Consider the following 52,313-nt stretch of genomic DNA (forward strand, 5'->3'; position numbering starts at 1 on the left):
CACACCGCTATCGCAGGCAAGCCAGCTCCCACATTATTAGTTTTGCATCAGCCTTAAGCCCGTCTTCAACTCGCCCTCTCCCCTATCCCCCGTTATACTTGCCGGCTTTCCTGAATTAATGCCAACTAGGGTCCCGCCGCGCATGGATAAGACCTACCAGCCGCACGCTATCGAAACTTCCTGGTACAACACCTGGGAATCCGAGAATTATTTCGCCCCGCAAGGCGCGGGCGATTCCTACACCATCATGATTCCGCCACCGAACGTCACTGGCAGCCTGCACATGGGCCATGGCTTCAACAATGCGATCATGGATGCGTTGATCCGTTTCCGCCGCATGCAGGGCCGCAACACCCTGTGGCAACCGGGTACCGACCACGCCGGTATCGCCACCCAAATGCTGGTGGAACGCCAACTCGAAGCCACCGGCCAGAGCCGTCACGACCTGGGCCGCGAGAAATTCCTGGAAAAGATCTGGGAATGGAAAGACCAGTCCGGCGGCAACATCAGCCGTCAGATCCGTCGCCTGGGTTCGTCCGTCGACTGGAGCCGCGAGCGCTTCACCATGGACGACGGCCTGTCGGAAGCCGTGAAAGAAGCCTTCGTGCGCCTGCATGAAGACGGCCTGATCTACCGCGGCAAGCGCCTGGTCAACTGGGACACCAAGCTGCACACGGCGATTTCCGACCTTGAAGTGGAAAACCACGACGAGAAAGGCTTCCTGTGGAACCTCAAGTACCCGCTGGCTGACGGTGCCAAGACCGCTGAAGGCAACGACTACCTGATCGTCGCCACCACCCGTCCGGAAACCATGCTCGGCGACGCCGCCGTGGCGGTTAACCCGAACGACGAACGCTACCAGGCGCTGATCGGCAAGTTCGTCGAGCTGCCGTTGGTTGGCCGTCGCATCCCGATTATCGCGGACGACTACTGCGACCCTGAATTCGGCACCGGCTGCGTGAAAATCACCCCGGCCCACGATTTCAACGACTACGAAGTCGGCAAGCGCCACAATCTGCCGCTGCTGAACATCTTCGACAAGAATGCTGCCGTGCTGCCGGCCTGCCAGGTGTTCAACCTGGACGGCACGCTGAACGACAGCATCGACGGCAAGATCCCGGCCGAATACGCCGGCCTCGACCGTTTCGAAGCGCGCAAGCAGATCGTTGCTGCCTTCGACGCCGCCGGCTTGCTGGTGAGCGTTGACGACCACGGCCTGAAAGTGCCGAAGGGCGACCGCTCCGGCACCATCATCGAGCCTTGGCTGACCGACCAGTGGTACGTGTCCACCAAGCCGCTGGCCGAGCCTGCGATTGCTGCCGTGGAAGATGGCCGCATCCAGTTCGTGCCAAAACAGTACGAAAACATGTACTTCTCGTGGATGCGCGACATCCAGGATTGGTGCATCAGCCGTCAGCTGTGGTGGGGCCACCGTATTCCGGCCTGGTACGACGAGTCGGGCAAGGTCTACGTCGGCCGCGACGAAGCCGAAGTGCGTGCCAAGCACAACCTCGGTGCCGACATTGCGCTGCAACAGGACAACGACGTACTGGACACCTGGTTCAGCTCGGGCCTGTGGACGTTCTCCACCCTGGGCTGGCCGCAACAGACCGAATTCCTCAAGAAATTCCACTCCACCGACGTGCTGGTCACCGGTTTCGACATCATTTTCTTCTGGGTTGCCCGGATGATCATGCTGACCATGCACCTGGTGAAGAACGAGGACGGCACCCCGCAAGTACCGTTCAAGACCGTGTACGTACACGGCCTGGTGCGTGATGGCCAGGGCCAGAAGATGTCCAAGTCCAAGGGCAACGTCCTGGACCCGCTGGACATCATCGACGGCATCGACCTGGAAACCCTGGTGCAAAAACGCACCTCGGGCCTGATGCAGCCGAAACTGGCGAAGAAGATCGAGAAGCAGACCCGCGACGAGTTCGCCGACGGTATCGCCAGCTATGGCACCGACGCCCTGCGCTTCACCTTCTGCTCGCTGGCGTCCACCGGTCGCGACATCAAGTTCGACATGGGCCGCGTCGAAGGCTATCGCAACTTCTGCAACAAGATCTGGAACGCGGCGCGCTACGTGCTGGACAAAGGCGAAGACTGCGGTCAGAACGGCGAAGCCTACGAGCTGTCCCTGGCGGATCGCTGGATCATCTCGCAGCTGCAACGCACCGAAGCCGAAGTGACCCGCCAGCTCGACCAGTTCCGTTTCGACCTGGCGGCGCAAGCCTTGTACGAGTTCATCTGGAACCAGTACTGCGACTGGTACCTGGAGCTGTCCAAGCCGGTACTGTGGGACGAAAACGCGCCGGTCGAACGCCAGCGCGGCACCCGTCGCACTCTGGTGCGCGTGCTGGAAGTGGCGCTGCGCCTGGCGCACCCGTTCATGCCGTTCATCACCGAAGAAATCTGGCAGCGCCTGGCGCCGCTGGCCGGTATCGAAGGCAAGACCATCATGCTGCAACCTTGGCCGGTGGCCAACGAAGCGCGCATCGATGAAGCCGCCGAAAGCGATATCGAATGGCTCAAGACCCTGATGCTCGGCACGCGCAACATCCGCGCCGAGATGAACATCGGACCGGGCAAGCCACTGGCTGTGTTCGTCAAGAACGCCAGCGCCGAAGACCAGCGTCGTCTTACCGAGAACGATGCGCTGCTCAAGAAGCTGGCGAAGCTGGAGTCGATCACCGTATTGGCGGCCGATGCCGAAGCACCGCTGTCCGCCACTGCACTGGTCGGCGAGATGGAAGTGCTGGTGCCGATGGCCGGCCTGATCGACAAGGGCGCGGAACTGGCTCGTCTCGATAAGGAAATCGCGCGCCTGCAAGGCGAAGTGCAGCGGGTGGGCGGCAAGCTGTCCAACGCAGCGTTCGTCGACAAAGCGCCAGCCGAAGTGATCGACAAGGAGCGCGCCAAGCTGGCCGAGGCTGAGCAGGCTTTGGGCAAGCTGGCGGAGCAACATGCGCGGATTTCCAGCCTGTAAGGTGGATTCCCTGTAGAAAAGAGGCCTTCGGGCCTCTTTTTTTTACCTTGAAAACCCAATCAATGTGGGAGCTGGCTTGCCTGCGATGCAGACAACCCGGTCCTTCAGCAGGCCAAGGTGATGCCATCGCAGGCAAGCCAGCTCCCACAGTTGACCGAGTAAGGCTCAAGATGTGTGACAATGCCCACCACTTTGAGCCAACACCAGAATCATCATGACCGCCCCCAGCACACCCAAACCTCCGCGCAAGAAGCCTAAAACCGCCGCCACGGCCAAACCCGTCGCGCCGCGCAAAGAGGCCACGCTGCACCCGCGCAACCGCCACACAGGCCGTTACGACTTCCCGGCGCTGATCAAGACCACGCCGGAATTGGCGAAATTCGTGATCCTCAACCCGTACGGCAAAGAGAGCATCGACTTCGCCAGCCCGGATGCAGTGCGGGTGTTCAACCGGGCGCTGCTCAAGTCCTTCTATGGCATCCAGCACTGGGACATCCCGCAGGACTACCTGTGCCCACCGGTGCCGGGGCGTGCGGACTACGTGCACTTCCTCGCCGACCTGCTGGCCAGCGTCAATGACGGCAAGATCCCCCGTGGCTCCATCGTCAAGGTGCTCGACATCGGCATGGGCGCCAACTGCGTCTACCCGCTGATTGGCTACATGGAGTACCGCTGGAACTTCCTCGGCTCGGAGGTCGACCCGATTGCCGTAGCCGCTGCCAAGGCCATCGTGCAGTCCAATGACCTGAGCAAGGTCATCCAGCTGCGCCAGCAGACCAACCCCAAGCAGATCCTGCTGGGCCTGCTGGAGCCTGGCGAACGCTTTGACCTGACCATGTGCAACCCGCCGTTCCATGCCTCCATGGACGAAGCCACCAAGGGCAGCGAGCGCAAATGGCGCGCCCTGGGCAAGGCTGATCCCAAGCGCAAATTGCCGGTACTGAACTTCGGTGGCCAATCGGCGGAGCTGTGGTGTGAAGGCGGCGAAGCGCGGTTTGTGACGCAGCTTATCGCTGAAAGTGCGCATTTTGCCCACAAGGTGCTGTGGTTCAGCTGCCTGGTGTCAAAAGCGTCAAACCTGCCCGCGATCGAGACAGCCCTGAAAAAGGCCGGCGTGCTGGAGAGCCAGGTGGTGGAAATGTCCCAGGGGCAGAAACAAAGCCGTTTCGTCGCCTGGACCTTCCAGACCAAGAACGAGCAGCAGATCTGGCGCCAGCGCTGGGTTCGCGACTAAGACGTTGTGATGAGGGCGCGTGCTGTGGCGAGGGAGCTTGCTCCCGCTGGGCTGCGTAGCGGCCCCAAGTCTTGGGAGCGCTTCGCACTCCAGCGGGAGCAAGCTCCCTCGCCACAGTAAGCTAGCGCCTACAAATCGCAAGCAACAAAAAACCGTGCCCGGATCGCTCCGAAGCACGGTTTTTTTTGCTGCGTCTTACTTGTTAACAGCGTCGGTCAGGCCTTTGGCCACAACCAGCTTGATAACTTTCTTGGCAGCGATTTCGATGGCAGCGCCAGTCGAAGGGTTACGGCCAGTACGGGCAGGACGCTCGCTCACTTTCAGTTTGCCAACACCTGGCAGAGTGATTTCCTGAGCGTTTTCCAGCTGATCAGCAACGATCTGGGACAGTTGTTCCAGAACTGCACGCACCTGAACCTTGGTGGTGTCGGTGGATTCAGCGATATCAGCGATCAGTTGGTCTTTAGTCAAAGCCATTGTGGTGTTCCTTCCCTATCAAATTCATATGGATTGCAGAGTGCAGTGTCAGCCATCGAGCCCGACCGTCAAGGCCTGGCACCCCTGACCATAACCACGAAGTTCGGGGTTATAGATGCTTGAAACGGGGATTGGTTCGACCTGACAGATGCTGAATGCACGCTTAACGCCGAGACTTGGCGTAAGACGGGGCAAAACTAGCACAGAGACGGGGAAATATCCGCTTCTACCTACCCATTTGGTCAGCTTTATCGCTCTAAACCGTGAAAAAAAGGAATATGCCCCGTCGGAGAGTGCCAAAACAGCCTTCAGAGCACGTCTTGCCCAATGGGTGCGGTACACTGGGCGACTTTTCGGGGAGGCCGACCGCTCCCCTTCAACCAGCCGAGAAGCCTATGCCGATCCGTCATTGCATCGTCCACCTGATCGACAAAAAACCCGACGGCACGCCCGCAGTTCTTCACGCCCGTGATTCGGAGCTGTCCGAGTCGGCTGCCATCGAGAACATGCTTGCCGACCTCAACGAGAGCTATAACGCCAAACAAGGCAAGGCCTGGGGTTTCTTCCATGCCGAGTCCGGCGCGCACCCGTTCAGTGGCTGGTTGAAGGAATATTTCGACGGTGGCCAGGATTTCACCACCTTCAGCCGCACCGCCGTCGAGCATCTGCAAAAGCTGATGGAAGAGTCCAACCTCTCCACCGGCGGCCACGTACTGTTTGCCCACTACCAACAAGGCATGACCGACTACCTGGCCATCGCCCTGCTGCACCACAGCGAAGGCGTGGCGGTGACCGACGAGCTGGACGTGACCCCGTCGCGCCACCTGGACCTCGGCCAACTGCACCTCGCGGCGCGGATCAACGTGTCCGAGTGGCAGAACAACAAGCAGTCCAAGCAGTACATCTCGTTTATCAAGGGCAAGAACGGCAAGAAGGTCTCGGAGTACTTCCGCGACTTTATCGGCTGCCAGGAAGGCGTCGACGGCCCGGGCGAGACCCGCACCCTGCTCAAGGCGTTCAGCGACTTCGTTGAAAGCGAAGACCTGCCGGACGAATCCGCCCGCGAAAAAACCAAGACCCTGGTGGACTACGCCAGCAGCCAGGCCAAGCTCGGCGAGCCGATGGGCCTGGAAGAATTGTCAGGGTTGATCGATGAAGATCGGCCTAAGGCGTTCTACGACCACATCCGCAACAAGGACTACGGCCTGTCGCCGGAAATTCCTGCAGATAAGCGCACCCTCAACCAGTTCCGCCGCTTCACTGGCCGCGCCGAAGGCTTGTCCATCAGTTTCGAAGCGCACCTGCTGGGCGACAAGATCGAGTACGACGAAGCCGCTGGCACCTTGATCATCAAGGGCTTGCCGACCCAACTGACTGATCAGCTCAAGCGTCGCAACTGATGCTCGGCGGGGTCCTCAAAAAAGTCCTGCTGGTGTTGCTGGTGGTGGTGGTGATCCAGAACTGGGGCAAGATCGAGCGGGTGTTCAACCCGTCGCAGGTGGTATCGGAGCAAACCCGGGCTTCGGCGCGGGTGGTGCTCTATTCCACCGAGTGGTGCGGGTACTGCAAGCAGATCCGCCGCTTCCTCGATCAGAAGGGCATTCCGTACCAGGCGTTCGATATCGACAAGGATGCCCACGCGCGCAAGGCCTATGAGGCCTTGGGCGGTGGTGGGATTCCCTTTGTGGATGTGAACGGCACGCTGATTCGCGATTACAACCCTGACGCGATCATGGCTGCACTGAAGTAACCCATACCTTTTGGGAGCTGGCTTGTGTGGGCTGGCTTGTGTGGAATTGGCTTTTTGTGGGAGCTGGCTTGCCTGCGATAGCATCACCGCGGTGTAGCTGACAGACCGAGGTGTCTGCATCGCAGGCAAGCCAGCTCCCACATGGGCCTAACGCACCACGATCATCCGCCCCAGCACGTGATGCTGCTCGAAGCCCAGCACCGCCTGCAACGCATTCAACACCGCCTGCGGGTCTTTGCTCGGGAAGCTGCCACTGACACGCTTGGCGCCCATGTCGTCGTTGAGCAACAGGATGCGACCCGGGTAGTAACGTTCCAGGTCCTTGACCACATCGGCCAATGGCGCCTTGTAATAATTGAGCCAACCGTCGCGCCAAGCCAGCCGGGACTCGCTGTCCACCGCGTGCATGGCATCGGCCACACCCTCGGCGTAGGCCACTTGCTGCCCGGCCGTCAGAATCTGCTGCAGGCCCTGTTTCGACGGCGTCACGCCGACCCGCCCGGACAATACCGTCACTTGCGCCCCCGCAGGTTGCAGGCGCACTTCGAATTGCGTGCCCAGCACCCGCGCCTCACCGCTGCCCGCCTCCACGACAAAGGGTTGCCCTGTGTGGGTCACGCTGAAAAAACCCGCGCCACGGCGCAACTGGATATGCCGCTCGCCATGGCTGAAATCCACGGCAATCGCACTGTCAGCGTCCAGAGTGACTTGGGATTGGTCGGCCAGGGTGACAGTCTTCACCTCTCCCGGCGCGCTCACATAATCGGCGCCAAAGTCATCGACCCAGCGCGATGGCTGCCAACCGGCACCCATGCATACCATCAGCAACAGGCACGCCGCCATCGCCAGTGCGCCGGACCAGCGCACCGCCCGTGCACGCTTCGAGGTGTTCATGGCATTGAGGTAGCCCTGCAACGCCAGCGCCTCTTCATCCGCAAGTTTTCGCGCAGGCACTTCACTCAATTCCCACAGCACCTGGGCCTGCGAATAGGCCTCGACGTGAGCCGGGTCGGCGCGCAGCCAATGGCTGAACGTGGCCTGGTCGCCGCTGCTGGGTTGGTCGTGCAACAGGCTCAGCCAGGCCAGCGCGGCGTGCTCCTGGTCGGGCGTGGGGGTGCGGTTCACGGTGCTTTCCCTGGCGTGCGTGGGGGCGATGGCTCACGAAGGCTGGCTTTACAGGCTTCGAGGGCACGCATCATATGTTTTTCCACGGCGCTTTGGGACAGGCCCATGGCCTTGGCAATTTCCGCGTACTTGCGGCCGTGGATGCGGTTGAGCAGGAAAATCTGCCGGGTGCGCTCCGGCAAGCTGCGCAACGCAGCTTCGACATGGCGCAAATCATTGCCCGCCTCCAACGCCGCCTGGGGTTCGGAGCCCTGGTTGTCCTGCTGTTCCGGCAGCCAGCCTTCGCTGCTGCGCACCCGCGCGCCTTCGCTGCGCAGGTGGTCGATGGCGATATTGCCGGCGCAGCGCAGCAGGTAGGTGCTGAGCTCTTCGACCTGCACCAGCGGGCGGCGCCAGAAGCGCAGGAACAGGTCCTGCACCAGGTCGGCAGCCGTGGCGCGGCAGCCTACGCGCCGATTGACCAGGGCTTCCATCTGCGAACGCTGCGAGAGAAACACCTGTAGGAAATGCGCACGCCCACCCGCTGATTCAGCGCGCTGGCTGTCCTGGGACTCCGGTGGGGTGCTGATCATCATGGGCGCTGCTCAGAGGGTGGCGAAAGCGGCGACGGGGCTGGCCAGCAGGCCAACACCCGCGAGGATCAAGGCCAACCGTGGCCGATAGGGCAGCAACAGCACCAACAACAACGCGCTGAGCATCAGCACGGCGCACCAGTCCACCAGGCCCCGGCTCCAACCGCCGAGCGCCACGGCCGGCCAGATCGACAGCGTCAGCAGCAACCACCCCACTGCGCGCAGACCCAGGCGCCGACGGGGCGACGGTTTGCTGTGCAGCAGCTCACCGTGGTGACGGTCGGTGGACAGGCACAGTGCGGTAAACCCGGCGTAGCACATCAGGAGCGCGAGCAGCATTCAGTTCGCCTCCTGCTTGAGGGTCAACGGCCGGGCGCGCTCGGCCTTGGCTTGCGGCGCCACGCGGTGCTGCATCTTCCAGGCCGCCCAGGCGAGGAACACGCCGCTGGCCAGGCAGGTCAGGTCGAAGCCGGCCATGGCCCAGTCGCCCTGCACCAATGAAACGCCCAGATGGTGCTGGGTGGTCAGCGCATTGAGCAGTGGAATCGCGGCAAACAGCAGCGCGCCCGCACTCAATTGCTCGACCCAGCCCTGGCGGCCACGGCGCAGGATCGCGTGCAGCAGGCTCAAGCCCCAGGCGATAAAGAAGGTTTGCACTTCCCAACCCGAGCGTTCGGCGAAGCTCACCGGCAACAGGCGATTGGCCCAGAAGAACGCAGCGATGGCGATCAGCAACCCGGACATGCTGGCGATGTTCAGCACCTCCACCAGCCGCAGTTCGAACGGCATCACGCCGCTCTTGGCGTGCTTGAGCTGGCGCTTGCCGAGCCAGATCACCAGCCCGGTGCCGATCATCGCCGTGCCCGCCAGGCCGCAGATAAAGTACAGCCAGCGCAGCACCGGGCCGGCGAAATGGCCCATGTGCAGGCCATAGAAACTGCCACCGATAATCGCCGGCAGCGATTGCCCGTCACTGCTGCGCAGCAGCTCGCCGGTGGTGCCGTTGAACGACACGATGCTGTCGAATTCATGCACCACATTGTCGGAACTGGCGCGGAACACATTGACCGAGGCATTCACATCGCTGGGGTTGTTCACCCCCAGTCGGCCTACGTGGCCACCATCCCACTGCGCCCGTGCCTGTTCGTACATTGGCAACAGCGGCAGCAATTGGCCCGGTTGCCCCAGCGCCGGCGCGTTATTGGTGGCGGGGAACACTTCGTTGAAAAAGGCGCGGGTATCGCCGCTGTAAGAGGCGAGGATCGGCGCCGGCATCACCATGCTCATGAAAATCACCAGGCTGCTGTAGGTGATCATCAGATGGAACGGCAACACCAGCACACCCACCGCGTTATGCCCGTCGAGCCAGGAGCGCTGGCCTTTGCGGGGGCGAAAGGTGAAGAAGTCCTTGAAGATTTTCTTGTGGGTGATGATCCCGGTGATCAACGCGACAAACATCACCATCGCGGCGATGGTGGACAACCAGCGGCCCCAGGGGTGGGGCATTTGCAGTTGGAAGTGGAAGCGATAGAAGAAGTCGCCGCCCATGCTTTCGCGGGCCTGCACGTCCTGGCCGGTGACCGGGTCGAGGGTTTTCTGCATGAAGTTGCCGCGTCGGCCGGGGTCGAGCTTGTCTTGCCACATCACCGACAAAGCCGGGTCGCGCTCGTCCGGCAGGTTGATAAACCAGCGCGCGGCCTTTGGTGCGGTTTGTTGCAGATAGGTTTGCGCGACGCTCAGGCTGCGCGCGTTATCCAGTGGATAGGCCTGCACTTCGGGCTGCATCCAGTGGCTGATTTCTTCCTTGAAGTACGCCAAGGTGCCCGTCAGGAAAATCGCAAACAGCAGCCAGCCAAAGATCAGCCCGCTCCAGGTGTGCAACCAGGCCATGGCCTGGCGAAAGCCCTCTTTCATGTGCGCACCATCCACAAGCCCACACCCGCCAGCGTGGCAAACGCTGCGCTCGGCAGCATCACGCCAAACCAGGCACGCCAGGCCGTGCGGCAGGCAAAGCACCAGAGCACCGCCAGCAGATAGAACACAAACGAACTCATCATCCCGGTGATCACCGCGTCGGCGCGGGAGGTGGGCATCCACAATGCCAGGCAGATGGCGGCCAGGGAGGCCATCAGGTAGCCGCCGACCACAGCCGCGAGCACCCGTGATGTCACGGCGAGACGGTAAGCGACGGGAAGTGAGGTTTTGCTTTTCATGCAGGAGGCGCCAGGTTCATCAGCGCGCAATATTAATGATAAATATTCTCATAAGCAAAACAGAACGGATGAAACACCGGCGCTGGCGGATTGCCGAACCGTATCGGGCCGCCTACAATGCGAACAATTCTTGTTCTCTAAAGCATGCGAAATGCTTATGGAGTGATCGCGTTGCAGCCGTCCAACACCGTCGAAGTTCTGTACAACGACCATCACCACTGGCTCACCGGCTGGTTGCGACGCAAGCTCGGCTGCCCGGAAAGCGCTGCCGACCTGGCGCAAGACACCTTCATCCGCGTGCTCACCGCCCGAGAAACCCCAACGCTGATCGAACCCCGCGCCTTCCTCACCACTGTGGCCAAGCGCGTGCTGTTCAACTTCTACCGCCGCCAGGACCTGGAGCGCGCCTACCTCGACGCCCTCGCGCAGATGCCCGAACACGTGGCGCCCTCGGAAGAAGAACGCGCCATCATCCTGCAAACCCTGGTGGAGCTGGACCAATTGCTCGACGGCTTGCCCACCCAGGTCAAACGCGCCTTCCTGCTGGCCCAGCTCGACGGCCTGACCTACGCGCAAATCGGCGCGGAACTGGGCATCTCCATCGCCACCGTCAAACGCCACCTGAATAAAGCGGCCATGCGCTGCTACTTTGCCCTATGAATTTCTCTGCCCAAGTCGCCGAACAAGCCGTGCATTGGCTGATGGAAATGCAGCAAGGCGCCCTCAACCCGCGCCAGCACGCGGCGTGGCAGCACTGGCTGAATGCCCACAGTGAACACCAGCGCGCCTGGGACCATATGCAACGCGTCAACCAGCGCCTGCGCGGCATGCCTTCGCCCCTGGCCCACGCGGCGTTGAACGCGCCAACCTCCACCAGCCGGCGCCAGGCCCTCAAGCTCCTGCTGATTCTCGGCGCCGGTTCCGCCGCCGCGTGGAGCCTGCGCCAGCAACATATCCTGCCGCCGCTGACCGCCGATTACCGCAGCCCGGTGGGCCAACGGCGCAAGGTACAACTGGCCGACGGCAGCCAGTTGCACCTCAACACCGGCAGCGCGGTGGATGTGCATTTCGATGGCCAGCAACGTTTGATCCGTCTGCTCGAAGGCGAAATCCTGCTGACCGGCGTCAAAGGCCCTGCACCGCTCAAGGTCTTGACCGGCCAGGGCCTGCTCAGCAGCCAGGCCGCACGCCTGAATGTGCGCCAGTTCAACGACCACACCCAGCTGGCAGTCCTCGACGGCCACGTTGATGTGATGCCCAACACCTACAGCGGCCTGCCACTGAACGTCGACGCCGCGCAGCAGGTCAACTTCACCCGCAAAGGCTGGGACACCCCACGCACCACCGACGCCAACAGCGGCGCCTGGGCCGATGGCATGTTGGTCGCGGCCCACATGCGCCTGGAAGATTTCCTCAACGAGCTGGGCCGTTATCGCCGTGGCCAGCTCAACTGCGACCCGCAAGTCGCCAACCTGTTGATCTCCGGCAGCTACCCGCTGGACGACAGCGAGCGCATCCTCGACCTGCTCACCGTGAGCCTGCCGGTCAAGGTGCGGCGTTTTACCCGCTATTGGGTGACCGTCGAGGCCCGCGCCTGACATTATTTTCAAACCTTGTGAGCCGTTTTCCACACCTCGCGTGACAGAGAAGGAAAGCCACCTTGATCCTTCCTTCTCAGGACGCTCTTCATGCCCCAGCAACCGACGCTTCTTGCCCGCTCCCTGCGCCAACTCCTACTCGGCGCCAGCTTGAGTCTTACCGTGCTGCCTGCGGTGATGGCGGCTGACGCCAAGCCCTATCACATCGCACCGACCTCGCTGGAAACCGCCCTGAACCAGTTCGGCCGCGAAGCCGGTGTGTTGATTTCCTTTGGTTCAGAAGTTACCGCTGGCATGCAGAGCCGTGGCCTGTCCGGCAACTACAGCGCCGCCGAAGGCCTGCAGAAACTCCTGGAAGGCACCGGCCTGCAAGCCCGCGCCGAAGGCGACAATGCCTACAGCCTGCAGTCGGCCAATGCGCCGACAACCATCGAGCTGGGCACCTCCAGCGTGGTCGGCGACTGGCTTGGCGATGCCGCACAAACCAACGTCTTCGAACACCCCGGCGCCCGTGACGTGATCCGCCGCGAAGAATTCGAACGCCAGGGCGCCACCCAGGCCCGCGACGTGCTCAACCGCATCCCCGGCGTCAACGCCCCGGAAAACAACGGCACCGGCAGCCACGACATGGCGCTGAACTTCGGCATTCGCGGCCTCAACCCACGCCTGGCGTCACGTTCCACGGTGCTGATGGACGGCATCCCGGTGCCCTTCGCGCCGTATGGCCAGCCGCAGCTGTCGTTCGCACCGATCAGCATGGGCAACATGGACGCGGTGGACGTGGTCCGCGGCGGCGGCGCCGTGCGCTACGGCCCGCAGAACGTCGGCGGCGTGGTCAACTTCGTGACCCGCGCGATCCCGGACGCGCCCACGGTCAAAGGCGGTTTCCAGACCGAAACCAGCCCGTCCTCCAGCCATGACGGCTTCAAGACCACTGCCAACCTGCTGGCCGGCGGCACCGCCGACAACGGCCTGGGCGGCGCGATCCTGTACTCCGGCACCCGAGGTGGCGACTGGCGCGAAAACAGCAACACGCGCATCGACGACCTGATCCTCAAGGGCAACTACCAGCTGGACGAGGCCAACAGCTTCAACGCCATGGCGCAGTACTACGAAGGCCAGGCGGATATGCCCGGTGGTTTGAACGTCAAGGACTACAAGGCTGATCCGTATCAGTCCACCCGGCCCTACGACAAATTCTGGGGCCGCCGTACGATGTTCAACGCCGGCTACCGCTACCAGGAAGACCGCCGCGAATTCACCGTGAACACCTTCTTCACCACCACCCTGCGCAACGGCTACCTGGACCAGACCCGCTTCCTGTCCCTGTCGCCCCGCGAATACTGGGTGCGCGGCCTGGAAAGCCGTTTTGCCCAGGGCTTCGACCTCGGCAACACCAGCCACGAAGTCGGCGTGGGCTATCGCTATATCAACGAAGCCGGCCACGAATTGCGCTACACCACGCCGATCTCGGCCAACCAGCAAATGCCCACCACCAACAGCAAGAACGACCGCGACACCCGTGGCAGCACCGAAGCCAATGCGTTCTTCATCGACGACCGCATTGATATCGGCCAATGGACCATCACCCCGGGCGTGCGCTACGAGATGATCAAGTCCGAGCAGACCGACCATATCAACAACCTCAACTACAAAGGCAACTACAACACCGCGTTGCCGGCGTTGAACGTGCTCTACCACCTCACCGACAGCTGGAACCTCTACGCCAACACCGAAGGTTCGTTCGGCAGCGTGCAGTACAGCCAGATGGCCAAGCGCGTGCCCAAAGGCCAAGTCAAACCGGAAAAAGCGCGCACCTGGGAAGTCGGCACTCGCTACGACGACGGCGCCTTGCGTGCCGAAATCGGCGCGTTCCTGATCAACTTCGACAACCAGTACGAAAGCAACCAGACCGACGACTCGGTGATCGCCCGGGGTGAAACCCGCCACCAGGGCATCGAGAGCAGCATCAACTATGCCCTCGACGGTTTGAGCCCGGCCCTCGCCGGTTTTGATGTGTACGCCAGCTATGCCTACGTCGACGCGACCATCCGCGAAGACGGCCCGAACAAAGGCAACCGCGTGCCCTTCTCGTCCAAGCACAAAGGCACCCTCGGCGTGGGTTACACCGAAGGGCCGTGGAAACTCAACGTGGACAGCAGCTACCAGAGCAGCCAGTTCGCCGATAACGCCAATACCGAGCAGGAAAATGCTGACGGCAACACCGGACGCATCCCTGGCTACATGCTGTTCAGCAGCCGTGCGGCGTACGACTTTGGCCCGCAGCTGTCGGATTTGAACGTCGCGGTGGGTGTGAAAAACATCTTCAACAAGCAGTACTTCACCCGCTCGTTCGACGACAACAACAAGGGCAAGTACGTCGGCGAGCCGCGCACGGTGTACGTGCAAACCTCCATCGCGTTCTAACCACATAAACCCCTGTGGCAGGGGCGCTTGTCGTGGCGAGGGAGCTTGCTCCCGCTGGACTGCGCAGCAGTCCCATTCGATCAAACAACGAGTGGGGCCGCTTCGCGACCCAGCAGGAGCAAGCTCCGTCGCCACATTAGCTGCCCGCCAGGCAACTGGGGGTCGCGGCGACCAGTGCGTCAATGGCGCAACGGGTCTTGGCCGGCATGTGCGGTGCGGTTGGCCAAATCACGTGGATCGGCGAAGGCTGTTCACGGTAGCCCGGCAGCACCGCTTCCAGTTGCCCGCGCAGGACGTAATGGGCAATCAACCAACTCGGCAACCAGGCCAGGCCAACGCCCGCGATGGCGGCATCAGCCACGGCCTGGAGGTCGTCCAGTACCAGCGGTGCTATCAGCCGTGAGCGATGCGGGGTGTTGGTTCTGTAGGCAATCTCCCGACGGCCTGCCAGATCATCGATGGATTCGATTTTCCCCACACGTTGCAGGTACGCCGGCGATGCGGCGAGGCCCACGGCTTGCTCCCCCAGGCGGCGGGCGCTGAGTCGATCAGTGTCGGGCAACGGGCCGATACGCACGGCAACGTCGAAGCCTTCCTGCGTCAAGTCGATCATACGGTCAGAGAAGCACACCTCGATCTCCAGTTCCGCATAACGATCCAGCAAGCTCCATAACGCAGGCGCCGCATAGTGATGCCCGAATGCCAGCGGCACGCTTGCCCTCAACCGCCCACGTGGTTGCTGCCGCCCGCTTTCCAGCACCGATTCGGCCGCCTCCAATTCCGCCAAGGCGCGTAGGCAATGCTCGTAATACGCCTGCCCGTCTTCTGTCAGATGCTGACGACGGGTCGAACGCTGCAACAAGCGGGTACCCAACCGCGCCTCCAGGCGTGCCAAGCCTTTGCCCACCGCCGAACGGGTGAGGTTCAGGCGCTCGGCGGCTTCCGTCAGGTTGCCGCTTTCCACCACTTGCAGAAACAGTTCAACGCCATCAAAACGTGGGGTGGCCATGATGTAATTGTCGCCCTTGATTCCCTTATCAACGGAAAACTTATCACGAATAAAGAAATACATTCCCCTGAAAATAGCCCGACTTCACTATGACCAGGAGAATCCCATGCCACCCGCAACCACGTTATCCGCCGCCAGCCCGCCACGCGCCGCCAGAGACCGCCTTGCCCTCACTGCCGTATGCCTGGTGGCCCTGATGTTCGGCCTGGAAATCTCCAGCGTGCCGGTCATCCTGCCCACCCTGGAACAGCAACTGGGCAGCGGTTTCCAGGACGCTCAATGGATCATGAACGCCTACACCCTGGCCTGCACCAGCGTACTGATGGCGGCGGGCACCTTGGCGGATCGCTTTGGCCGGCGGCGCATGCTGGTGCTATGCCTGTGGTTGTTTGCCCTGGCCTCGCTGGCTTGTGGCTTGGCCAACGATGCTTCCACGCTGATCGCGGCACGTTTCGTACAAGGCATCGGCGCTGGGGCGATGATGATCTGTCAGTTCGCGATTCTGTCGCACCAGTTCCGCGAACCGGCGGCACGCGCACGCGCCTTTGCGGTGTGGGGGGTGATCGCGGGCGTGGGGCTGGGCTTCGGGCCGATGGTCGGCGCGTTGATCCTGGCGGTGGCGGACTGGCGTTGGGTGTTTCTCGTGCATGTACCACTGACACTTCTGACATTGGGGCTGCTGCACATCAGCGTGCAGGAATCCCGCGACCCAGCAGGACATCGCCTCGACATCGCTGGCATGCTGACCTTGACGCTGTCGGTGTTTTCGCTGGTGTACTTCATCACCCAAGGCAGTGAACACGGCTTTGGTACACCAGCGATGCTGGGTTGGGCGGCCTTGTCGTTGATCGGCCTGGTGCTGTTCGTGTTTATCGAGAAGCGCAGCACGCACCCGATGTTTGATTTCTCGGTGTTTCGCATCCGGCGTTTCAACGGCGCCCTGATGGGTTCCATCGGCATGAACTTCAGCTTCTGGCCGTTCATGATCTACCTGCCGCTCTACTTCCAGGCCGGCCTGGGCTACGACACCCTGACCACCGGCGTCGCCCTGCTGGCCTACACCTTGCCGACTTTGCTGGTGCCGCCACTGGCCGAACGCCTGGCCCTGCGCTATGGCGCCGAACGCATCATTCCCCTGGGGCTGGGCTTGATGGGTGTGGGGTTCCTGAGCATGGCCGCCGTCAACACTGCGGCGCAGCCGAGCATCGCAATGGTGCTGGTCAGCTGCGCCGCAGCCGGCGTGGGCCTGGCGCTGACCAACTCGCCGACCACCAACACCACCACCGGCTCGGTCTCGGCCGACCGCGCAGGCATGGCGTCGGGCATCGACCTCAGCGCGCGGCTGATCACCCTGGCGCTCAATATCGCGTTGATGGGGTTGGTGCTGTTACTGGGGATCAGCTATCAACTGGCCACTATCTTGCCCGCAAGCACGGCATTGGATTGGCCAGCCATCAGCCAGGACATCGCGGCGGGCAAGCTGACGGCGTCCATGGGGCTGTCGTTCGCCGACGCCCAGGCCGCACTGCGTCACGGCGCAGGTTGGGCGATGCTGTTCGCGGGGGGTGGCGCAGTCGGGTTGGCGCTGTTGAGCAGGTACTTCTTCCGACGGAACCCCTAAACGCAAACGGGCCTGCAAATGCAGGCCCGTCTTCAGTGGGGTTGAAAAAACTGTCAGCTATTGAGTGCAGCGTTTTCGTTTTCCAGGAATTCCTCTTCAAGCGCGTCATCATTCACGCTTTTGGCTGGCTGGGGTTTCGCGGCAGCGCGAGGCTTGCCTTGCAGTTTGCCAAACAGATGCTCCAGCGCATGGTCCAGCTTGGTCGCCGCACCGTCGATCGCCTGTTCCAGGGTATCGGCCTTGTGCAGTACCGAGAGCGGCTGATGGCCTTTTGGCCGTGCTTCCAGGCGGCAGCTCAAATCGTGGGGGCCGGGCTTGTCGCCGTTCTCATCCCGCAGGTAGACCTCAACGCGGGTCAGGTCCTCTTCGTAACGTTCGAGCGTGCTTTCAATGGTAGTACGTACCCACTCCTCCAGTCGGATGCTGCTTTCAATATGGTTATCGCTATTGACTTGGATTTGCATAGTTTTTCCCTTATTTCAGCTAGCTCGCGAGAGGTCACAACTGCAACACCGATGCGGTGAAACCATGACCTCTTGACTACACAATTGAGCAGTCAGCCGAACAATTCAACCCCTTTTCAAAGATAAATCCCACATTACAAATTAACCCTGACTACGATCAAAAACGCTGTTAGGGTGGGGAGTTAGTTACAACTTCCTACGCCCAGCAATCCTCACAATTGCCCGTCGCCCAACGGGTGCAAGCCGCGAAAAATCGCCGCCTCCTCCACCAGCCAATCATGCACCGCACGCACGCCCGGGTGGCTCAGCGCGCCTGGCGCATACAGCAGCACATAGCGTTTATGGTTGGGCACGGCCAGGCCGAACGGCACGATCAAGGTGCCACGTTCCAGTTCGTCGTTGAGCAAGGTGCGTCGCGCAATGGCCACGCCCATGCCGGCGATGGCGGCTTCGATGGTCAGGTGGTTGCGGTTGAAGGTGTGCCCACGGCGCACGTCGGCTTCGTGATAACCGATGGCATTCAGGTAGAACTCCCACTCCGCATATTCATAACTCCCACGCCAGGCGGTGATGTCGTGTAGCAGGGGAAAGTGCGCCAGATCCGCCGGCCCATGCAGCGGCGGCCGTCCACGCAACAGGCTCGGCGCACACACCGGGAAAATCTGCTCGTCCAACAGGGCTGTGGATAACAGGCCGGGGTAGCTGCCGTCGTTCAAGTCGATGGCCAGGTCGAAGTCGCCCTCGTGCAGGGCGATGCTGCTGTCTTCGGCGACCATGCGCAGTTGAATGTCCGGGAAACGTTGCTGCAAACGCGGTAAACGCGGGGTCAACCATTTGCCCAGGAACGATGGGATCGAGCGCAGGCGCAAGGTGCCGCTGATCATCCCCGCGTCCAGCCGCTGCAACTCGGCATCGATGCTGCCGTAGGCCTCCCCCACCGTCGCCGCCAGCCGCTGCCCTTCGGCGCTGAGCTCCACCCCCCGTGCGCGGCGATGGAACAAGCGAAACCCCAGGCGCTCCTCCAACTGGCGAATCTGCTGGCTTACCGCCCCCGGCGTGATGTGCAGTTCTTCGGCGCAGCGGGTGAACGACAAATGCCGCGCAGCACAGGAGAAAACGTGCAACCAGACGTAGGTCTGGCCATGGAGGGGACGGGTCATAAGGGTTTAGTCCTGCTAAAGGGTGTCTTAGGATAATTCGTTGGTCAGTGCCGATCCAGAGGCTCAGTATCGCGCCAATTGCGCTCGTCCTACAAAACATGGCAGCGATTCCTACTCCATTGCTTGTAAGGCTTTAGCATGGCTATCAGTGTTTTCGATCTATTCAAAGTGGGCATCGGCCCCTCCAGCTCCCACACCGTCGGCCCGATGCGGGCGGCGGCGACCTTCGCCCAAGCCCTGATCGATCAACAACTGCTGAGCGACACGCGCCGCGTTGAAGTGCGCCTGTATGGCTCGCTGTCCGCCACCGGGGTCGGCCATGCCACTGACCGTGCCTGCGTGATGGGGCTGATGGGCGAGTGGCCGGACACAGTCGACCCCACCTCGATCAATGCCCGTATCCAGCACCTGCGCGAATCCGGCCGGCTGTTGCTCGCAGGCCTTCAGGACATTGCCTTCAACTGGCAAAGCGATCTCCTGCTGCTGGACGAAAGCCTGCCCTACCACCCCAACGCCATGTCCCTGCACGCCTACGGCGACAGCGGCCTGTTGAGCGAACAAACCTATTACTCGGTGGGCGGCGGTTTCATCATCGAAGCGGCTGAGGCTGAATCGGGCATCGCGCCGACCAGCGACGTGGAATTGCCCTACGACTTTTCCAGCGCCGTGGAACTGCTGGCCCTGTGCAACAAGCATGGCTTGCGGGTTTCCGAACTGATGATGGCCAACGAACGCGCCTGGCGCAGCGACGAACAAATCCGCAGCGGCCTGCTGCATATCTGGTCGGTGATGCGCGAGTGCGTGGAACAAGGCCTGCGCGATGAAGGCATCTTGCCAGGTGGCCTGGATGTGCCGCGCCGCGCGGCGAAATTGCACCGCAGCCTGCTGGAAATCGGCAAACCGAACGTGATCACGTCGACCTTGTCGGCGATGGAATGGGTCAACCTGTTCGCCCTCGCCGTCAACGAAGAAAACGCCGCTGGCGGGCGCATGGTTACGGCACCGACCAACGGCGCAGCGGGGATCATCCCGGCGGTGCTGCATTACTACATGAAATTCAACCCTGAAGCGTCCGACGATGACGTGGTCAATTTCTTCCTGGCCGCTGCCGCCGTCGGCATCCTGTGCAAGAAAAACGCCTCGATCTCCGGCGCCGAAGTCGGTTGCCAGGGCGAAGTCGGCTCGGCCTGCGCCATGGCCGCCGCTGGCTTGGCCGATGTGCTCGGCGCCACCCCGGAGCAACTGGAAAACGCCGCCGAAATCGGCCTGGAACACAACCTCGGCCTGACCTGCGATCCGGTCGGCGGCCTGGTCCAGGTGCCGTGCATCGAGCGCAACGCCATCGCCGCCGTCAAGGCGATCAACGCCACGCAAATGGCCCTGCGCGGTGATGGCAAACACTTCATCTCCCTCGACCGGGTGATCCGCACCATGCGCGATACCGGCGCCGACATGCATGACAAATACAAAGAAACTTCACGGGGCGGCCTGGCCGTGAGCTGGGTGGAATGCTGAGGAGCATTCCCTGACCGTCCCAACGTGAGCCCGCGCAAAAATAATAACGAGGCAATAACGATGACCGATGTACGTACACCTGCTGCCGAAAATCCTGCTGAAACTGCAACAACGACCGTGAGCAAAGGCTGGACCAAACACGACACCACCTGGATGCTGGGCCTTTACGGCACCGCCATCGGCGCCGGCACCCTGTTCCTGCCGATCAACGCCGGTGTCGGCGGTTTCTGGCCGCTGATCGTGCTGGCGCTGCTGGCCTTCCCGATGACCTTCTTCGCCCACCGTGGGCTGACGCGCTTTGTGCTGTCGGGCAAATCCGGCGATATCACCGAAGTGGTCGAAGAACACTTCGGCGTGGGCGCAGGCAAGCTGATCACCCTTCTGTATTTCTTTGCCATCTTCCCGATCCTGCTGGTGTACAGCGTGGCGCTGACCAACACGCTGGGCAGCTTCATGGAACACCAACTGCACATCGCCCCGCCGCCGCGGGCGATCCTGTCGCTGGTGCTGATCCTCGGCCTGATGGCGATTGTGCGTTGCGGCCAGGGCGTGATCGTCAAGGCCATGAGCGTGCTGGTGTACCCGTTCGTCGCCGCCCTGCTGTTGCTGGCCGTCAGCCTGATCCCCAACTGGAACGGCGCGTTCTTCGCCTCGGCCGGTGATGGCATGCCCATGCCGCTGTTCTTCAAGACCCTGTGGCTGGCGATCCCGGTGATGGTGTTTTCCTTCAACCACTCGCCGATCATCTCCGCGTTCGCCGTCGATCAAAAACGCGTTTACGGCCAGCAGGCCGAGCGCAAGAGCAGCGGCATCCTCGCCACTGCCCACGGCATGATGGTGTTGACGGTAATGTTCTTCTGCTTCAGCTGCGTGCTGGCCCTGTCGCCGGCTGACCTGGCGGCCGCCAAGGCGCAGAACATTTCGATCCTGTCGTACCTGGCCAACCACTTCCAGACCCCGGTGATCGCCTACGCGGCACCGTTGATCGCGCTGGTGGCCATTACCAAATCCTTCCTTGGCCACTACATCGGCGCCAGCGAAGGCTTCCAAGGCTTGATCGTCAAATCCCTGCGCGGGCGCAATCGCTCGATGTCGGCCAAATGGCTGGAGCGCTCGACCGCGATCTTCATGGTGCTGACCTGCTGGGCCGTGGCCACCTTCAACCCAAGCATCCTGGGCATGATCGAAACCATGGGCGGGCCGATCATCGCGTGCCTGCTGTTCCTGATGCCGATGTACGCGATTCGTCGCGTGCCATCGCTGCGCCAGTATTCGGGCCAGCTGTCGAATGTGTTTGTGGTGGTGATTGGGTTGATTGCGCTGTCTGCGATCGTTTTTTCGGTCTTGCCCTGAAACAACGCACAAACACAATCCAGTGTGGGAGCGGGCTTGCCCCCGATAGCGGTCTGTCAGCCAAGTTTTAGCAAGCTGACACAGCGTAATCGCGGGCAAGCCCGCTCCCACAGGGGGGACTTCAGCGATTGAGGGTTCGCTGTACGGCACGGCCCTTGCTGTACAGGGAATGAGGGCAATGGCCAGTGGTCAGGAGATGCGAACTAATCCCGCCACCGGCCGTCAATGACTGCATGTTCTTATCAGGCGGTACGCACCATGGACAATCCTTTTCAGATCATCACTGACACCTTCACCCCCGACTACCGCGTCAACCTCAGCATCCAGCGGCTGGATGGCAGCATCATGCTCACCCTCTCCAACGAGGCGGGTGTGGTGGCCAAGCGCATGATCAGCGCCGAGCAGCGCAACGACCCGCAGCGGCTCAAACGCCTGGTGCAAAGCATCCAATTCGGCATCGCCATCGAGCAGGGCCACAGCGCCATGGAGATCCTGGCGGTGATGACCGATGGCGATCACAAACTGTTGCAGCGCCCGCCGGCGCGGACGCTGCCGTTCAGCGTCGGGCTTTAAAGCTCGCCTTTCTCGGTTTCCAGGCTCGCTTCGCCTTTGCGACGCGGGCCATCGACCTTCACCGAGGGGAACGCCGACGAGGCGTAACGCACCACCAGGATCGAGAACGCCAACAGCAGAATCCCACCGCACAGGTAGATGATGCCTACGTCTGGCGGGTTGTGGTGGGACACGTTGGAGATCAGCAGGCGCGTCAACGCCGTGATCGCCACGTAGATCAGGAAACGCACCGGCATGTGGTTGGTCTTGAAATAAATCCCGACCATTGCGCCCAATTCCAGGTAGATGAACAGCAGCAAGATGTCATCGATCTTGATGTGCCCGTTCTCCAGCATCCCCAGAAACTCCATCACCGCCGCCCAGGCCGTCACCGCACCAATGGCGAACAGCGCCAGGTAGTGGAACGACTCGACAAACAGGTTACCCAGGGACTCGGCCAGTTCATGCACGTTCTGGCGCAGCCTTTCGGCCCAGTTGATTTTCACGATGATGCTTCCTTAGGTCGGCTCGACCGGATAATGCGGGTTGGACGTGACGGTTGTTCTGCATGCAGAAAAAAGGCCAGACACTGCAGAGTGAGATGATGGCGGGGTGACATGAGACACTTCAAACCTGTATTTACGGGCTACAGTAAAAAACTGCTACCCAAACCCCACGGTTTGGCTTACCCTTTTCGCTGTATATAAATACAGTAGTCGCAATAGACAACTATCGTGAAGGCATGTGAGGTGGTGAATGGCCGTCGAAGTGGTATACCGCAGCAGCCGAGATCTGGAGCGTTTGTACATTGTTTTGCGGACTAGCGGACTGCCTAGATAGGCCATTGGTCGGGGTAGCTGCATCTAAAACTGCCGTAGTATCAGCAGCCTACGTATCCAGATGGAGAAATATTGTCCTTCGAAACCAATTATCCTGCCTAGTTTTCGCTTTTGCCACCCTGCCTAGTTAGCTCGTAGGGCTTTAGCGCAACAGTTCGCAAGATTCATCGGCCAGCATTTGATTTGAACAAATGCTTCCTCATACACGCTGGACAGACAGACGACGAGGCCAAAATGGCAGTTGAGACTCTTTATCGCAGTACCCGAGACCTGGAGACTACTTTTGTGGACCGCAAACTCGCTGATGCGCATGATCAAATGCTTGAGCTGGCGGAGCTGCTGACGGACACACTGATGAAGCATGTACCGGGGCTATCTGAGAAACACGCAGAGGATGTGAGCATCTACATGGCTAAAAATCGCTCAGTGTTTGCAGCAGCTTTCAAAAACAATGTGGGCGCTTTGAGCGAGCTTTCTGAAGCCACTGGTACTGAAGGATGAAATAGGTCAGAGCCTTCGAACGTGATTGACCGTTTAGTAAGCGTTTGGAGCTTATGCAAACTAAGCTCCAGCATAATGGGAATGTTTGGAATATTTTTAAAATTACAACCCCCTCGGGAGTGTTTGGTCGCTCATCGCTTCAGCCAATAACGGTCGACTGTGGCGCGACTGACACCCAGTCTACGAACGATCTCCATTTTTGCTAATCCTTCGGTTTGCAAAGTCTGGATGGCCAAACGATTATCTTCTGCCCGCTTTCCACGTACCCCGCGGCTCGCACCATGATTGATAACACTACTCAGCAGGCCAGCTCCGACAAGTCGGTTTAAATCACGTTCTTGCTGATGCCGATAGGCTTCAAGGTCGATACCAACCATGCGCGCCTCCACAGCCATAAGCACAAGGCTGAGGGAGATGCCTAGGCATTCGCATAAAGAATAGAGTTTGAGAACAGAAATGGCCAGGCGTCCTTGTTCGACCTTGGCAAGATGATCTCGATTTAGGACTTGTGCACAGCCCTCTCGACTGAGCCCAGCAGCAACCCGGACTTCCCTTATGACCTGCCCCAAAGCCTCCAAATAATCCATCTCTCTTCCGTGTACTCACAAAAGAGAGAATAAAGCCACGCTTTGACGCATCACATCGTGGGGGTATAAAATGCATATATAGCGCGTAAGCTTGGAATCCTCATCCTTCCAGGAACGTTCTACAAATCCTCAAACACTCACAACGCAGTCGAGATGAGTCCTGCGATACCGAATATTTTTCCACTGTGAGTGTACGAGCGGCACGGACTGAATCGGGAATGGGTTGGCAATTGATATACATACTTGACCCTGCAGAACGTAAAGTTTTCACTAGGACACACTGTGAACTAGAGGGGGTGGGATTTCTTATCACCATTACCTCAGCCCAGACAGGGATGAGTGATCGCGCTGCGATGGTCAGCTGTGCGTATGAACTTCAGTACTATATGAATGCTGCTCCTGACGTTGTCATCAGTCACGTGCAGATGCTGTGCCCACCAGCCCTGACCCGTTCCGGCAGATGGAGTTTGGAGGACCTGGACCAAATTATTTGCTTCCAAGGCATAGCAACTCAAGAAAGTGCTGTTGTATATCGCACCTCTCGCGGTGTTTACAAAATGGGAGAGCTGGACCTTCGCAAAAAAAAGACATCACAGGTGTGGTTCTCGAAAAAGCGCTTGGAAAATCACCGCCCTAGGATATCAGTGCCGGCTCCCAAATCAGCCAGTCACCAGATGTACGCTCCCCTCTACCTGAGGCGCAAGTCGACGATCAGTCCCAAGTTCGCTTAAGTCTCCTGGCTCCTTACCGAGGAGCTTTCTGATGTCAGATTTCAAACGTGCCGCCGAAGCTCTGTCGGATGCCCGCGAAATTGTCGTATGTTGGCGCCGATTGAAAACTGACCCAATGGGTCAGTTTTCGGTCAGCGGCAACAGATTAGGTTGGATTTTACTTTCCTGGACGCGCCTATTGTCTAGTCGCGGACTCGACAGTGGTTGTTATGGTGGCCTCCTCCCGTCAGTCAAAGTTTGTTGTTAGAAGAGGATTTTCTCCTACTTTGGTTAACGCTTTATGTGGTATCCACGATAGCAAAAGGGTCAAAATAAGGCCCAAGGATGGGCTGATGTTAGACACTTTTTTGTTTGAAAAAGGATTGGTTATCTGGTTCGCACCGCACGCCACTGGTCTTCCTCTAGATGATTCGCAGTTGCAGTGACATCGAGTATGCGGAAGAAGGCCCCGATAGGTAGAGCACCTAATTATAAAACTCAGCAGCTTAGCGTATGTTTAGGATGTCAATTTTTTATTATTAACAGAAGCCATTTATCATTCTGGAAATATCGATATTCAGAATATTCGAATTTCTTGACTTCGGATATGCCTAAGAGTGAATCTTCATTCGCTGTTATCCGTAAACAGGCTGAACAGGCGAAAAACTATAAGGATTTTGTCTTTGGGTAATTAGTCGGAATAGGCGGCAATTTAATATCAATGACTAATTTTCGAAAACGCTCTATTGACGAGCTTGATATTATAAGCGATGCTTTTGAGAGGCTGGTAAACAACGTGCCCCGTAATCATAAAAATTTAGAAATGCAGCGCAAAGCCAAGGTAGAATTCACGTTGTCCGCCGTAGACGACGAGACTGGTAGGTCTCGATCCCTCATAGCTTGATCAAATACTAAATATTATTAAGTGAGGGATATAGTTTTAAAAAATGGAAAAAGAAAATTGCCTCAACGTGGTGAGGCTGCCAAAAAAAATTGAAGAGATAAAACAAGAAAACATTGATCTTAAGAAGCGCTTTGAGTTAGCACTTGAGTCTCAGACCCAGATGCTGTTCGAGAGAACAAGAGCTGAGCGGGAGGCCGGGAAGTGGCTGAAGGCTTACAGGTCTTTACAAGACCAACAACAAGGCGGCAGTAAGATTTTCTCTGCAGTATTCGACAAGTAATTGCCCTATGGCGGCGCCATTTCGATGATGTCAATCTCAAAGTAGTGAATCTGCGGAGCGCCACTTGGGAGCATGAATTTGGCGACATATTAAAATTTAAGGCTTTCCTGACTGCTCTGCTAAAAACACCCTCCTGAACGAACACTTTTAATAGTCTGAATTTGAGCGCTTTATATTGCTACCAAGGATTTTGAACGGGGCATTATTTGAAAGCATCAAATATTATTCGCACGTTCATTATTTTTAATAATGTAAATCTAGCGTTTTTCTAGAACATATCCCACGCCTCTAAGTGTGTGAATTAACTTACTCTCAAAAGGGTCGTCCATCTTGGCTCTAAGTCTTCTTATGGAAACCTCAACGACATTAGTGTCGCAGTCAAAATTCATATCCCACACTTGAGATATGATTTGTGTGCGGCTCAGAACAATGCCCGTATTCCGCATTAGATAGTGCAGCAGAGCAAACTCCTTTGTTGTTAAGTCTATACGCTGACCATCTCTGAACGCTCTGTGGCGGCTTTGATCCAACTCAAGGTCAGCTACGCGAATAATTTCTACAGATGCAGCACTATCCGACCTACGCATCAATGCGCGAACTCGAGCAAGCAATTCGGGGAATTCGAAGGGTTTAATTAGGTAGTCATCAGCTCCATTCTCCAAACCTCTGACTTTATCGATTAGTCGGCTGCGGGCAGTGAGCATCATAATACGCGAAGAGCAATCTTTCCGTCGTAATAGTTCTAGAACTTGCCAACCATCCATCTCTGGAAGATTGATATCTAGAATAATGAGTTCGTACATGTGCTGCTTGGCCAGAAATAGCCCGTCAGAGCCGGTATGTACGCAATCCACTACATATCCGCACTCAGTGAGGCCCTGGCGTACATATTCAGCAGTTTTTACTTCATCCTCAATTACCAGAATTCGCATTGGATTTTGTCTCGATATTACTCAGCAGTTTTAACCACGCAAGTGCGCAGTCATCATTGGGGGGAATGGTAAATCAAAACTAACTGTCCGTGGCTTAAATAACGGACTTGTAATTGTTAAGCAATACGCTTGATAACCTCGCAGGTTAATGTGTCGCCATCTGGGTTTGTCAATTGCGGACCCTCCCCCATTAGGTGAATTTACCTTATGAAATATTGGGTTGTTCTATTTGTCGTGGGCGCTCTGTTCCGTTCAGATGATGGGGTCGACTCTCACGTTGAGGACGTGGGCCACTGGTGCAGCCATGAACTCCATCGGGATGCCATGCACATCCTTGAACAGGTATTGGAATTTTAGTAAAAAAAAACGCCCCGAAGGGCGTAAAATATTCACCTTTTACCAAAGGAGCATTTAAGCAACTCAAGGTGAATTCGTTGAACTAGCGATTTGCTTTTCAGAAGTTCCGGCTGGAGGAGTAGCAGAGCAACGCAATGGCTTATAGTACCGAAAGTGGGTATTCAACGATCAGGCGCACTTCATCCAAATCCGATTCGAAAGCAGTTGCTCGTGTATTTGCTTGGCGCAATCTCAAAGAAAGGTCTTTGGCAGCTCCTGTTTGCACTACGTATTTAACCTCAATGTCACGCTCCCAACGTTTCTGATTGGTGAGCGGATTGCCATTGTCATCGGTACGCATGTAAAACTGATTGGCATTAGAGTAGTCCGCGCCAGAGCCTTTGGCATAGCGAGTCATGAACGAAAGGCCTGGAATACCGTAGTCGGTCATGTTTAGGTCGTAGCGCAGCATCCAAGAGCGTTCTTTTGGCGAGTTGAAATCGCTGTACTGAATTGAGTTGTCGACGAATATCGAGTCTGATTGACGTAAATAGTCGAAATCGTCATCGCCATTGTTACGCTGATGCGACAGTGCGAGGGTGTGTGCACCATACCTGACGCCGAGCTTGGCGCTCCAGATATTATTATCGAACTCACCCAAACGTTTCTTGCCTTCGTCAACAGCTTTATAGTAATTAAAGCCGCTGATCAGGGTCAAATCATTGCTAAGCGGGTAGGAGACGCTTGTCCCGGCGTAGTATTGATTCCATACATCTTTTAGCTGGCTGGCATAGAGACTTACAGTAACACTGTCGTTGACCTTGTAATCGCCGCCACCGTAACCGATCCAAGGCGAGTTGACTGGGCCGCCATAGAAGGTCACGAAGTTATCGTTCAGGTCGCTGGATACTGGTTGGCTCATCGCGTGTAGTCTACCACCCTGCAGGGTGAGGCCTTGCATGCTGGTGTTTTCAACCGTTACACCGCGGAAGCTTTCTGGCAGTAGACGTGCGTCTCCTGATGCAACGACTGGTGTCGCTGGGAAGACATCACCCAATTTCACTACGGTATCGAACAGGCGGACTTTGGCAGCCCCCCCAACCTTCGTGTATTCATCACGGGCCTGGCCCTTTCCATCAACTGGCAACACATCGAAGGAGCTTCGGCCGCCGTTACGGCCATCGCCTGTATCGAGCTTGAGGCCGATCATAGCGAAGGCATCTAAACCAAAGCCGACGGTGCCTTGGGTGAAGCCCGAGTTGAATTTAGAAATTATCGCATGCGCCCAAGCTTCAGAATATCCGTTGGTGTTTCCCTTGCCGCTATTGAACGTTGGCGCAGAAGAGCTGCGATTATCACGATTGAAATAGAAGTTTCGGTTTAAAACAGTGAGGCTGCTACCGTCAATAAAACCTTCTGATGACTTATCTTCCGCGTTTGCTATAGCTGTATAGCTTATGGAAAAAGCAGAAGCTGCCAACACACACAACGGTACTTTAATTTTCATTTGATGCCCCTTTGATTACGGCAGCTTTTATTTTGATTTACCGACACGGCTATATTTTTTTTGTGGCCCGGCCGGGCACCTGCGTAGGACCTGACATGATAGTTGCAGATCAAAGATAACGGATTGGTGATAGAAAAATTACAATTTGGCAATCTAATTGTTATCTGTCGTATTTAAGGACGTTTTGTAGCTGCGGACTGATTTACTCAATAGCTTGTCCCGTGCGCAACTGGGCGGGAAATTTTAATGTCGAACGTACTTTCTAACGAAATTGTAATTTTACAGCCACCCCACTGATAGCGATCGCTGATTAGAGTGCCATCACCTGATCCAGTGGAGCTTGGCGGCTGTAAATACGTTCTCGCCAAGCTTTATCAAAGTTTGTGCACGAGGACCATAAAGTGCCCTGGTATAATCACAACGTTTTATCTAAAACCTCTGTCTTTGTCTTTCCCTTGAGAGCCATTGCATTCTGTACGCTCCTTTCAGGAGCGATCGTGCCAGCCGCATTTGCTCAGAGTATTAGCCTGGCCGAAGCGCTTTCCACTGCAATGGATGCTAACCCCGATCTTGCAGCTGCGCGTCAGGAAATCGGCATCTCGGAAGGAGTTCGCAAGCAAGCGGGACTCATCCCTAATCCTGAAATTTCGTATGACGTGGAAGACACCCGTCGTAATACAAGCACGACCACAGTCACCCTTAGTCAGCCTTTAGAGTTGGGTGGCAAACGAAGTGCTCGTATCGAAGTTGCCACCTACGGTCAAACCGTCGCGCAGCTAGAGCTGGACCGACGAGTCAATGGTCTTCGTGCGGATGTTGTCCAGTTTTTCTACGCCGCCTTAAGGGCTCAGACAGGCTTGAACCTGGCAAAACAATCTTTGGAGCTCACCGAACGCGGTCTGCGCATAGTCGATGGTCGGGTGCGCGCCGGTAAGTCCTCACCGGTGGAGGCTACGCGCGCCCAGGTGCAGTTGGCTGAAGCCAAGTTACAGGTAAGGCGCGCTGAAACAGCGAAGTCAACGGCTTACCAGCAATTGGCCCAGGTAATAGGCAGCTCGGCTACTGCATTTGATCGTCTGGACTCGCCAAACCTATCTCCCGGCATTCCGCCGCAGGCCGCAGAATTATTGGCGAAGCTTGATCAAACTGCAGAGATGCGACAGGCGCTTGCTCAAATAGACAAGAGCGATGCCTCACTCGGGTCGGAAAAGGCCCAACGTATCCCGAATCTCACTGTGAGTGTGGGTAGCCAATATGACCGGTCTGTTCGCGAGCGGGTCAACCTCGTGGGGCTGTCGATGCCTTTGCCGCTCTTTGATCGTAATCAGGGCAACATTCTTTCCGCTTCTCGCCGCGCAGATCAGGCCCGAGACCAACGAAACGCTGTAGAGCTAAGGCTACGCTCCGAAACCCAAACCGCAGTTAACCAGTGGGCTACCGCCATGCAAGAGGTCGAGTCTTACGACAAGACGATTCTGCCTTCAGCTCAACTGGCCGTGGATACCGCAACGCGTGGATTTGAGATGGGCAAATTCGGCTTCATCGAAGTGCTGGATGCGCAGCGCACCTTGATAGTCGCTCGTGGCCAGTACCTCGACTCGTTGGCGGCTGCAACCAATGCGCGTGCGCAGGTGGAAAGGGTTTATGGCGACGTCGGATCGAATGCCAGTTTTCGCTGAACGCCTAGACATTTTCCTCGGTACGCGTCTTTGAATAAGCCGCTACCTACGATCAGCAGGAGTAACAATGGACAACAAACGTAAGATCGCACTGGCGGTAGTCGCTGTGGCAGCCCTTGGATTTGGCAGCTTCGCCTGGAACTCTAGTTCTGAGCAGCCGCCAGCCAGTAATGCCGAACACGGCGCTGAGGACGGCCATGAGCATAAGAAGATTGCCGCAGCACCCGCTGAAGAGGGGGGGGATGATGGCCACGGTGAGGAGGGCCACAGCGACAGCGAAAAGGGAGAGGAGGAAGAAGGCAAGATGACGCTTAGCGCTGAGCAGATCAAGGCTGCCGGTGTCGTCCTCGAAGCTGCGGCTCCCCGTGAACTTAGCACCGTCGTGACTTTTCCTGGCGAGATACGGTTTGACGAGGACCATACAGCGCATGTCGTGCCTCGCGTACCTGGCGTTGTAGAAAGCGTTCAGGCCAACCTCGGAGAGTCGGTTAAGAAGGGGCAAGTCCTTGCGGTGATTGCGAGTCAACAGATCTCCGATCTACGCAGTGAGCAACAAGCCGCTCAACGACGTGTAGAACTGGCACGTTTGACCTTCGACCGCGAGAAACAGTTGTGGCAGGACAAAATCTCCGCCGAACAGGATTACCTCCAGGCTCGTCAAGGGTTGCAAGAGGCAGATATATCCTTGGCCAATGCTAAGCAAAAGGTCGGAGCTATCGGGGCATCGGTCAATTCTGCCGGCGGTAACCGCTACGAGCTTCGCGCGCCCTTCGACGCAGTTGTCGTGGAGAAGCACCTGACCGTCGGTGAGGTTGTCAGCGAGGCAACCAACGCTTTCATTCTTTCAGACCTCAATCAGGTGTGGGCAACCTTCGCAGTTCCTCCGAGCGATTTGGGGAAGGTTGTGACAGGCCGTGCGGTAAAGGTTTCTTCGCCTGACATGAAGGCTGAGGTGGACGGCAAGGTTGGTTATGTAGGCAGCCTCCTGGGTGAGCAGAACCGTGCAGCGACCGTTCGCGTCACGCTGACCAATCCAAATGGAGCCTGGCGACCAGGCCTTTTCGTAAGCATCGCGGTCACTTCACAGACTGATCGGGTGGCCGTAGCCGTTCCAGAATCCGCAGTGCAGACCGTTGAGGAAAAGCCTGCGGTATTCGTCAGGACCACTGAGGGATTTGACACTCGCACGGTAACGCTTGGTCGCCGTGCAGGTGGCTATGTGGAAATAACCGAAGGCCTCCAATCCGGCGCCCAAGTGGCAGCCAGTGGCAGCTTCACGCTCAAGTCCGAGCTCGGCAAGGCTAGTGCCGAGCACAGTCACTGATGCGAACTGACAGGATCATTCCACATGTTTGAACGTCTCATAAGATTCGCCATTGAGCAGCGCATCGTTGTAATGATAGCCGTGCTGATCATGGCCGGTATCGGTGTCTACAGCTATCAAAAGCTGCCTATTGATGCAGTACCAGATATTACCAACGTACAGGTTCAGGTCAACACTGCTGCTCCTGGTTACTCTCCGTTGGAAACCGAACAGCGAATTACCTTTCCAGTTGAAACGGCAATGGCTGGCTTGCCGGGCCTTCAGCAGACTCGTTCCCTTTCTCGCTCTGGACTATCTCAGGTCACCGTCATTTTTGAAGACGGCACCGACATCTTCTTCGCTAGGCAACAGGTCAACGAGCGACTGCAGGTAGCGAAGGAGCAGTTGCCGGATGGCGTAGACGCAGTGATGGGGCCTGTATCAACGGGTCTCGGCGAGATCTTCCTGTGGACTGTCGAGACTGAGAAAGGCGCTGTCAAAGAGGATGGTACGGCCTATACACCAACTGATTTGCGCGTGATCCAGGATTGGATAATCAAGCCACAATTGCGCAACGTCCGGGGTGTGGCCGAGATCAACACCATTGGTGGCTATGCCAAGCAGTACCTGATTGCTCCGGATCCGAAACGTCTGGCCACTTACAAGCTGACTCTTAATGATCTGGTCGCTGCCTTGGAAAGCAACAACGCCAACGTTGGCGCCGGTTACGTCGAGCGCAGCGGTGAGCAGTTGCTCATCCGCGCACCCGGCCAGGTAGGCAGTATCGAAGATATCGCCAATATTGTGATTACCAGTGTCGATGGCGTGCCGATTCGAGTCAGCAATGTCGCTGAAGTCAGCATCGGGAAAGAGCTCCGCTCTGGAGCTGCTACTGAGAACGGTCGAGAGGTTGTATTGGGTACGGTGTTCATGCTGATCGGCGAAAACAGCCGGACAGTATCTCAAGCTGTTGCAGCCAAACTGGCTGACATTAACCGTACCCTACCCAAGGGCGTTGTTGCCGTTACCGTCTACGACCGTACCAATTTGGTTGAAAAAGCCATATCGACAGTGAAGAAGAACCTGATTGAAGGGGCGATTCTTGTAATCGTTATCTTGTTCCTGTTCCTCGGTAACATCCGTGCGGCACTGATCACTGCCATGGTGATCCCGTTGTCCATGTTGTTCACGTTTACAGGCATGTTCAACAACAAGGTCAGTGCCAACTTGATGAGCCTTGGCGCACTCGACTTTGGCATCATTGTTGATGGGGCGGTAGTGATTGTCGAGAACGCAATCAGGCGCCTGGCTCATGCACAAAACAAGCATGGGCGGATGCTCACCAAAGCCGAGCGCTTTCACGAGGTTTTTGCAGCTGCACGGGAAGCTCGCCGCCCCTTGATCTTCGGTCAGCTGATTATCATGGTTGTGTATTTGCCGATCTTTGCACTCACCGGTGTCGAAGGAAAAATGTTCCACCCCATGGCATTTACCGTGGTGATGGCACTTGTCGGCGCGATGATTCTCTCCGTAACCTTTGTTCCTGCGGCAATTGCCATGTTCGTCACAGGCAAGGTCAAGGAAGAAGAGGGGATGGTGATGCGTATTGCACGGCAGCGTTACGCTCCCGTTCTGCAGTGGGTGCTTAAGCATAGAAGCATCGCATTTTCCGCCGCCATAGCCTTGGTCGTTCTAAGTGGTGTGCTCGCGAGCCGAATGGGCAGTGAGTTCATTCCGAGTCTGAGTGAAGGGGATTTTGCGCTGCAGGCTTTACGAGTACCGGGGACTAGCTTGACTCAGTCCGTAGACATGCAGCAGCGCTTGGAAAAAGCCGTCATTGAGCAGGTGCCTGAGGTCGAGCGAATGTTTGCCCGTACCGGCACAGCGGAAATTGCTTCCGATCCAATGCCGCCGAATATCTCAGACGCTTACGTGATGCTGAAGCCGAAAGACCAGTGGCCAGATCCCAATCGATCGCGTGAAGAGCTAATTGCTGAAGTTCAGAAAGCTGCAGCAAGTGTGCCTGGCAGCAACTATGAGTTGTCCCAACCTATTCAACTGCGCTTCAACGAACTCATTTCGGGTGTCCGCAGTGACGTGGCCGTCAAGGTGTTCGGCGATGACATGGACGTTCTAAATCGAACAGCAGCGAAGATAGCCACTGCATTAAAGGGTGTCCAGGGGTCTTCGGAGGTGAAGGTAGAGCAGACTACAGGCCTGCCTGTACTTACCATCAATATTGATCGGGAGAAGGCAGCACGTTACAGCCTGAACATCGGCGCAGTGCAAGATGCGATTGCAATCGCAGTAGGTGGTCGTCAGGCCGGCACGCTTTATGAGGGCGATCGCCGCTTCGATATGGTGGTACGTCTATCTGAAACACTGCGTACAGATGTAGCGGGGTTGTCCGGCTTGCTGATTCCCGTGCCGCCGAATGCGGCACAAGGGGCGAATCAAATCGGCTTCATTCCGCTGTCCCAAGTGGCTAGCCTGGATCTGCAGCTAGGTCCGAACCAGATAAGCCGAGAGAACGGTAAGCGTGTTGTTGTGGTCAGCGCAAACGTTCGGGGGCGTGACCTTGGTTCGTTTGTTGAAGAAGCGAGCAGTGCTCTGGCAACCGGCGTGGAGATTCCCGCTGGCTACTGGACCACGTGGGGTGGTCAGTTCGAGCAACTGCAGTCAGCAGCCAAACGTCTGCAGGTAGTTGTTCCGGTAGCTTTGCTGTTGGTCATGACGTTGTTGTTCTTGATGTTCAACAACCTCAAGGATGGCATGCTGGTCTTCACCGGGATCCCATTCGCACTCACGGGTGGCGTAGTCGCGCTTTGGCTGCGGGATATCCCGCTGTCGATCTCGGCAGGGGTCGGATTCATTGCGCTTTCCGGTGTAGCTGTGTTGAACGGTTTGGTAATGATTTCCTTTATCCGCGGACTACGTGAGGAAGGGCGTACCCTACGTCACGCAGTTGATGAAGGCGCATTGACTCGATTACGGCCAGTGCTGATGACTGCCCTTGTTGCATCCCTGGGATTCATACCTATGGCACTGGCAACCGGTACCGGTGCAGAGGTTCAGCGGCCGCTGGCTACAGTCGTGATCGGCGGTATCTTGTCCTCCACCGCACTTACCTTGCTGGTGTTGCCTGCTCTGTATCAATGGGCACATCGCAAGGATGATGACGGCGATGAAGCAGAAAGCTGATAGCCGATAAACAAAAGCCCACAACAACAGTTGTGGGCTTTTTCGTTTTTATAGGGTCGATATTTCACCTTTCAAAATTGTAAGTTTTCCGTCATGCCGGTGATGCCTATGAATTGATAAGGTTGCATCCAGTGACATTGATATCGAGAGAAACTTATGAAAAAGCTTATTGTTGCAGCTGCACTTGTTTTTTGCTCTATGACTTCGCAAGCCACTACTTTTTCGGAGAAGAAGCAGATGGAATACATCCAGGAGCACCAAAGTGCCGTGGCTGCCTACGCGAAAAAAAATAACAAGCCTATGCCAGAGATTGTCGACTATAAATACGGCATGAAGATTGATGTAGAGAAATTCGTACGTCAATCCCAGGACCCTCGTACTTGCCAGATTTATTCACGATTGATGAGCTACGAAGACCCCCAGGGTGAACTCAAGACGATTCGCTATTCTGTATTCTCGCAATGCCCGAATAACAAAAGCTGAATTTTTTGAATGGCTAGGCATTTAATAAGCGCCAGGCAATGCCTGGCGTTTTTTAAGGCGCCTGGAGTGGTACTAGGCAAAAATTGTTGCACCGACGGTGCTACTCGCCCTCAAGCCTTAATACGTTATAGCTAATATACTTGGTTGGAACACCTGCATTCAGAACGATCGAGTTCATAACATCTGGTTGACCCTCCTGACGGCTAAGCAATAGTAACTTTCCCTAGATTAACCTGATCGCAGCTTGCTCAGAGTGAGCTTTTGGTACTTAACCTTTTGAATATTTTGATATTAAGACGGCTAAAATTGGCGAGGCCGAATGATTGGGGCAGTGTATTTCTAAGACTTCGACCTGTGGAGTAAATTGGAAGCTTGTGGTATGTGGGAAATCCTAGAAGCGTACAATTGTGATTCCAGTCTCTCTGCACTAACTAATCTCTGCGATAGACAAACTTACTATGTGGTCACCCATTCAACTCGCAGCAGGGTAATGTGGGGTATCTATACTTGTGATATGGATTATCTGTTTTTTTCAAAATTGTAATTTTCGAGTCATGTTGAAGTTATTCAGCTCTGAAATCACATGTAATTTTCACTTTTTTTTCACTTTGAACTCCTTAAGCTTCGCAGATGGAAAATAAAAACTTGCCTATTGTAGCGTTATTTATTCGTTATCTAGGGGTCGGATCTATTGCAACGGGAATGCATTACTCTGTTTTCCTTGCACTGGTCGCGAGCGGGTTTGCTGATCCAGTGTTGGCCAGCGTTAGCGGAGGCGTCTTAGGCGCGTTTGTTAGCTATGTTGGTAATAAAAGGCTCTGCTTTATAGCGAAGGGAGATTGTAAGCTTCAACCCATTAGGTTTTTGCTGATTTCGTTGGCGACAAACCTCGGTAATGGAATGGGCATGTGGGTCTTAATTAAAATTGACCTGTCACCGTTTATATCCCAGATATTGGTGACGTTAATCCTAACTGCGCTCGGATTCATCGCACACCGTTTCTGGACATTCAATCATGCAGACATTACATCGGCTTTCCGAACGCCCTGATCCTTTGTTAACCATTGTGGTGCCCTGCTTTCAAGAAGAGCAAACCATTCCCGAATTTCACAAGCGCATCACCCGCGTCGTAAGGTGTTTGCCTGTCTCGTGCGAGATTCTTTATATCGACGACGGAAGCAATGACCGTACTGCAGACTTACTTCGCCACTATCAGGATGGATCTGATGTACGCTGCCTGTTCCTGAGCCGAAACTTCGGCAAAGAGGCTGCGTTAAGTGCAGGCATCGACCACGCGCGCGGTAGCGCATTGATCTTTATTGACGTGGACCTGCAGGACCCGCCTGAACTCATTACGAGCATGGTGCACCACTGGCAGATGGGTTACGACGTTGTGAACATGCAACGCGACTTGCGAACCGGCGATTCCTTGCTAAAGCGCATGAGTGCGCGCAGTTACTACTGGATCATGCAGCGACTGGTGGAGAAAGTTGATCTCCCGGCGGATGTCAGTGACTTCCGTCTGATTGGCCCTGCGCCATTGGCTGCATTGAGAGCGCTAGACGAACGCTCCAGAATTCTTAAGAGCCTGATCGGCTGGGTGGGTTTTCGTACCATAGAGCTACCCTACAATCGCACTTTTCGTCATGCGGGTAATACCAAATGGAACGCCGCTGGGCTGTTCAATCTAGCCATTGAAAGTGTTCTCAGTTTCTCTCGAAAGCCGCTGCGTATATTCAGCCTCATTAGCTTCGGCTTCTTCGTCTCCAGTATCTGTTTCCTGCTCGCAGCGCTCGTGGCAGGCTCCTTCGACATCCATCACTTGCTGCTCGGAATGGCTTCATTTATGTGCTTGGGGGTTGCCATGGTGGGCGAGTACTTGGGTGTGACGCTCGCGGAAGTCAAACGCCGACCGCTTTATTTTTTGAAGAGCAATAACAAAGCAACCCCCGTGACTATTCACCCTCCGGTTTCCTCGATCGAGAGTAAGAAATGCTGAACTTGAAAAACGAGCGGACACTGCTGTGGATCCTAATCTCGATTCTGCTTTTACGTCTTCTGGGGCTGGGAGCATATCCCCTGATGGATACGTCCGAAGCACGCTATGCCGAAATGGCACGCAAGATGGTCGAACTGAATGACTGGATTACCCCAATGTTCGATTATGGAGTACCGTTTTGGGGTAAGCCGCCACTGTCTTTCTGGACTCAGGCAGCGAGCATGAAGTTATTCGGTATCAACGAATTCGCTGCCCGATTTCCAGCTTGGCTACTTCACCTAGCAAGCTGCTTTATCATCATTAAGCTCGCGACCCAGGAGATGTCGCGCAGGGCTGGCATCTGGGGAGCCATCATCTTCTCAAGCACGACACTGGGCCTGGTATCCAGTGGTGTTGTACTGACTGACCCTGTTCTGTCGTTCTCGATACTGCTTGCTAGCTATGGTTTTTGGCGTTGGATGAAGTGTGCAGGCAAAGCGGATGCCTATCTGATGTTCTTAGGTCTTGGCTTGGGCTTACTCGCTAAGGGACCACTGACACTGGTGTTGATGGGCATGCCGGCGTTCGCCTGGATCGTCATCCACAAAGAATGGAATCGGATGATGATGCTTCCGTGGGTAACCGGGATTATTCTCATGCTCGGTATTTCTGTGCCTTGGTATGTCGCGGCCGAAATAAAGACGCCTGGGTTCATGGAATATTTTTTTGTTGGTGAACACTGGAGCCGATATGTAATTAGTGATTGGGCTGGGGACCTATATGGCAGTGCACATGCCAAGCCATATGGCACCATCTGGATCCAGCTCGGTCTGTCGCTGTTGCCTTGGGCATTTTTCCTGCCTCTAATGATTCGCAGAAGAGCATCGATGCGGCGTTTCGAGGCTTATATGTGGCTCTGGGCATTGGCCACGCCTCTCTTCTTCACGTTCTCTGGCAACATTCTCTGGACCTATCTGCTCCCGGCTCTACCCGCCTGGGCGCTGCTTCTTGCAGGGCGAATCAGTGAAGTCGGCCTTTATACCAGCCGGGCTGCTGCAGCGAGCGCTTTCCTGCTGCCAATTGTGGGCGCAGGTATCATTTACGCTGGAGTACTAGACGAACGCCCTCAAAACCAGCGAGATGTGGTTGACGCCTGGTTCAAAGCACAGTCGGCTCAATCGGGTGCCCTGATCTATCCTGGCCGTCGTTCGTATTCTTCTGAGTTTTATAGTAGGGGAATGTCCGAAAACATCAAAGATCCTGATGAGTGGCCTCGCAACAGCTTTTTCTATCTTTCCAGGCGTTTGCGCGACAGCAATGCTGATCTGCCTACAGGCCTAGGTTGCGTAAGAGTTACCGAAACGAACGCAAGCCTACTGCTTCTTTGTCGTTGGGAGAATACTGGGCCAAGATAGTGAAGATTTTGCAGCAGATGGCGTAGCGGGCTCTAATCGAAAATGATCATCCGATGAAGGACATACTCAAAGCGTGACGTTATTTCAGATTTAAAAGAACAATAAGTCTTAGAGATAATCTCTGTATCTGAGTAGTTCCGTCTATCACCGCTGGAATAGCTAACACTAAATGTAAGAAAAAGCCAGATATTAATCTGGCTTTTCGTCGATACGAATCGTCATTTTACATCTAACCGCCTATTAGTTGTCGGCTTGCTCCTGACGATCCTGACGCTCTTCCTGCTTTTCTTGAGCAACTTTCTGTTTACCTTGCTCCGAGGAGTCAGGGCCCCACAAGCGAGCCTGTTCGGCTCGGAAGTTTTCCTTGAACTGCTTAGTTCGCTCGAAACCATCTTCAGCAAACGCGAAACCTGTAAGCCCAATTAGCAGGCTGCCAATAGAGAAGTATTTTACGAATTTCATTGAAGCCTCGATATTCACTAGGTCTGCCTTGATAGCATCCTTTGTTGGTTACTAGTCTAGGATTACGAAGCTAACGGCAAGGTGAGTTAATAATTACAATTTCGTAATTTTACGCTTGGCGAGAAGGTTTAAGTCTTCCAGGCGATAACAAAAGACGATGAAGAGCTGGGGCTTTTATTAATTTTCAATTTTGATATCCGGTGCATTAACACTGTAGGCTTTTCTTGCTTGCCAAGGAGCTAATCATGTTCGTTTTAGAGCCCTGAGTGGCAGAAGTCTTTGATTTTCGCCCATGCATCAAGACTCAATTTACAGCTAAGTGAGCTTTCATTTCACATTAGGGCGCGCGACGCGGTCGGGGGGAGATCAATTGATTTTTTTCCATGAATTTACGATCTCCGCCGCATATTCCGGGGGAAGGTGCAAGAGAGAAGGTGCGGCCTCATGCCGTCGAGATCGACTTACAGTTCGAAGCATTTCAAATTCTGCAGAGTGTAGCGGGGTCTCTGATCGTTGAGCGCTAGGCAAAAGCAACGGTTGCGAATTATTCGGTCTGAAGTTCAGAGACCGTCGGTTTTCTACGCGCCATGTGAGGATTCTGGCGATAGAGTTTTTTTCTCGCATAACGTCAGTGAGTCCTTGAGCACCCACGCGTCGGCTACGTCTCAGGCATTCGCACCTGCACCTAGAGCGAAGGGGGCCCATCTATAACCGGGCCTTCTTCGTTACACGGAGCTAAGCTGGCTTCATTTCTTGTTGTTTCATTTGAACTTCGGGGAAGTTAAGGTGAAACCAAGTGAAATTCTGATCCGTAACTTCCACGCTTGCCGAACCCTGATGCAAAATCATGATTGACTGAACGATAGCTAAGCCAAGACCGGTGCCACCCTCGCTTCGTGCTCGACTTTTGTCCACCCGGTAAAATCGCTCGAACAAATGCGCGTGGTGTTCCTTGGCGATCCCACGTCCCGGATTGCCAACACTCAATGTGGCGCCGTCAGCACCACGTTGAACCTTCACGTAAACCGTCCGACCACGAGGGCAGTAGCGGATCGCGTTCGAGACCAGGTTCGAGACGGCTCGCTGAATCATTATCTGATTACCATGCACCACGTCTCCACTTCCTGCGATCTGGAGCTGTATCTCACCTTCTTCGGCCGAAATGCTGAACAGATCGCAGACCCGCTGAGTTTCGTCGATTAGAGATACGCTTCCGAACTCTACCATTGACGCTGGGTGGCTGACTTGGGCTAGGAATAGCATGTCGGAAACCATCCGGCTCATGCGATGTAGCTCTTCTGTGCACGACTCTAGGACCTCTCTATACTCAGGGAGGGATCGTTCCCGGGTTAACGCGACCTGAGCTTTACCCATCAGGTTAGACAGTGGTGCCCGCAGTTCGTGAGCAAGGTCGTCAGAGAACTGCGAAAGCTGCTGAACTCCGTCGTCTAAACGCATCAGCATGATGTTAATTCCATCGGCGAGATTCTTAAGTTCTGCCGGCATCCCCTTTGTTGGAAGGCGATGCTCAAGGCTCTCGGTGGAAATCCTTGAGGCGACCTTCAGGAACTTGGTGAGGGGGAGCAGTCCTCTGCGTACAGTCCACCACCCAATTGCCAAGATCAGCATGAGAATAAGAGGCGACACCATTAATGCCCAGGTGAGCAACGCATCAAGAAGGGCATGGTTAGATGACTGGTCCATGGTCATGAATACACTAACTTCGGTTCCATCGCCTAAGCGCATGACTCGTGAGGCGCTCATTAGCGGGCGGCCCGTCGAGTCGCGCCACTCTCGCTGCTCCGCCTGTTCGGTAGGCTGGAATTTGTGCACTTCCATGTTGACTTGCTTCGAGCCTATCGAGAGCAATGGAGTTAGAGTTTGTGTCGATTCGAAGATGCTGACGTAAAGATTGTTATGCCCCATGACCAAGTCAACAAGCTGGTGGGCGTCTGCATTTACACCAGAAATAGCAGTGATTGCGGAAAGGTTGTGAGCCATGCCTGCCATTTTCACTTCGAGGTCGGTTCGGGCGTTTCTCTCAAGAGCTTGGCTCACCATCAGATAACCGAAGGTGGCGAAAAGAAGCAGCAACGCCGCACTCATCATTCCAACTTTGAATCCCACCTTCACAGCGAGGCTGAAAGGCCTCATGTACGCTCCTCCAACACGTATCCGACGCCTCGAAGTGTGTGTATGAGCTTGGTCTCAAATGGATCATCAATTTTTGAGCGCAATCTCCGGATGGCGACATCAATGACGTTAGTATCGCAGTCAAAATTTACGTCCCAGACCAACGAGATTATTTGCGAACGGGCAAGCGCTTCGCCTGTTCTGCTCATTAGTAGGTGCAGGAGAGCAAATTCCTTTGTGGTGAGATCAATGCGTGTCGCTCCTCGGCATACTCTGTGGCGCAAGGAATCCAATTCCAAATCCGCAACTATAAGTGTGCTCTTCTCGACAAGCTCATCGCCACGCCTTTGCAGTGACCGGATGCGAGCAAGCAATTCGGGGAACTCAAAGGGCTTGACGAGATAATCATCTGCACCACCATCCAAGCCCCTAAGCTTGTCATTAATGCGTCCGCGGGCAGTCAGCATGATGATGCGAACCCGGCTAGTTTTTCTGATAGTTTCCAAGAGGTCCCAACCATCGATGCCAGGGAGGTTCACATCTAGGAGTACGAGCGAATAAACAATCGTATTGAACAAGTGAAGAGCATCAACACCATTGTGTACAATGTCTACGACGTACCCGCTTTCGGATAGACCCTGCTGAATATATTCCGCGGTTTTAATCTCGTCTTCCACAACTAGTACGCGCATAACTTATCTCAAGGTGTGAGTAAGGAGTGGGCCGAGCTCTCCCTGATCGTGATTTAAGGCCAGTTTAAAGTTTCTCTGCGTGCTTGGCATGTGGTGATTTCTACCTATATCAATACGCCGTGATCAACTCAGGATGCTCAAATATTAACGCGAAATAGTGGGTTTTGGCGAAAAATTACAAATTTTTAATTTGATCGCAAGGCCACTGAAAGTTGTGGCGATTTAAATTATTGGTGCAGCATAGCTTTGATCAATCAGGTAGTTGAGCACTGCCACGACTGGCGGATGCACCAGACTATTCTGCTCGAGAGCCGCTGGATATTTTTTTGGTCAGTTCCATTGTGATTTGGCATCAATCGATCCGAGTAAAAATTATATTCCTGCTTAACGTGCCAATATTTTAGTTTTGTAACCTTCAGCTGGTGGCATTGTTGCTAACGCAACGTGACAATAAAATAATTTTTAATTGACCTGTCTCTCGACGCTAAGTAATGAGCCAAAATTAATCTAAATTTTTGGTGCTGACGCCTTCAATATTAATCCTACGATTTAATTTTTCTAGGTTGACTAGTGTGGAGGAATTGGAGTGTCCTTATGGAAGTCCGTATTCTCCATTTGAATTGTGCAATGGTGAATGTCGAACGCATGACTTACCGCATTGATTACATCTGCTAGCGCAGCATCTCGATCTACTGAGTCGCGAACTACAACGTGCGACGTCAGTACGTTGCGACCGCTACTTACAGCCCAAACATGTAGATCATGAACGTCTGTGACACCATCGACACGTAGAATCGTCGACTCGATCTCCTTAATGTTGAGGCCGCCAGGAACCCCTTCCATAAGGATTCCCAAACTCTCGCGCATTAGCTGCCAAGTGCGCGGCAGCACCCATACTCCGATCGCTACGGCGACGACCGTATCGATCCAACTCCAACCTGTAAACCGGATTATAAGTGCGGCAATTATCACGCCCAATGACCCAAGCATGTCGCTCCAAACTTCGAGATAGGCTCCCTTGACATTCAGACTTTCATTACTCGCTGAGGAGAGCAAGCGCATCGATATCAGATTTACAACAAGGCCCCCAATAGCGATCCACATCATCGCGCCGGTTGCGATCTCAGAAGGTATTAGGAAGCGTTGATAAGCTTCGTACAAAATGTAAATAGCCACCATGAAGAGCAATAGGGCGTTGAATGTGGATGCTAAAATTTCCAGGCGAGCATAGCCAAAAGTTCGTTTCTGATCTGCTGGCCGCTTGGCTATTTGAAGCGCAATCAACGAAATCATCAGGGCGGCAGTATCTGTAAGCATATGCGACGCGTCGGACAGCAATGCTAAGCTGCCAGTAATCCATGCTCCGATCACTTCAGCAATCATGAAGCTGCCTGTCAAGGCCAGTGCCATGACTAGCTTTTTCTGGTGACCTTCACTTAGCGCTGCAGCGCCATGAGAGTGATTAGATGCCACATACTTCTCCTTCCGTAACGTAGAGGACGCACACTTGCCCTGCTATGGAGCTACGTGTTTCCTAAATATAGCTTAATTAAGTATTCTGTTCGCCGACTTTTAGAAAAAATCATATTTTGGTCAGGTATAGGATAAAATAACGACTTTACGAATGCTGAGTTTTAAGCGCCATGCTAAACGGTGGCTACGTTTCAAGTGGTAGATTGCTACTGATTTTGATCATAAGGCGACTCAGGCGAAATCAAAAGGTCTAGGCGGGATTCTGTCGGGATTGTAATTACGCGGTCATCGTGTCGTTATGAGTGAGTGGCTACACTAAAATTGTCGGAAAACTTTAGGCTCTCACAGAATATTCCTGACTCCCATACGCTACCAGCCAGGATTAGGTATAAATCGCTACGTGCTTTAAATAAAGACTGGGCGTTACGCTGCTATTAAATTCTCAGAGTAAGCGATGGGCACAGTACCGCCCGCGCTATCTAGTTTTTGAAACTGTAATCCAGGGCCTTGGCGATGGCCGAACCCTCAGGCACAAGCTATCTTTGGGAGGTCATCCAGGTATGAAGTGCGTCGGTGATTGGCGTTGCTTTTCCTGCCGTATTCGCTGTCGATCACCCGGTTTCAGCTCACAGACTTCTCGTTCAACTTCGTATAAGGCCGCGATGTAGGGCAGTGCTTTTTCGGCGATCTAGCTCTTGTTGGTCGCATGCAAGTCGAAGAACTTTGCGGGCATAGGCCATGCAGCCGATCTGCGTAACGCCCAGCTCAAAGCCTGCCTTGTAGCCGGCAAAGTCATCGCAGACCAGCTTGCCGTTCCATCCGCCCAAGCAGGCTCGTGCGTGGTAAGCGGTTGGTAACCCACCCAAAGCGAAAACTCTGACGGCAACAATCTAGGCAGGCAGGAGTTCTGACTACTGAGATGCCTGACGGAATGGTAACCGTCCGGCCAAGTCACCTACCGAACTCCAGCATTAAGGGCGATGGTGCCCGCGTATTTTTAAGCGAACGCGATCACCCTTATAGCTAGGATGCCCATGTGCCAACGTAGCTCTTATGCCAACCGTTCAAAGTCCAGGTCGTCCAGAAAGCACAGTGCGGCAAGGTGTGATTGCGGGACGCTTACCGCCGATAAGCGGAAAACCCGAAAATAGTGGTTACGCGGCCATTTTCGGTTAATATTTTCTGAGTGTTTGGCGCACATTTTAAGAAATTCTTGGCGCGGTTAAGAAAATCTAGCCAACGACAGGGAAAAAAATGGGAAATCCAGTGGGTGACACCCATTAGATCAATCCGATGGAGCTACCCACTGGTGCGCCAACAACTGTCCAATTTCACTGGCCCTCTGCGTCGACAACCGCGATAGCCATACGGGTCATGTGCCGTTCATGCGCGCAGACTGAATCAGGCTCATGATTGCCGCAGCCCTTTTTCCGCTACGCAACGACCCTGCGAAGAGCCAGTTTTGCGTCCAAGCGCCATGGCCTAATTTGGTTTTCCGCCCAATTGTTATCTATGGGAACGCTCCCGTCATTGAGTTAGTGCGATAGCGCTGCCCAGCGTTTCAGGCTGTAATCGAGTGCTCTGCTGATGGCCGTAAGCGTTCGGCCAAGTCATCTTCCGAACCTCCACGGCGCTCTCGCATTCAAGCTAATCAAGTGATAAACACCATAAATATCCAATGCCACGGCAAGCAATAGGCGATCAGATGGCGCGATTTTCGATTTATAGCGGATTGATTTTGGTTGGCAACTCGTCGCTGGAGAGTGGAGATCCTCCCATGGGCGTTGCTTTCGGCCAATTCGAGCCAACCACTGGGTATCCTGCTATTCAAAACGAGTGCCGCACAAATCACTTCAACCAGTCCGGTTTGGCCCTTTCAGTAAAAACCGAAGCAGGCTTGGTTATTCCATCTATGGGAGTCGCCATTCTGGATTACGCTGAAGAGCTTCTGCCCGATTGCATCGAGATAAGTATCCTCGGCATTCCCACTGCTTTTTATGAAGAATTTTTTCCTGCCCATGTGATCAAGTACGCGCACCAATTGGCTAGGTGAGCCGCTCCATGGCGAGCAAGATGCGCCGTCTTTAGCAGGAAGGTGTGATCCTTGAGTTATCGGAGACCGCAAAAGCTACTGACTGGAGCAATTGGCAGAGCCTCAAGAGCAGGGTCAGGAACTCAGTATCGGTTGCCTCAGACTAGTCTCGCCCGTATCTGAGAGTAAGGTGTATGGTGGTCACTGGGTCTCCATTTTGAGCATACTCGAGCGAGTAGCGTTCACCATCCGAAAATGCACCTTGGGCACATCCAGGGAACACCAACTCCAGAAATGTGATTACGGCCTCATGGCATCCAATATCTAGCACGTCCTCGACGTTGGACAGATCGTTTTCACTGAGGTTAGTAGGCTTCAAAATAATAATGTCAAAGCTCATTGCTACTGGCTCCCATCTTGTAATCCATTTGGCATTGGCATTCCCTTTTATATGTCCGGCTATCACGCCTCGCGTAATTAAACCGGCGACCATTTATGCGGCAGCAATTGATCGATTTCACTCGCCCGCTGCATCGGCAGTCGCGTGAGAACGTCTTTCAGATATGCATACGGATCATGACCATTGACCCGCGCAGACTGGATCTAGCTCATGATCGCCGGCGCCCGTTTGCCGCTGCGCAGCGACCCAGCAAACAACCAGTTCGACCGCCCAAGCGCACACGGTCGGATCAAGTTCTCGATTTGGTTGTTGTGATGGGCACAGCGCCATCTTCCAGGTAGCGCGTCAGTGCTACCCAGTGTTTAAGGCTGTAATCCAGGGCCTTGGCCGTAGCTGAGCCCTCGGGCACAAGTTCGCGTTGGTGGCCAGCATCCACTCATGCAGTTTTTCAGCGATGGGCACCGCCGTTTCCTGGCGTAATCGCCAATAGTCTTCGTAGCTCATTTCCTTGGCGTGTCGCTCAACTTCGTACAGCCCGCCAATCGAGTGAAGCGCCTGCTCCGTCAACTGGCTTTTATTCGCGACGTGCAGATCGAAGAACTTGCGCCGCGCGTGGGTACAGCTTGTACGGGGATGAAGGCCGGCAGAGTTGCGGGTGATTGATCCCGGTAAATCGGTAGCCACTTGCGGATCACGTTGGCGTTGATGCCGTGATGGATGGCTACGCTGGAAATCGTCGCTCCGGGTTGCAGGCATTCCTGGACGACTTGGGCTTTAAATAGTTTGGGGTAAGAGCTGCGTTGGCGCATGGAAATCCTGGCGATAAGGGTGATCGCGTCCGCTTAAAAATACGCGAATACCATCGCCCTAAATACTGGAGTTCGGTAGGTGTGTTCGCCATCCGCTTACACGGAATGTGATCTGGTTGCAGGTCAAACCACTACGTCATATTTTCTATCAGGCATATGAACCAAGTGTTTGATGGACGACTACAGACTTGCTCGCGAAGAGATCTCCTTGAACGCCCCGCGAATTGAATTGCCCTTAAGTCTACGTCACTTCAGCCATACACCAACCTGCTGCTCAGTTCCCTCTATAAACACCAAAGCCTCAACCTGACCTGCTTCGATCAAGTCTTGGCGAACGCCTTTTATCATTTCAAGCTGCGCAGCCCTGTCAACCAGTTCAACACGTGCTACCGAAGCCTTCATGGATTGGCGGGCGTCAGATTTTGCTTTGCGAATCGCAGATAGCACGGCACTAACACTCATCAATAAGCCTACTGATGACGGCAAAGTCACCTCGCTTTAATGGAGTGGGCTCAGGTGGCCTGAAATCAGGCTGATAAGCTGCCAACGAGTCGCAACGTACGCCATAGAAATTCTCGACCCCGCGTTCGGTAGGCAAGCCGTTATCGTCCCAACCCATGGGGTAGAACACAGCCTTACCTCGCATGCGCTGGAATCGAGCGATGATATCTGTGTGGGTATAGCTGAAGACATGACCGACATGCAACGAGCCTGAGGCCGTCGGCGGGGGCGTATCGATGGAGAACACAGCGTCGCGTTGGGCTGTGTGGTCAAAGGCGTACGTGCCTTTGAGCTGCCAACGTTGAGACCAGCGTGTTTCAAGGTTTTCGAGCGAGGGGGTGACAGTTTGATCCTTTAGAACTTCATCACGTTTAACGGTGACATAGCATCCTCCTGTTAATATCAAAGGGCACAACAGTGAGTGCGCACCCAGGTTAAATTTATATTGAATCGCCTTTGGAAAGTAACCCCCCTAATCAACATTTACCCATCGTAGCTCAATGCAACTGACGGCTCGCCCAAGACGATGCATTCAGATTTACATCACCTGCGTAGCCCATTTATGGGGCAGCAGCTCGGCGATGTCACTTGCACGCTGTGTTGGCAGTCCAGCCAGAACGTCTTTCAAGTAAGCATATGGGTCATGCCCGTTGAGCTTCGCCGACTGGATCAGATTCATCAGCACCGACGCGCGCTTGCCGCTACGCAACGATCCGGCGAAGAGCCAACTCTTGCGTCCAAGAGCCCATGGCCGGATCTGTTGCTCGATGTGGTTGTTATCAATAGGAACCGCGCCGTCATCCAGATGACGTGACAATGCTGGCCAGCGCTTCAGGCCGTAATCCAGAGCCCTGGCAATGGCCATGCCATCATGCACAAGCTCGCGCTAGGCGATCATCCGGGCGTGCAGCCTGTCCATCACGGGGACGGCTTTTTCTGTATGCGTCCGGCCAAGTCATCTACCCAGCCCCGCAAAGCTAAGACATGGTGTGCACTTAAATTTAAGTGGGCACCAGTTCTAGCCTTTTAAGCGGGTATTTCATGCAGCCAACACGCCGTTCCTATTCCAAGTCCTTCAAGGCCCAAGTCATTCAAGAGTGTGCACAGCCCGGCGCTTCGATTGCCAGCGTCGCGCTTGGCCATAGCCTCAACGCAAACCTCGTCCACAAATGGATTCGGCTGCAAGCGCAGAAAAGCCCTGCGCTCCCACCTGCATTTATTCCGTTACCCATGCCGCTGGCCGGGGCAAACTCCCATCCAGCATCATCGAATATCTGCGTTGAAATACAGCACCCGCGCGGCACCATCAAAGTGAACTGGCCGACTGAAAGTGCTGCCGCCTGTGCGACTTTTCTTCGAGACCTTTTGCGATGATCCGCATTGACTCCATCTGGCTCGCCACCGAACCGATGGACATGCGCGCAGGCACCGAAACGACGTTAGCCAAGGTGATCGCCGTGTTCGGTGCGGCGCAGCCGCACTGTGCTTATCTGTTCGCCAACCGCAGCGCCAATCGCATGAAAGTGCTGGTGCATGACGGCTTTGGAATATGGCTGGCGGCGCGCCGGTTGAACCAAGGCAAGTTCCATTGGCCTGGCATTCGCCATGGTTCTGAGATGGAACTGGATACCGAGCAACTTCAGGCATTGGTGCTGGGTCTGCCATGGCAACGCGCAGGTTCTGGAGGCTCGATCACACTGCTTTAACGGCTGCCATTAGTCTATCGGTCTATCGCCGCGAAGCGCCTGCTCTGGCAAAATCCGGCGCATGACTTCTTCTCCCAATCTCGACCAAATGTCCCCCGACCAACTGCGTGCTTTGGCAGCGCAGTTGCTGTCGCAAGTCGACACGATGGGCAAGAAAATCAACCGCGACCAAACGCTGATCGAGAAACTGACCCACGAGATCGCCCAGCTCAAGCGTTTGAAGTTTGCCAAGCGCAGCGAGCAGATGAATCCTGAGCAGGCCAGTTTGCTCGATGACCTGATCGATACCGATATCGCAGCGATTGAAGCAGAGCTTCAGGCCTTGCATACAGTGCCAGCTGCGACCGAGAAAAAGCAGAAACCCAAGCGCACTGCATTACCGGCTGAGTTTCCACGCACACTGATGCATCACGAACCGGACAACACTCACTGCCCATGCGGCTGCGCACTCAAGCGCATCGGTGAGGACGTTAGTGAGAAGCTGGACTACACGCCCGGCGTGTTCACCGTCGAACGCCATGTCCGTGGCAAGTGGGTCTGCGATGACTGCGAAACGCTGATCCAGGCACCGGTTCCGGCGCAGGTTATTGATAAGGGCATCCCGACTGCGGGCCTACTTGCACACGTCATGATTGCCAAGTTTGCTGACCATCTGCCGCTTTACCGTCAGGAATCGATCTTCGGTCGAGCAGGCTTGGAGATTCCACGTTCAACATTGGCTCAATGGGTTGGCGTGACGGGCGTGCAGTTGCAGCCTCTGGTCGACGCGCTGCGCGAAGTAGTGCTTGGGCAACAAGTCATCCACGCAGATGAAACACCGGTGCAGATGCTCATGCCGGGAACAAAGAAAACTCACCGTTCCTATGTGTGGGCCTACGCCACCAGCCAGTTCTCGGACTTGGCAGCGGTGGTTTATGACTTCAGTCCCAGCCGTGCCGGTGAGCATGCTCGCAACTTCCTGCAAGACTGGAGGGGCAAGCTGGTCTGCGACGATTTTGGCGGCTACAAGGCCAGCTTTGAACTCGGTGTGACCGAGATTGGGTGCATGGCCCATGCACGGCGCAAGTTCTTCGAACTGCACGCCACGAATAAAAGCACGCTCGCCGAGCAAGCCTTGCGCTATATCCAGTTGTTGTACGAAATCGAGAGCGAAGTCCGCGATCTGGGGCCGGATTTACGGCGCCGAATACGGCAAGAAAAAGCCGTCCCAGTGATGAATATGTTGCATGCCTGGATGATCGCTCAGCGTGACCTCGTGCCCGAAGGCTCAGCCATCAGCAGAGCACTCGATTACAGCCTGAAACGCTGGGCAGCGCTGTCGCGCTACCTTGATGACGGGGCCGTACCCATAGATAACAACTGGTGTGAGAACCAGATCCGCCCTTGGGCTCTTGGACGTAAAAACTGGCTCTTCGCAGGGTCGCTACGCAGCGGAAAACGGGCAGCGGCGATCATGAGTCTGATCCAGTCAGCGAGACTGAATGGTCATGATCCGTATGCCTATCTGAAAGATGTACTCACGCGCCTGCCGACGCAGCGCGCAAGTGAGATTAGCGAGCTGCTGCCTCACAGGTGGGCCCCCGTTTAATCGCGCAAGGTGTTTTGGGCTGATGCCTTCCTTGGCATCTACATTTTGCGCCACAACAAAGCAGGAATTGCCCGGATGTAAATTAGCTCGCTGACCAATTCAATCAGCGTTTGAGTAATGACTGCTGCCGCCGCGAGCCCTCTGATTTCATCGGGCAAGGCCAGTGCCAGTGGCAGAACTACCAGTGAATTTCGTGTCGAGCTGCTGAAAGCGACTGATCTTGCCGTGCTGGCCGGCAATTTAAAGGCGCCGGCCACCAGCGCGCCCACCAACGGTGCCAAGAGCATGAAACCAATGTAGACGGGAATAACGGGCAGCAGCTTGTCCATGTCTCTGACCACCGCTGAAATCTGAGAGCCGATCACAACGACCAACACAGCCGCCATAGCCGGTACAGGCATCCAAGTCCATGCATCATTCCAGCCCTCAACGATGCTGGATCTCTTTGCCCCGGCAGCCGTTGCTACCGCCAAGACCAGAGGCAAAGCGATCAGCACTACAAAAGCCTCAATAAATGGGCCGATAGATATGGCTACCGCTGAGTCGTTACCCAGCATGAAGGCCAAGTAAAGCGGCAACAACACAAGCTGTAGCAAAAGTAGCAATGGCGTCGCCGCCAGAGTGAGTTTGGAGTCACCCTTACCGATATGGGTAAACACCACCACATAGTCGATACAAGGCGTCAGCAAAACCAACAGGGCACCCACCAAAATCGCAGGGTGATCGGTTAGCCCCATCGTCAATGCCCAGACCAACAAGGGGATGGCCACGAAGTTGGCAGTCAGCAACGCCGCCATGAAACGCTTATTCGCAAGCCCATTACGGAGATCCAGGAACGGAATCTGTAGAAACATGGCGTACATCAGCACTGCGATGGCGGGTGTCACCATCGCCCCTAGAGCTTGAGACGCATTGGGTGCGAGCAGGCCTCCGATGGCCGCGACAATGACCGCGACGAAGTAAACGGGAATCTGGTTCTTCTCTAGCTGTTCTCTGTCCACGAAATGCCCTTCAAACGCGTGAAATTATTTTCTGAAGACAGGTTAATATCTGTAGCTACTACAGGTTCAAGAAAATGCTTGGGGAGTTTGCATGTCAGGAATCGGGGCGCTGTCGAAATCAACGGGTTGCCACATTGAAACGATTCGCTACTACGAGAAAATAGGCCTTCTACCTCCAGCTCTGCGGTCGACAGGGCGGCATCGAATCTATACCGAAAAGCATCGTTCAAGACTCGTCTTCATCCGGCAGAATCGTGAATTGGGCTTTCCACTCGACGATATCCGAGAACTCATTGCGCTCGCAGCAGATGCTGATCGTCCGTGTGCTGACGCGCTGTCGGTGGTCAAGAAGCACTTGGCAGAAGTAGAGTCGAAGGTCGCCAAGCTCCAGCAGATCCGTATAGAGCTGCTATCAATGGCAAGCAAGTGTGAGTCAACATGCCTAGGTTCGAAAACTCCAGACTGTACGATTGTTGAGTCACTGTTCGAACCTGCTGCTGGGGCTCGCTCTGGTTGCTGCTCCTAAGCAAATCAAAATGCTGGGCGCCCACTGAATTGCGCAAGGTGTGTTGAGCGGACGCTTACCTTTTTCTTGCCGTAGACGTCGGCGTAAATCTGGCTTCAGGTCGCGGATCCCCCTTTCGATTTCGTATAGCAACTGGATGGAGTGCAGTACTTGCTCGGCGAGCTCGCTCTTGTTCGTGGCATGCAGGTCGAAAAACTTGCGCCGGGCATGGGCCATGTGTTGGCGCTGATTGAAAACTGACCCACCCTGCCGATTGAAAATTGACCCAGGACGGAT

The 52,313-nt window shown here is 55.5% G+C and carries 48 protein-coding genes and 4 pseudogenes; 26 read left to right on the plus strand and 26 right to left on the minus strand.

What is annotated here, in order from left to right:
• The first annotated feature begins 142 nt into the window (after positions 1-142).
• Entirely contained in the window at positions 143-2,989 is a 2,847-nt protein-coding gene (locus B348_RS0110995) for a valine--tRNA ligase (RefSeq protein WP_017736175.1), read from the plus strand.
• A gap of 214 nt (positions 2,990-3,203) precedes the next feature.
• Positions 3,204-4,223, plus strand: coding sequence for a 23S rRNA (adenine(1618)-N(6))-methyltransferase RlmF (gene rlmF / locus B348_RS0111000; protein WP_017736176.1), 1,020 nt, complete (start codon positions 3,204-3,206; stop codon positions 4,221-4,223).
• A gap of 195 nt (positions 4,224-4,418) precedes the next feature.
• Here rlmF and B348_RS0111005 read toward each other — a convergent pair whose 3' ends face one another.
• Complete coding sequence (locus B348_RS0111005; protein WP_017736177.1) at positions 4,419-4,700, minus strand: HU family DNA-binding protein; 282 nt, start codon at positions 4,698-4,700, stop codon at positions 4,419-4,421.
• 395 nt (positions 4,701-5,095) lie between these two features.
• Between B348_RS0111005 and yejK the strand changes: the two genes are divergently transcribed.
• Both yejK and B348_RS0111015 read left to right on the plus strand, forming a co-directional pair.
• Entirely contained in the window at positions 5,096-6,100 is a 1,005-nt protein-coding gene (gene yejK, locus B348_RS0111010; RefSeq protein ID WP_003171997.1) for a nucleoid-associated protein YejK, read from the plus strand.
• A complete protein-coding gene (locus B348_RS0111015; RefSeq protein WP_017736178.1) occupies positions 6,100-6,450 on the plus strand; it encodes a glutaredoxin family protein in 351 nt (116 codons plus the stop codon). The genes yejK and B348_RS0111015 overlap by 1 nt, the downstream gene beginning before the upstream one ends.
• A 147-nt stretch (positions 6,451-6,597) precedes the next feature.
• On the opposite strand, the gene B348_RS0111020 is transcribed toward B348_RS0111015, so the two are convergent.
• The 5 genes from B348_RS0111020 to B348_RS0111040 are packed head-to-tail and all read right to left on the minus strand — an operon-like array spanning position 6,598 to position 10,360.
• Complete coding sequence (locus tag B348_RS0111020; RefSeq protein WP_017736179.1) at positions 6,598-7,575, minus strand: FecR family protein; 978 nt, start codon at positions 7,573-7,575, stop codon at positions 6,598-6,600.
• Entirely contained in the window at positions 7,572-8,150 is a 579-nt protein-coding gene (locus tag B348_RS0111025) for an RNA polymerase sigma factor (RefSeq protein ID WP_017736180.1), read from the minus strand. Before B348_RS0111025 ends, B348_RS0111020 begins: the two co-directional genes overlap by 4 nt.
• A 9-nt stretch (positions 8,151-8,159) precedes the next feature.
• Positions 8,160-8,486 (minus strand): DUF3325 domain-containing protein, encoded by a 327-nt coding sequence (locus tag B348_RS0111030; protein ID WP_017736181.1) that lies wholly within the window; start codon positions 8,484-8,486, stop codon positions 8,160-8,162.
• On the minus strand, positions 8,487-10,061 hold the full coding sequence (locus B348_RS0111035; protein WP_017736182.1) for a PepSY domain-containing protein: 1,575 nt from the start codon (positions 10,059-10,061) through the stop codon (positions 8,487-8,489). It abuts the gene before it with no gap.
• Positions 10,058-10,360, minus strand: coding sequence for a DUF3649 domain-containing protein (locus tag B348_RS0111040; protein WP_026136722.1), 303 nt, complete (start codon positions 10,358-10,360; stop codon positions 10,058-10,060). Before B348_RS0111040 ends, B348_RS0111035 begins: the two co-directional genes overlap by 4 nt.
• A gap of 171 nt (positions 10,361-10,531) precedes the next feature.
• On the opposite strand from B348_RS0111040, the gene B348_RS0111045 reads away from it, so the two are divergent.
• The 3 genes from B348_RS0111045 (at position 10,532) to fecA (ending at position 14,385) form a co-directional block, all read left to right on the plus strand.
• Positions 10,532-11,020, plus strand: a complete 489-nt coding sequence (locus B348_RS0111045; protein ID WP_017736184.1) for a sigma-70 family RNA polymerase sigma factor — start codon at positions 10,532-10,534, stop codon at positions 11,018-11,020.
• The gene (locus B348_RS0111050) at positions 11,017-11,958 is read left to right on the plus strand and encodes a FecR domain-containing protein (RefSeq protein WP_017736185.1); all 942 of its coding nucleotides are present in this window, start codon (positions 11,017-11,019) and stop codon (positions 11,956-11,958) included. Before B348_RS0111045 ends, B348_RS0111050 begins: the two co-directional genes overlap by 4 nt.
• Positions 11,959-12,048: 90 nt before the next feature.
• Complete coding sequence (fecA, locus tag B348_RS0111055; protein ID WP_026136723.1) at positions 12,049-14,385, plus strand: TonB-dependent Fe(3+) dicitrate receptor FecA; 2,337 nt, start codon at positions 12,049-12,051, stop codon at positions 14,383-14,385.
• A 136-nt stretch (positions 14,386-14,521) separates the two neighbouring features.
• Here fecA and B348_RS0111060 read toward each other — a convergent pair whose 3' ends face one another.
• Positions 14,522-15,394, minus strand: a complete 873-nt coding sequence (locus B348_RS0111060) for a LysR family transcriptional regulator (protein WP_026136724.1) — start codon at positions 15,392-15,394, stop codon at positions 14,522-14,524.
• A 106-nt stretch (positions 15,395-15,500) separates the two neighbouring features.
• On the opposite strand from B348_RS0111060, the gene B348_RS0111065 reads away from it, so the two are divergent.
• Positions 15,501-17,015, plus strand: coding sequence for an MFS transporter (locus B348_RS0111065; RefSeq protein WP_017736188.1), 1,515 nt, complete (start codon positions 15,501-15,503; stop codon positions 17,013-17,015).
• Positions 17,016-17,068: 53 nt separating this feature from the next.
• On the opposite strand, the gene B348_RS0111070 is transcribed toward B348_RS0111065, so the two are convergent.
• Positions 17,069-17,479: an HPF/RaiA family ribosome-associated protein gene (locus tag B348_RS0111070; RefSeq protein ID WP_017736189.1), complete on the minus strand. Its 411-nt coding sequence runs from the start codon at positions 17,477-17,479 to the stop codon at positions 17,069-17,071.
• Between the two features lie 212 nt (positions 17,480-17,691).
• Positions 17,692-18,639 carry a LysR substrate-binding domain-containing protein gene (locus tag B348_RS0111075; protein ID WP_017736190.1) on the minus strand — a complete coding sequence of 316 codons (948 nt, stop codon included), beginning with the start codon at positions 18,637-18,639 and terminating at the stop codon, positions 17,692-17,694.
• Positions 18,640-18,777: 138 nt separating this feature from the next.
• On the opposite strand from B348_RS0111075, the gene B348_RS0111080 reads away from it, so the two are divergent.
• The 3 genes from B348_RS0111080 to B348_RS0111090 all read left to right on the plus strand — a co-directional run bounded on the left by B348_RS0111080 (position 18,778) and on the right by B348_RS0111090 (position 22,080).
• A complete protein-coding gene (locus tag B348_RS0111080; RefSeq protein WP_017736191.1) occupies positions 18,778-20,154 on the plus strand; it encodes an L-serine ammonia-lyase in 1,377 nt (458 codons plus the stop codon).
• A 60-nt stretch (positions 20,155-20,214) separates the two neighbouring features.
• Entirely contained in the window at positions 20,215-21,507 is a 1,293-nt protein-coding gene (locus B348_RS0111085; protein WP_026136725.1) for a serine/threonine transporter, read from the plus strand.
• Positions 21,508-21,765: 258 nt separating this feature from the next.
• Positions 21,766-22,080: a DUF3509 domain-containing protein gene (locus tag B348_RS0111090; RefSeq protein WP_017736193.1), complete on the plus strand. Its 315-nt coding sequence runs from the start codon at positions 21,766-21,768 to the stop codon at positions 22,078-22,080.
• Here the strand turns inward: B348_RS0111090 and B348_RS0111095 are convergent.
• Positions 22,077-22,565 carry a phosphate-starvation-inducible protein PsiE gene (locus B348_RS0111095; protein ID WP_017736194.1) on the minus strand — a complete coding sequence of 163 codons (489 nt, stop codon included), beginning with the start codon at positions 22,563-22,565 and terminating at the stop codon, positions 22,077-22,079. The genes B348_RS0111090 and B348_RS0111095 overlap by 4 nt on opposite strands.
• A gap of 567 nt (positions 22,566-23,132) precedes the next feature.
• Between B348_RS0111095 and B348_RS0111100 the strand changes: the two genes are divergently transcribed.
• Positions 23,133-23,399, plus strand: coding sequence for a YebG family protein (locus tag B348_RS0111100; protein ID WP_026136726.1), 267 nt, complete (start codon positions 23,133-23,135; stop codon positions 23,397-23,399).
• A gap of 131 nt (positions 23,400-23,530) precedes the next feature.
• Here the strand turns inward: B348_RS0111100 and B348_RS0111105 are convergent, their stop codons facing one another.
• Positions 23,531-23,986: a helix-turn-helix domain-containing protein gene (locus tag B348_RS0111105; RefSeq protein WP_017736196.1), complete on the minus strand. Its 456-nt coding sequence runs from the start codon at positions 23,984-23,986 to the stop codon at positions 23,531-23,533.
• A gap of 296 nt (positions 23,987-24,282) precedes the next feature.
• On the opposite strand from B348_RS0111105, the gene B348_RS1000000132200 reads away from it, so the two are divergent.
• Both B348_RS1000000132200 and B348_RS0111115 read left to right on the plus strand, forming a co-directional pair.
• Positions 24,283-24,717, plus strand: a complete 435-nt coding sequence (locus B348_RS1000000132200; protein WP_026136727.1) for a hypothetical protein — start codon at positions 24,283-24,285, stop codon at positions 24,715-24,717.
• A 926-nt stretch (positions 24,718-25,643) separates the two neighbouring features.
• Positions 25,644-25,880, plus strand: a complete 237-nt coding sequence (locus tag B348_RS0111115) for a hypothetical protein (protein ID WP_017736198.1) — start codon at positions 25,644-25,646, stop codon at positions 25,878-25,880.
• Between the two features lie 257 nt (positions 25,881-26,137).
• Here the strand turns inward: B348_RS0111115 and B348_RS0111120 are convergent, their stop codons facing one another.
• Together B348_RS0111120 and B348_RS0111125 are read right to left on the minus strand one after the other, a co-directional pair.
• Complete coding sequence (locus B348_RS0111120; protein WP_017736199.1) at positions 26,138-26,812, minus strand: heavy metal response regulator transcription factor; 675 nt, start codon at positions 26,810-26,812, stop codon at positions 26,138-26,140.
• 496 nt (positions 26,813-27,308) lie between these two features.
• Positions 27,309-28,655: an OprD family porin gene (locus B348_RS0111125; protein WP_026136728.1), complete on the minus strand. Its 1,347-nt coding sequence runs from the start codon at positions 28,653-28,655 to the stop codon at positions 27,309-27,311.
• Between the two features lie 401 nt (positions 28,656-29,056).
• On the opposite strand from B348_RS0111125, the gene B348_RS0111130 reads away from it, so the two are divergent.
• The 7 genes from B348_RS0111130 (at position 29,057) to B348_RS01000000129900 (ending at position 38,714) form a co-directional block, all read left to right on the plus strand.
• A complete protein-coding gene (locus B348_RS0111130) occupies positions 29,057-30,334 on the plus strand; it encodes a TolC family protein (RefSeq protein WP_081609223.1) in 1,278 nt (425 codons plus the stop codon).
• Positions 30,335-30,401: 67 nt separating this feature from the next.
• The gene (locus tag B348_RS0111135; RefSeq protein WP_017736202.1) at positions 30,402-31,658 is read left to right on the plus strand and encodes an efflux RND transporter periplasmic adaptor subunit; all 1,257 of its coding nucleotides are present in this window, start codon (positions 30,402-30,404) and stop codon (positions 31,656-31,658) included.
• 24 nt (positions 31,659-31,682) lie between these two features.
• Positions 31,683-34,838, plus strand: a complete 3,156-nt coding sequence (locus B348_RS0111140; RefSeq protein WP_017736203.1) for a CusA/CzcA family heavy metal efflux RND transporter — start codon at positions 31,683-31,685, stop codon at positions 34,836-34,838.
• Positions 34,839-34,994: 156 nt separating this feature from the next.
• Complete coding sequence (locus tag B348_RS0111145; protein WP_017736204.1) at positions 34,995-35,321, plus strand: DUF2790 domain-containing protein; 327 nt, start codon at positions 34,995-34,997, stop codon at positions 35,319-35,321.
• Positions 35,322-35,951: 630 nt separating this feature from the next.
• Positions 35,952-36,371, plus strand: coding sequence for a GtrA family protein (locus B348_RS1000000130835; protein ID WP_081609224.1), 420 nt, complete (start codon positions 35,952-35,954; stop codon positions 36,369-36,371).
• Complete coding sequence (locus B348_RS0111150; protein WP_026136730.1) at positions 36,337-37,320, plus strand: glycosyltransferase family 2 protein; 984 nt, start codon at positions 36,337-36,339, stop codon at positions 37,318-37,320. The genes B348_RS1000000130835 and B348_RS0111150 overlap by 35 nt, the downstream gene beginning before the upstream one ends.
• Positions 37,314-38,714 carry a glycosyltransferase family 39 protein gene (locus B348_RS01000000129900; protein WP_017736207.1) on the plus strand — a complete coding sequence of 467 codons (1,401 nt, stop codon included), beginning with the start codon at positions 37,314-37,316 and terminating at the stop codon, positions 38,712-38,714. The genes B348_RS0111150 and B348_RS01000000129900 overlap by 7 nt, the downstream gene beginning before the upstream one ends.
• A 240-nt stretch (positions 38,715-38,954) precedes the next feature.
• Here the strand turns inward: B348_RS01000000129900 and B348_RS0111160 are convergent, their stop codons facing one another.
• The 6 genes and pseudogenes from B348_RS0111160 to B348_RS1000000130845 all read right to left on the minus strand — a co-directional run.
• Positions 38,955-39,176, minus strand: coding sequence for a hypothetical protein (locus B348_RS0111160; RefSeq protein ID WP_026136731.1), 222 nt, complete (start codon positions 39,174-39,176; stop codon positions 38,955-38,957).
• 735 nt (positions 39,177-39,911) lie between these two features.
• On the minus strand, positions 39,912-41,330 hold the full coding sequence (locus B348_RS0111165; protein ID WP_017736209.1) for a heavy metal sensor histidine kinase: 1,419 nt from the start codon (positions 41,328-41,330) through the stop codon (positions 39,912-39,914).
• Positions 41,327-42,001: a heavy metal response regulator transcription factor gene (locus B348_RS0111170; RefSeq protein ID WP_017736210.1), complete on the minus strand. Its 675-nt coding sequence runs from the start codon at positions 41,999-42,001 to the stop codon at positions 41,327-41,329. The genes B348_RS0111165 and B348_RS0111170 overlap by 4 nt, the downstream gene beginning before the upstream one ends.
• Positions 42,002-42,568: 567 nt before the next feature.
• Positions 42,569-43,474 carry a cation diffusion facilitator family transporter gene (locus B348_RS0111175; RefSeq protein WP_026136732.1) on the minus strand — a complete coding sequence of 302 codons (906 nt, stop codon included), beginning with the start codon at positions 43,472-43,474 and terminating at the stop codon, positions 42,569-42,571.
• A 641-nt stretch (positions 43,475-44,115) separates the two neighbouring features.
• Positions 44,116-44,340, minus strand: coding sequence for a transposase (locus B348_RS1000000131915; RefSeq protein WP_153326449.1), 225 nt, complete (start codon positions 44,338-44,340; stop codon positions 44,116-44,118).
• A 419-nt stretch (positions 44,341-44,759) separates the two neighbouring features.
• Positions 44,760-45,069, minus strand: a pseudogene (locus tag B348_RS1000000130845) (transposase); the annotation flags it as partial.
• A 182-nt stretch (positions 45,070-45,251) separates the two neighbouring features.
• Here B348_RS1000000130845 and B348_RS0111180 point away from each other — a divergent pair.
• Positions 45,252-45,527, plus strand: a complete 276-nt coding sequence (locus B348_RS0111180) for a hypothetical protein (RefSeq protein ID WP_017736212.1) — start codon at positions 45,252-45,254, stop codon at positions 45,525-45,527.
• A 456-nt stretch (positions 45,528-45,983) separates the two neighbouring features.
• Here the strand turns inward: B348_RS0111180 and B348_RS01000000129905 are convergent.
• The 5 genes and pseudogenes from B348_RS01000000129905 to B348_RS01000000129910 form a co-directional block, all read right to left on the minus strand.
• Positions 45,984-46,524, minus strand: a pseudogene (locus tag B348_RS01000000129905) (transposase); the annotation flags it as partial.
• On the minus strand, positions 46,470-46,715 hold the full coding sequence (locus B348_RS1000000130850) for a transposase (protein ID WP_081609225.1): 246 nt from the start codon (positions 46,713-46,715) through the stop codon (positions 46,470-46,472). The pseudogene B348_RS01000000129905 and the gene B348_RS1000000130850, both read right to left, overlap by 55 nt.
• 246 nt (positions 46,716-46,961) lie before the next feature.
• On the minus strand, positions 46,962-47,177 hold the full coding sequence (locus B348_RS0111200; protein ID WP_017736215.1) for a hypothetical protein: 216 nt from the start codon (positions 47,175-47,177) through the stop codon (positions 46,962-46,964).
• The gene (locus B348_RS1000000130855; protein ID WP_369682520.1) at positions 47,167-47,631 is read right to left on the minus strand and encodes a class I tRNA ligase family protein; all 465 of its coding nucleotides are present in this window, start codon (positions 47,629-47,631) and stop codon (positions 47,167-47,169) included. The genes B348_RS0111200 and B348_RS1000000130855 overlap by 11 nt, the downstream gene beginning before the upstream one ends.
• Before the next feature lie 123 nt (positions 47,632-47,754).
• Positions 47,755-48,165 (minus strand): annotated as a pseudogene (locus B348_RS01000000129910) (transposase); the annotation flags it as partial.
• A gap of 92 nt (positions 48,166-48,257) precedes the next feature.
• Here B348_RS01000000129910 and B348_RS1000000130860 point away from each other — a divergent pair.
• The 3 genes from B348_RS1000000130860 (at position 48,258) to B348_RS0111215 (ending at position 50,510) form a co-directional block, all read left to right on the plus strand.
• Positions 48,258-48,590 carry a transposase gene (locus B348_RS1000000130860; protein WP_003444070.1) on the plus strand — a complete coding sequence of 111 codons (333 nt, stop codon included), beginning with the start codon at positions 48,258-48,260 and terminating at the stop codon, positions 48,588-48,590.
• Complete coding sequence (tnpB, locus tag B348_RS0111210) at positions 48,587-48,922, plus strand: IS66 family insertion sequence element accessory protein TnpB (RefSeq protein ID WP_017736217.1); 336 nt, start codon at positions 48,587-48,589, stop codon at positions 48,920-48,922. The genes B348_RS1000000130860 and tnpB overlap by 4 nt, the downstream gene beginning before the upstream one ends.
• 61 nt (positions 48,923-48,983) lie before the next feature.
• Positions 48,984-50,510, plus strand: coding sequence for an IS66 family transposase (locus B348_RS0111215; protein WP_003444068.1), 1,527 nt, complete (start codon positions 48,984-48,986; stop codon positions 50,508-50,510).
• Between the two features lie 38 nt (positions 50,511-50,548).
• On the opposite strand, the gene B348_RS0111220 is transcribed toward B348_RS0111215, so the two are convergent.
• Entirely contained in the window at positions 50,549-51,511 is a 963-nt protein-coding gene (locus B348_RS0111220; RefSeq protein ID WP_003444066.1) for an arsenic resistance protein, read from the minus strand.
• A gap of 91 nt (positions 51,512-51,602) precedes the next feature.
• Here B348_RS0111220 and B348_RS1000000130865 point away from each other — a divergent pair, with 91 nt between their 5' ends.
• The gene (locus B348_RS1000000130865; RefSeq protein ID WP_003444064.1) at positions 51,603-52,037 is read left to right on the plus strand and encodes a helix-turn-helix domain-containing protein; all 435 of its coding nucleotides are present in this window, start codon (positions 51,603-51,605) and stop codon (positions 52,035-52,037) included.
• Between the two features lie 60 nt (positions 52,038-52,097).
• Here the strand turns inward: B348_RS1000000130865 and B348_RS1000000131555 are convergent.
• Positions 52,098-52,313: pseudogene (locus B348_RS1000000131555) on the minus strand (transposase); the annotation flags it as partial.

Source organism: Pseudomonas sp. CBZ-4 (assembly GCF_000346755.1).
Lineage (GTDB): Bacteria > Pseudomonadota > Gammaproteobacteria > Pseudomonadales > Pseudomonadaceae > Aquipseudomonas.

Coding starts and splice junctions, on each gene's coding strand:
- B348_RS0111160 (WP_026136731.1), bottom strand. CDS start 39,176: ATGAAATTCGTAAAATACTTCTCTATTGGCAGCCTGCTAATTGGGCTT.
- B348_RS0110995 (WP_017736175.1), top strand. CDS start 143: ATGGATAAGACCTACCAGCCGCACGCTATCGAAACTTCCTGGTACAAC.
- B348_RS0111125 (WP_026136728.1), bottom strand. CDS start 28,655: ATGAAAATTAAAGTACCGTTGTGTGTGTTGGCAGCTTCTGCTTTTTCC.
- B348_RS0111015 (WP_017736178.1), top strand. CDS start 6,100: ATGCTCGGCGGGGTCCTCAAAAAAGTCCTGCTGGTGTTGCTGGTGGTG.
- B348_RS0111030 (WP_017736181.1), bottom strand. CDS start 8,486: ATGCTGCTCGCGCTCCTGATGTGCTACGCCGGGTTTACCGCACTGTGC.
- B348_RS1000000130850 (WP_081609225.1), bottom strand. CDS start 46,715: ATGCGCCAACGCAGCTCTTACCCCAAACTATTTAAAGCCCAAGTCGTC.
- B348_RS0111065 (WP_017736188.1), top strand. CDS start 15,501: ATGCCACCCGCAACCACGTTATCCGCCGCCAGCCCGCCACGCGCCGCC.
- B348_RS0111080 (WP_017736191.1), top strand. CDS start 18,778: ATGGCTATCAGTGTTTTCGATCTATTCAAAGTGGGCATCGGCCCCTCC.
- B348_RS01000000129900 (WP_017736207.1), top strand. CDS start 37,314: ATGCTGAACTTGAAAAACGAGCGGACACTGCTGTGGATCCTAATCTCG.
- B348_RS0111085 (WP_026136725.1), top strand. CDS start 20,215: ATGACCGATGTACGTACACCTGCTGCCGAAAATCCTGCTGAAACTGCA.
- fecA (WP_026136723.1), top strand. CDS start 12,049: ATGCCCCAGCAACCGACGCTTCTTGCCCGCTCCCTGCGCCAACTCCTA.
- tnpB (WP_017736217.1), top strand. CDS start 48,587: ATGATCCGCATTGACTCCATCTGGCTCGCCACCGAACCGATGGACATG.
- B348_RS0111035 (WP_017736182.1), bottom strand. CDS start 10,061: ATGAAAGAGGGCTTTCGCCAGGCCATGGCCTGGTTGCACACCTGGAGC.
- B348_RS0111060 (WP_026136724.1), bottom strand. CDS start 15,394: ATGGCCACCCCACGTTTTGATGGCGTTGAACTGTTTCTGCAAGTGGTG.
- B348_RS0111200 (WP_017736215.1), bottom strand. CDS start 47,177: ATGAGTGTTAGTGCCGTGCTATCTGCGATTCGCAAAGCAAAATCTGAC.
- B348_RS1000000130865 (WP_003444064.1), top strand. CDS start 51,603: ATGTCAGGAATCGGGGCGCTGTCGAAATCAACGGGTTGCCACATTGAA.
- B348_RS1000000130835 (WP_081609224.1), top strand. CDS start 35,952: ATGGAAAATAAAAACTTGCCTATTGTAGCGTTATTTATTCGTTATCTA.
- B348_RS0111145 (WP_017736204.1), top strand. CDS start 34,995: ATGAAAAAGCTTATTGTTGCAGCTGCACTTGTTTTTTGCTCTATGACT.
- B348_RS0111150 (WP_026136730.1), top strand. CDS start 36,337: ATGCAGACATTACATCGGCTTTCCGAACGCCCTGATCCTTTGTTAACC.
- yejK (WP_003171997.1), top strand. CDS start 5,096: ATGCCGATCCGTCATTGCATCGTCCACCTGATCGACAAAAAACCCGAC.
- B348_RS0111075 (WP_017736190.1), bottom strand. CDS start 18,639: ATGACCCGTCCCCTCCATGGCCAGACCTACGTCTGGTTGCACGTTTTC.
- B348_RS0111135 (WP_017736202.1), top strand. CDS start 30,402: ATGGACAACAAACGTAAGATCGCACTGGCGGTAGTCGCTGTGGCAGCC.
- B348_RS1000000130860 (WP_003444070.1), top strand. CDS start 48,258: ATGCAGCCAACACGCCGTTCCTATTCCAAGTCCTTCAAGGCCCAAGTC.
- B348_RS0111050 (WP_017736185.1), top strand. CDS start 11,017: ATGAATTTCTCTGCCCAAGTCGCCGAACAAGCCGTGCATTGGCTGATG.
- B348_RS0111140 (WP_017736203.1), top strand. CDS start 31,683: ATGTTTGAACGTCTCATAAGATTCGCCATTGAGCAGCGCATCGTTGTA.
- rlmF (WP_017736176.1), top strand. CDS start 3,204: ATGACCGCCCCCAGCACACCCAAACCTCCGCGCAAGAAGCCTAAAACC.
- B348_RS0111025 (WP_017736180.1), bottom strand. CDS start 8,150: ATGATGATCAGCACCCCACCGGAGTCCCAGGACAGCCAGCGCGCTGAA.
- B348_RS0111180 (WP_017736212.1), top strand. CDS start 45,252: ATGGGCGTTGCTTTCGGCCAATTCGAGCCAACCACTGGGTATCCTGCT.
- B348_RS0111105 (WP_017736196.1), bottom strand. CDS start 23,986: ATGGATTATTTGGAGGCTTTGGGGCAGGTCATAAGGGAAGTCCGGGTT.
- B348_RS0111170 (WP_017736210.1), bottom strand. CDS start 42,001: ATGCGCGTACTAGTTGTGGAAGACGAGATTAAAACCGCGGAATATATT.
- B348_RS0111120 (WP_017736199.1), bottom strand. CDS start 26,812: ATGCGAATTCTGGTAATTGAGGATGAAGTAAAAACTGCTGAATATGTA.
- B348_RS0111115 (WP_017736198.1), top strand. CDS start 25,644: ATGGAAAAAGAAAATTGCCTCAACGTGGTGAGGCTGCCAAAAAAAATT.
- B348_RS0111165 (WP_017736209.1), bottom strand. CDS start 41,330: ATGAGGCCTTTCAGCCTCGCTGTGAAGGTGGGATTCAAAGTTGGAATG.
- B348_RS0111090 (WP_017736193.1), top strand. CDS start 21,766: ATGGACAATCCTTTTCAGATCATCACTGACACCTTCACCCCCGACTAC.
- B348_RS0111005 (WP_017736177.1), bottom strand. CDS start 4,700: ATGGCTTTGACTAAAGACCAACTGATCGCTGATATCGCTGAATCCACC.
- B348_RS0111070 (WP_017736189.1), bottom strand. CDS start 17,479: ATGCAAATCCAAGTCAATAGCGATAACCATATTGAAAGCAGCATCCGA.
- B348_RS0111040 (WP_026136722.1), bottom strand. CDS start 10,360: ATGAAAAGCAAAACCTCACTTCCCGTCGCTTACCGTCTCGCCGTGACA.
- B348_RS0111100 (WP_026136726.1), top strand. CDS start 23,133: ATGGCAGTTGAGACTCTTTATCGCAGTACCCGAGACCTGGAGACTACT.
- B348_RS0111215 (WP_003444068.1), top strand. CDS start 48,984: ATGACTTCTTCTCCCAATCTCGACCAAATGTCCCCCGACCAACTGCGT.